The organism is Streptomyces sp. NPDC057486 (assembly GCF_042802415.1).
Classification (GTDB): Bacteria; Actinomycetota; Actinomycetes; order Streptomycetales; family Streptomycetaceae; genus Streptomyces; species Streptomyces yanii.
In genome coordinates this window covers 1-42692 of the sequence record NZ_JBHVEE010000083.1, presented here as the reverse complement: position 1 = coordinate 42692, position 42692 = coordinate 1, and the positions used below count along the sequence as shown (strand labels likewise).

The following is a 42692-nucleotide window of genomic DNA, read 5'->3' as shown; positions in this document are numbered from 1 at the left end:
CCGCACGACGGGGCACCGACGACGGAGGCCGGGTCCGGACGAGGAACCTCAGGAGGTCTTCAACAGCTTCTCGATCCTGGCGAGTTCCTCGTCGCCGAACTCCAGGTTGCGTACCGCCTCGACACTGTTCTCCAGCTGAGCGACGCTGCTCGCCCCGACCACGGCGGAGGTCACACGCCCGCCCCGCAGCACCCAGGCCAGCGCCATCTGCGCCAGGGTCTGCCCGCGCTCGGAGGCGACCAGGTCGAGCGCGCGCAGTCGGGCCACCAGCTCGGGGGTCACCGACTCGGGGGTCAGGAAGGGACTGCTGCCCGCCGCACGGGAGCCCGCCGGGATCCCCTTCAGATAACGGTCGGAGAGAATGCCCTGCTCCAGCGGCGAATACGCGATGGAACCGACGCCCAGGTCGTCCAGCGTCGTGAGCAGTCCGTCCTCGACCCAGCGGTCCAGCATCGAGTAGCGCGGCTGGTGGATCAGCAGCGGCGTGCCGAGCTCCTTGAGGATGCGGGCCGCCTCCCGGGTCTGCTCCGGCGAATAGTTGGAGAGACCGACGTAGAGCGCCTTGCCCTGGCGTACCGCCGAGTCCAGCGCCCCCATCGTCTCTTCGAGCGGCGTGTCCGGGTCGGGCCGGTGGGAGTAGAAGATGTCGACGTAGTCGAGTCCGAGCCGGGTGAGGCTCCGGTCGAGCGATCCGAGCAGGTACTTGCGGGAGCCCCACTCCCCGTAGGGCCCGTCCCACATCAGGTAGCCCGCCTTGGTGGAGACCACGATCTCGTCCCGGAGCCGGGCGAAGTCCGTCCTCAAGGCGCGTCCCATGGCGGTCTCGGCGGCGCCGGGGGGCGGGCCGTAGTTGTTGGCGAGGTCGAAGTGCGTGATGCCGAGGTCGAACGCCCTGCGCAGGATCTGTCCCTGGGTCTCCGCGCTCCGGTCGCTCCCGAAGTTGTGCCAGAGGCCGAGCGAGAGAGCGGGGAGCCGCAGACCGCTGCGTCCGGTGCGCCGGTACGGCATAGCCTGGTAGCGATCGGGTGAAGGCATGTACATGCAGGGCTCCACGGGGAGGGGAGGGCGGGGACGCGGGGAAACGCGCGGTCCTCAGGCTCCCCGACAATGATCCAGCAGTCCAACAGGAGATTCAGGTTGGATTCATCGTCTAGATTTCTCAATCATGGAATTGCGCCAGCTCGAACATTTCATCGCCGTCGCCGAGGAACAGCACTTCACCCGTGCCGCCGAGCGCGTCGCCGTGTCGCAGTCCGGGTTGTCCGCCTCCATCCGCTCCCTGGAACAGGAGTTGAAGACGCCGCTGTTCAGCCGGACCACACGCACGGTGCGGCTGACCGAGGCGGGTCGCGCCCTGCTGGTGGAGGCGGAGCGCACGCTGGCGGGCGCACGGGCGGCGCGGGACGCCGTCGATGCGGTACGCGGACTGCTGCGCGGCACCCTGACGGTCGGGGTCGAACAGTGCGTGGCCGGTGTCCGGGTGCCGCAGCTGCTCGCGGCCTTCCACCGGACCCACCCGCAGATGGAGATCCGGCTCCGTCAGGAGGGCACGACGAGTCTGGTGAACGGGGTGGCGGGCGGCCGGCTCGATGTCGCGTTCGCGGCGGCCGTCAGTGCCGCGGAGTGGCGGGGCGAGCTGATCCCGCTGGCCCGGGAGCGCATGGTCGTCCTGTGTGCTCCCGGGCACCGGTTCGCACGGGCGGCGGACGGCGTCGTGTGGGACGAGCTGACGGGTGAGTCCTTCATCGACTTCCATCCGGACTGGGGTCCCCGCCGCGCCGCGGACGAGGCGTTCACCACGGCGCGGGTGCGCCGCACGGTGGGACTGGAGGTGACCGACGTGCACAGCCTGCTGGAGCTGGTGCACGAAGGGCTGGGGATCGCGGTCGTCCCGCACCACTTCTCGCGCAAGCCGGAGGCCCTGGGGCTGGTCGCGGTGGAGCTGGACGGTCCTGAGCAGCCGTACTACGAGAGCGTCGCGGTGCTTCCGGCCGCCGGGGCGATGAGCCCGGGAGCCCGGGCGCTGATGGCCTTGGTGCGCGGTGACGCACACGGTGACATACCGAGTGACGCCGGGCGCTGACGGCGGTCATCCCCCCAGGGCACTCGCGAACGCTCCCGGCTTCTGCTGGACTCCGCTGCAGGTGTCACTCGCCGTCGACGTGTTCTCGTCGGTGCACTCCTGGTCGCGGAAGGTGGCCCACATGGAGAGCGCGCCGACGCCGGTCCGACGGGCGAAGGTGCGCAGGGATGCGGCGTCGGCGAGGGTGAACGTCTCCCCTGCCACGTCGTTGACACCGAGCATCACCGTGATGTGCAGCGACTGCCAGGCCTCGGTGTCCGACAGCCCGAGTACATCGGTGAGCTGGTCATGGGTGGCTTCGGCGGCCTGTCGCGCGTAGTCGCTCATGTCACCGTCGTGGGAGGTGCTGTAGTTCATGGCCATGATGTTCACCGCGGAGATGTCGACCTTCTGCTCGACGGCGTCGCTCAGGAGGCCCGTACCGGTGGACTCCAGGCCGTCCGGCATCACTGGCAGGGTGTACGTGACATCGAGGTGCCGCCGCTTCTGCAGGAGGCGGAGCGCCTTGTCGCGGAGGGTGATCGACGCCCGATCGGTGAGTGCGGCGCCCTCGATGTCGAAGTCGGCCTTGGTGGCACCGACGGCGTCGAGCACCTTGGCGTAGGCGTCGGCCAGCTCCTCCGCGCTGTCACACGCGAGCGCCAGCTCGGTCCCCGCGGCCCCGCCGAACGAGACCCGGACGTCCGCGCCGGTCGACGTCAGCCGGGCGACGCGTGAGGTCACCGACGCACTGGTGGCCTCGGCGGTGCCGCCCCAGAGGGGGGTGCAGGTGTTGTCGCCGGCGACGACGAAGGCGAGGTTGTACGTGTCGGGGGAGCCGACGGAGTCGGTATCGGCCGCGGTCGTGGCGCTGACGTACGGGGTGTAGGCGGTGGTGACGGTGGAGGCCGCGGGGCCGCCGGGGCGGGGGGACGAGGTACCGCGCTGGTTCGCCGCCGACCCCGTCGTACAGGCCGAGCAGGCGAGCGCGAGCGCGACGAGTCCGGCGACGGCGGCGGTCGCCCGCTTCGCGCGGCGCGCCGCGCCGCCCGGAGAGCGCTTCGGTGACATGCGCATAAAGATTGCACCTGCTCTCGTGAGAATTGTCCCGACACAGCAACGATGAAAAGCGGGAGCATCGAAAACCTCTCACACATCGCCAGGCGCCCGAACGCGGCGCATATCACTCCGCACGCACGGCAGCACGTTCGAAAACGGCTCATCCACCAAGCACCGCACGGGGCATGACGTCGCGTCGGCGCGACGGAAGGTGCCGGGTGAGCGGCGGTGTTCTCAGTTCGCTCACAGACTTCCCGCGTTGTCACAGCATTCGGCAAGGAATGCCTCAGACTTCGCACATCGCAGTTCGTCAGCATGCGCTCATGCATGTCGATACCGCCATCGAGAAAGATCCGCCCCGCGGCGGCCGCCGTAAACACGCCGGTACGCCGAGGTCCCGGGCCGCGGCCGGGATCGGGACCGAAGCCCACGAAGGCCCCGTCTTCGTGGACAGTTCCGGGCGCCGCGCCCGCCTGTTCCGGCGCGCCGGTATCGCACTGGGCGTCGCCTGTGTCGGTTACGTGGCCGTGCTGGGCCTCGCCTTCATGGGCGGCATCTCCATGTCGCCCTCGGAACTGATCCCGTTCGGTGGCGCGCCCTCCGCCCAGGGCGGACCCGGCGGAAACATGCCTCCGGGAGGTGCCGGCGCACCACCGAGCGGTCCACCGGCCGGCGCAGGCCCCACGGCTTCACCCTCCGTGTCGGCCTCCGTCACCGTCCCGGCCTCCGCCGCGTCCGTGTCGCTCACCACCGGAACCGGCTGATGGAGACGGACCGGGTACACGGCCCGACCTCCGAACGACAGCCTGACCAGCGGCCGGACCGCGGAAGCCTCCCCACCGCGGCGCCTTCCCCCGTACCGCCGAAGCGACGGCATGCCACGCCGAGCAGGATCGAACGTGTCCGCCGCCAGGCCGTCCCCAAGCCGCGCGTGATCATCGCTCTTCTGCTCCTGCTCGGCCTCGTCTCCGTGATGCTGCTCGACGGCTATCTGCGGGCCGAGGTCGGAAACGACCAGCGTGTCCGCTCCGACGCGAGCGCGAGCAAGGTGCCGGACAGCGTCCTCGACGGCGGGCCCTTCCTCAGCTTCGAGGGCGGCACGGCGCGGACCCTGTCCGTGCCGGACAAGACGATCGTGCTCACCTTCGACGACGGCCCGGACCCCGAGTGGACCCAGAAGGTGCTCGACATCCTGGACGACAACGAGGTGCCCGGCACGTTCTTCCTTGTCGGCTCGATGATCTCGCGGTATCCGGACGTGGTGCGCCGGATGGTCGACGACGGCAACGAGGTGGGCATCCACACCTTCACCCACGTCGATCTGTCGTACCAGAGCGCCGCCCGCGTCAAGCGGGAGATCGCGCAGACACAGCTCGCTCTGGCGGGCGCCGCGGGCATCACGACGACCCTTTTCCGCGCCCCGTACTCGTCGACGAACGACGCGATCGACAACTACAGCTGGCCCGTCTACAAGAAGCTCGGCGCGATGGGCTACACCAGCGTCTTCATCGACACGGACAGCGAGGACTGGCAGCAGCCGGGCGTATCCAGGATCATCGAATGGGCCACCCCGAAGAGCGGGAAGGGCGCTTCGGTGCTCTTTCACGACGCGGGCGGCAACCGCGAGCAGACCCTCGAAGCGCTGCCGCAGTACATCAAGAAGATGAAGGCGAAGGGCTACACCTTCACCACGGTCAGCGGCGCCCAGCAACAGGCACAGGGGCAGCAGGCACAAGGGCAGCAGGGCGCACAGGCCGGCGCGCCGGCCCCGGGGAGCGGTACGGCCGGCTCACCGCAGGGCAACCCCGAGCAGGCCGCGCACCGCACAGCCGACACGTCCACCCTCTGGGAGGGCCGCGCCCTGCTCGGCGCGGTCGCCGTCGCGGAGTGGACCGTGCCCGGTCTTGCCGTGGTGCTGGCGGTCGTGGGCGTCGCCGTGCTGGGCAGGTTCGCGATGATGCTCGTCCTCGCACGGCGCCACTACCGGCAGCGCAACAGACGCCGGTTCGTCTGGGGCCCCGAAATCACCGAACCGGTCAGTGTGATCGTGCCCGCGTACAACGAGAAGGAGTGCATCGCGAACACCATCAACTCCCTTGCAGCCAGCACCCATCCCATTGAGATCGTGGTCGTCGACGACGGCTCGACCGACGGCACGGCGGAGATCGCCGAGTCCCTGGGGCTGCCGAACGTGCGGGTGATCCGCCAGGCGAACGCGGGCAAGTCCGCGGCGCTGAACAACGGTGTGCGGCATGCGCGTCACGACATCGTGGTCATGATGGACGGCGACACCGTCTTCGAACCGGACACCGTTCAGCGGCTCGTGCAGCCGTTCGGTGACCCGGAGGTCGGTGCGGTCGCGGGCAATGCCAAGGTCGGCAACCGCAACACCGTGATCGGCGCCTGGCAGCACATCGAGTACGTGATGGGCTTCAACCTCGACCGCCGGATGTACGACCTGCTGCGCTGCATGCCGACCATCCCGGGCGCGATCGGGGCGTTCCGCCGCGAAGCCGTGCTGGAGGTCGGCGGGATGAGCGAGGACACGCTCGCCGAGGACACCGACATCACCATCGCCCTGCACCGCGCGGGATGGCGGGTCGTCTACGCGGAACACGCACGCGCCTGGACCGAGGCACCCGCAACGCTGGGGCAGCTGTGGCGGCAGCGCTACCGCTGGAGTTACGGCACGATGCAGGCGCTCTGGAAGCACCGGAAGTCGGTGACGGACCGGGGGCCGTCGGGCCGGTTCGGCCGGGTCGGCATGCCGTTGGTCGTCCTCTTCCAGATCGTCACCCCCGTCTTCGCGCCGCTCATCGACGTGTTCACGGTCTACGCGATGATCTTTGTGGACTTCAGGGGGTCCCTGCTCGCCTGGCTGGCGGTGCTCCTCGTCCAACTGGTCTGCGCGGCCTACGCCTTCCGCCTCGACCGCGAGCGGTTCCGGTATCTCCTCATGCTGCCTCTGCAACAGGTCGCCTACCGGCAGCTGATGTATCTGGTGCTGATCCACTCGTGCGTGACCGCGGCGACGGGCGGCCGGCTGCGCTGGCAGAAGCTGAAGCGCACCGGTGAGGTCGGCACACCGGCCTCCGGCACGGGGGTGCGCTGATGGCGGGCGCACACCGCAAGGGCGCACTGCCGACCGGGATCCCGATGCAACGACCGGCCGAGCACTCGGCGGAGGGTACGGAACCCGGGCCCCCGCCCGGGGAAACCGCCCCGATCTCTCCCGCACCGCTCCCCGGCCGAAGTGCGGGCCGCGACCGGTGGTTCGACGCACTGCGGGCCTTTGCACTGGTCCGTGTCATCACGTACCACACCTTCGAGTGGCCCTGGCTGGGGCTGGTCTTCCCTTCCATGGGCGTGATGTTCGCCCTCGCCGGCTCGCTCATGGCGCGTTCGCTCGAGCGGCCCGCTTCGCACGTCCTCCGCGGGCGGCTGCGCAGACTGCTGATCCCGCTCTGGGCGTTCGCGCTGGTCCTCGGTACGGCGATGCTGCTGCACGGCTGGCTGCCCGGCCCGGATGTCCTCTACTGGGTGCTGCCGGTCGGCGATCCGCCGGGCAACGCGTGGGGCGAGCAGGCCTGGGCGGTGCTCTGGTACCTGCGGACGTATCTGTGGTTCGTGCTGATGTCGCCGGTACTGCTGCGCATCTTCCGGTCCGCCCCGCTGCCCGTGCTCGCGCTGTCGCTCGTGCCCGTCGTGGTCCTGGAGACCGTGGGCGGCGTGCCGGACGGGCGGCTGGGCAGTGCGCTCAGCGATCTGTCGGTCTTCCTGTTCTGCTGGCTGCTCGGCTTCGCCCACCGTGACGGCGTCCTCGACCGGATGCGCCCCGCCGCCGTCGTCCCCGTGGCCTCGGCGCTGCTGGCGGCGGGCGGCTGGTGGGCCTTCCACCACCGGGTCGACGGTTCCTACGATCTCGACGACATCCCGCTCGCCCAGGCGCTGTGGTCCGCCGGGTTCGTCCTGCTGCTGCTCCGCTTCCGTCCCGACTTCGCCGGGCTCGCCCGCCATCGCGTCGCCGACCGGATCGTGAAGGTCTTCAACGCCCGTGCCGTGACGATCTATCTGTGGCACGAGGTCGCTTTGATGACGAGCGTGCCGCTGATCGATCTGATGTGGAACGTGCCTGCTTTCGAAAGGGATCTGCCGTTGGACAGCATGTGGTTCCAGTTCGGGGTCGCCTGGGTGCTGATCGCGGCGGCCGTGGCCCTCTTCGGCTGGGTCGAGGACATCGCGGCGAAACGGGGGCCGCGCCTGCTGCCTTGATACGGCCCCCCGCCGCACCGTGCGTAACCGCCGCCGGCCCTACCGGTCGGCGGCGAGGACGAACCAGCGGGCGGGCAGGTCGATGCGGGTACCGTCCGGCAGGTGCTCGGTCTGGGCGAGCATCGTGGGGCCGCTCGCGAGCGTCGTCAGCCCCGCCGCCCGCAACAGCTCCGGCACCTCCTCCTCCGTGGCGCTCGCCGGCCGGAGCCCGTGCTCGAAGACCCGTCGCAGTTTCTCGGGCGGACCGCCCGGCGCCTGGGCCGCCTGCTGCAGCACCGTCTTTGACGCCGGGGTCAGCTCGGCGACGAAGGCCCGCCCCCGCGTCCCCAGGAGCGTCGCGACGGCTGCCGCGACGGCGGGACGTGCCTCCGGCTCGCTCTGGTGGATCACCGCGCGCATATAGACATTGGTGTCGCCGATCCGTTCCCGCAGGGCCTGTACCGCGTCCCCGTCGACCAGGTTGAACTGCTCGAACTCGGCGATGCCCACGGAGTCCGCGCGGCGTGCGTGCCCGATCGCCGCCTGCGAGAGGTCCACGCCGATGGCCCGGGGGAACCGGGTGGCGAGGTAGCGGGTCTGGGTGCCGTTGCCGCACCCGAGGTCGACGACGGGCAGCGCGGTGTCGGCGTACGGGAGCAGCAGCTCACTGTGGGGTACCGAGTTGAGGGACGGGTCGGAGTCCCAGATCGCCTCGCCGGGTGCGCCGGAGGTCGACGACCAGTAGCCCTCCCACGCTTCGCGGTAGCCCTGTGACACGTCCATACGTACTCCCAAGTCCGGTGCACCCACAGCCATTCGCTGGGCAACGGCCTACCGTCCCGGCAGCGTCCGGGCAAGAGAGCGGGCATCATCCGCCGTTCGGCGCACCTCTTTTCACCGGGTGTTCGACCGGGGGCGGGGAAATCGGACAAGTGGCTGCTCGAACCACACGGTCTTGCCGTGTGCCGTGGTGCTCGTGCCCCACTCCCGGGCGAGGTTGCTCACCACCAGCAGCCCGCGTCCCGACTCGTCGTGGTCGGAGGCGCTGAGGAGGGTGGCGGGGGCCGGTTCGTCGTCGCTGACCTCGCAGAGCAGGGCGCCGGTCCGGACGAGACGCAGCCCGATGTGGCGGATGCGCCCGTGGTTCACGGCGTTGGTGACCAGCTCGCTGACCATCAGTACGGCCGACTCCACCGCGTCCGGCAGATCCCAGTCGAGGAGCTTGCCGCGCACCAGATTGCGGGCTCGCGCCACTTCCCTGGCGTCCAGGGCGAGTTGCCATTCGGCGACGTCGTCGTCCGGGATGCCGTTCAGCCGGGCCATCAGCAGCGCCACGTCGTCCTTGCGGCCGCCCTTCGGGTTCAGGGCGCGAATGATCGTGTCGCAGGCGTCGTCCATCGAGGCGGCGGGGTGCGCCGCGGAGGCGCAGAGCATGGCGAGTCCGGCGCCGATGTCCTGGCCGCGCACCTCGACCAGCCCGTCGGTGCAGAGCACCAGGCGGTCGCCGGGCCGTACCCGTATGGTCGCGGTCTCGAAGGCGACACCGCCTACTCCGATCGGCGCCCCCGTCGGCAGGTCGAGGAGCTCGGCCCGGCCGTCCTCGGCGCGCACCAGCACGGGCGGGATGTGCCCGGCATTGGCGATCTGGAGCTCGGAGCGGATCGGGTCGTAGACGGCGTAGAGACAGGTTGCGAGATATTGCTCGCCGAGGCGCTGCGCCAGGTCGTCGAGGTTGCGCAGCAGCTGGGCAGGCGGCATCTCCATGGTCGCCATCGTCAGCACGGCGGTGCGCAACTGGCCCATCATCGCGGCCGAGTTGAGACCGTGTCCCATGACGTCCCCGACGACCAGCGCGGTTCGGGAGCCGGGCAGCTTCACCGAGTCGAACCAGTCGCCGCCGATCCTGCCGAGCCGGGTGCCGGGCAGGTAGCGGGTGGCGATGTCGCAGCCGGCCATGCGGGGCTCGACCTGGGGCAGCATGCTGTCCTGGAGGGTGTCGGCCACATTCTCCTGGTACGTGTACATGCGGGCGTTGTCGAGGACGAGCCCGGCACGGGCGGCGAGTTCGGCGCCGGTGGTGCGGTCCATGTCGTCGAAGGGCTCTCGGTCGGGGCGGCGCATCAGGACCATGAAGCCGAGCACCACGTCGCGCGCCTTGAGCGGGACGATCAGCAGGGACCGGTGGGTGATCAGCGGCCGCAGGTCGCGCTTCTCGAACTCGCCCGAGATCCGGTTGCTCATCTCCTCGCCGACGTACGGGACGAGGACGGGTTCGCCGGTGACCATGCACTGGAAGAACGGCGTGTGCTGCGGGAAGGCGATGGACTCACCGACCGGGACGGTGTCGTCCCAGCGGCCGGGTTCGTCGTTGTGCTCGACCCATACCCGGTGCCAGACGGTGGTGACGTCGGGCGGCCCTTCCGGGAAGCCCTCACCGGCGAGGACCGCGGCTCGCAGATGCGTACCCGCGAAGTCGGTGAAGCGGGGGACGGCGGCGCTGGTGACCTCGCGGATGGTGCGTTCCAGATCGAGGGAGGTGCCGATGCGACCGCTCACCTCGTTGAGGAACTCCAGCCGTTCGCGGACGGCGGCGTACTCCAGGTCGAGTTCGGGGCGGGGCACGGCGCGCGGTGCCGGAGCCCCGTCGGCTGCGGTCGCCGGATCATCGGGCCGGCTGCGCGCACTGCGGCGCGGTACGCCCCAGTCGGGGGTGACCGGGACCCGCGCATGCTGGCTGAACTCCAGGATCGGATAGCCGAGTTCGAGTACCTGGGAGACGATCCGGGTCGCTTCGTGGACGCCCATGTTCGGCAGGATCTCGGGGAGGCGGCCGGCCAGGTCCCGGTAGCCGGGGAAGTCGGTGCGGGGCGCGAAGCCGGGGGCGATCGTCTCGCTGTCCGGGTCGCCGCCCTCGTCACCGCTGTGCAGGGGCACGGCGTCCGCGGCGAGGACGAGGAGGCGCTCGGCAGCGGGGCCGACCAGCGGGTAGGCCCACCACAGGATGTCGATCCGGCCGCGGTCCGGTTGGTCGACCCTGGCCCGCCCCGCTGCCGGGTAGGCGAGGGTGCCGCTCAGCGAACCGTCGAGCTCCGGGCCGAAGTCACCGTACGTACCACCGGACGCCCCGGGCTCAGACTCCTGCGGTAACGCCCCGGAGACCGGGAGGAGTTCACCGGCCGGGCAGCCGATGGCGTCCTCCCTGGCCACCCCGAAGAGCCGTCGGGCCCCGGTCGACCAGTGCGACACGAGGCCTTCCATGTCGACGACCACCACGGCGAGCGGAACCCGCCCCGCGACTGCTTCACGCCGTTGTGGTGCCCTGTGCGGCGGCACATCCAGGTCCATGGGTGGAAGGCTCCTTCCCCACCGCAAGGTTCTGCGGTATGCGACTCCACGGTACGTCCCCGCGTCCGGCGCCCGCCGGTCATCGGCGGAATCCCCCGGAGGTCGTGCGCCCGCGCACCGTCGCGCACCACGCGGCGCCGGGACGCGGCGTCAGTCCTCGTGACCGAGTTGCAGGTCACGCTCGGTTCGCCCGCCGCCCGCGACCTGGAGGACAGTGGCCACCGGCGGGTAACCCGCCGCGATGACGGTGTACTCGCCGGTCGACAGGTCCACGAAGCGGAACGCCCCGTCGGGCCCGGTCGTCAGGGTGTCGACGACATTGCCCGCCGCGTCGAGGAGCGTGACCCGGGCGTCCTCGACGGGCCGTCCGCCGCTCGCCCGTACGACGCCGCGCAGCACCGCGCCCCCGGCCAGCTCGATGTCCTGCCGGGTCTCCCTGGCCGCTTGCACGCTGACCGGCAGCGCGGCGGGCCGGAAGGCGGGGGCGCTGGCGGCAAGGGTGTACTCTCCGGCCACCAACTCCGAGATCACATAGCCGCCTTCACGGCCGCTGCGGGTGGATGCGACCACCTCGCCGCGTACATCGGTGAGTGTGACGGAGGCGTCCCGCACCGGGATCCCGTCGGCCGTGACGACAGTCCCGGCCAGCCGGCCCGCACCGCCGAGCACCACGTCGAGCTCGACGGGCCGCTCGCCGACGGTGACGCTGACGGCCTGCGGCTGGTGTCCTCCGGCCGCCGCGATGAGGACGTACGAACCCGAGCCGGGCACGCTCAGCGCGTACCGCCCGTCGTCGCCGCTCGCGCCGCGGCCGACCTGCTTCCCCTGGATGTCGATCAGGGTGAGGGCTGCGCGGGGGACCTTCGTACCGTCCGGGTGCTGCACGCAACCGCACACCGGGACGCCCGACAGGTAGACGGGTGGTGGAGGTGTCTGGGTGGTGCGGGCGGCGGGGATGGGGGTGGCGGACTCGGCGGCTGCGGATTCCGGGCTGTGGTGGGACACCAGCGGTTTCTCCTTGAGGAAGAAGGCGATGACGAGGCCGAGTGCGAGCACCGGCACGAGGTAGAGGAAGATCCGCGGCATCGCGTCGGCGTACGCCTGGATGTAGCTGTCGCGCAGGGCCGGCTCCATGGCGTGGACCAGCTGCGGGGTGATCGACTCGGGGTCGGGGAGGTCGGCGCCGGACGGGAGGCGGACCGCGAGGGCGTCGGCGAGACGGCCCGCGAAGAGCGTCCCGAAGACGGCGGCGCCGACGCTGCCGCCGATCTGCCGGAAGTAGTTGTTCGCACTGGTGGCGGCGCCGAGGTCGGCGGGTGGTACGGAGTTCTGCACGGCAAGGACGAGCACCGGCATGATCAGGCCGATCCCGATGCCGAGGACGGCCTGCGCGATGCTGTATTCGACGCGTGGGGTGTCGGTTTCGAGACGGGAGAGAAGCCACATGCCGACGACCGAGATCGCACTGCCGAGGATCGGGTAGACGCGGTAGCGGCCGGTACGGGAGATCAGCTGGCCGGAGACGACGGACGCGCCGACGATGCCGCCCATCATCGGGAGCATCAGCAGCCCGGATTCGGTGGCGGTGGCGCCGTCGACCATCTGTAGGAACGTCGGCAGATAGCTGGCGGCGCCGAACAGGGCGACGCCGACGACCGCGCCGACGAGCGCGGTCACGTTGAAGATCGAGTCGCGGAACAGCCTCAGCGGGATCACGGGTTCGGGCGCGCGGCGCTCGACGACCAGGAAGAGCAGAGCCGTTCCGGCGGCCCCGGCGGCCAGCCCGATGATGGTGCGCGAGCCCCAGGCGTACTCCGTACCGCCCCAACTGGTCAGCAGCACCAGGCAGGTGGAGGCGGCGGCCAGCAGCAGTGCGCCGAGCACATCGAGCCGGGGCCGGACGGCGGGTTTGGGGAGTTTCAGTACGACGGTGATGACGGCCAGCGTGACCAGTCCGAACGGGACGTTGATGTAGAAGCACCAGCGCCAGGACGCGTGGTCGGTGAAGAAGCCGCCGAGCAGCGGTCCGGCGACGGACGCGAGACCGAAGGCGGCGCCGATCAACCCCATGAAACGGCCGCGCTCGCGGGGCGGTACGACGTCCGCGATGATCGCCTGGACTCCGATCATGAGACCGCCGCCGCCGATGCCCTGGACGGCACGGAAGGCGATCAGCTCGTCCATGGTCCGGGACCAGCCGGCCAGCGCGGAGCCGACGACGAAGACGACGATGGCGAACTGGAAGACGCTCTTGCGGCCGAAGAGATCGCCGAGCTTGCCGTAGATCGGCAGCCCGATGGTGGAGGCGAGGAGATAGGCGGTGACGGCCCAGGACATCTTCTCCAGGCCGTGCAGCTCACCGACGATCTTCGGCAGGGCGGTGGCGACGATCATCTGGTCGAGCGCCGCGAGCAGCAGGGTGAGCATCAACCCGAGGAAGACCAGCCGGATCCGGCGGGGGCTGATCTCCGCGGCGTCGGGACCCGGTGGGGGTGAGGGCGGAGTCACGGCACCGGACAGGGCGGCGGTCTGCACACCGTGCGGATCCGCGGTCGCCGCCCCGACCTCGCCCTCCGCACCGTCCGGCTCGTCCTTCACCAGAGTGATTCCACCCGCCACGTGCCGCTCCCCTCGTCGCATCTGCGCCGCCCATTTCTCGCATTGCGCGACAAGGGAGGGCAAACGCGACGGGGGGCACCGACGGCGCACTCGGGGGGCTTATCCCCCGGTGGGAGCCACTACGGCGCACAACCGACCGGCCGAGAAAACCACCCGAACCGGTGAGGCCGGTCAGCGCTGGACGAGGCTACTTCTCGACCTCGGTCGCGAGGTTCTGCAGCAGCTCGTCGTAGATGCGCCCAAGCCCCTTGGGCGCAAAGGTCTTCTCGAAGAAACCACCGATGCCGCCCGCGCCGTTCCAGACGGTCGAGACGACGGCCTTGGACCGGCCCTCACCGGCCGGGGTGACGGTCCAGGTGGTGACCATCGACGAGTTGCGGTCCTTCTCGACGAGCTGCCCGTCGGTCGGCTCGGTCACGTCGAGCAGGCAGTCGCGGACCCGCTTGCTGGTGGCCTGAAGCTTCCAGTGGACGAGGGTGCCCTCACCGTCACCGCCCTCGCGGACCTCGTACTCGCTGAAGTGGCCGGGCAGGACCTTGCCCCGGACCTCCTGGTAGTCGGCCAGCGCGTCGAACACCGTCTCCGCGTCCGCCGCGATGATCCGCTCTGTCGTGGCCTCGACCTGCGCCATGGCTGTTCCTCCAGCACTCGGTTGTTCGGGGGTGTGCTGAGCCAATCACCTCCGGCACGCGGCTCAAAATCCGGGCCGGGACGAAGGGGAGAAAACGATCAAGTGAACAAGTGTTCTATTCTCTCTCCAGTGCTACCGAGGAGGCGTCCATGCGCTGGGACAATCTGGTCGAGAACACCCGCGAGGCCGGGACGGGCACGCTCTTCGCCGCGGACGCGGTGACCACGCGCACCTTCGACACCCCTGAATTCCGAGGGATCACCTTCCATGAGATCCGGGCCCGCTCGATCGTGAACCGGGTACCGGGCGCGTCGCGGATGCCGTTCGAATGGACCGTGAACCCGTACCGGGGCTGCACGCACGCCTGCGTCTACTGCTTCGCCCGCAAGACCCACAGCTACCTGGACCTCGACACCGGGCTCGATTTCGACTCCCAGATCGTCGTCAAGATCAACGCCCCGGAGCTCCTGCGCCGCGAGCTCGCCTCCAGCCGCTGGCACGGCGCGCACATCGCGATGGGCACCAATGTCGACTGCTACCAGCGCGCGGAGGGCCGCTACCGGCTGATGCCCGGCATCATCACAGCCCTGCGTGATCATGCGAACCCGTTCTCGATCCTGACCAAGGGCACGCTGATCCTGCGCGATCTGGAGCTGCTCAAACAGGCCGCGGAGGTCACCGAGGTCGGCATCTCCGTCTCGGTCGGCTTCGTCGATCCGGAACTGTGGCGCACGGTGGAGCCCGGCACCCCGTCCCCCGAGCGCCGGCTGGACGTCGTGCGCGCCCTGAGCGAGAACGGCATCGACTGCGGTGTGCTGATGGCACCCGTCATCCCGTTCCTAGGTGACCGGCCGGACCAGCTGCGGGCCACCGTCCGCGCGATCGCCGACGCCGGGGCGAGCTCGGTGACCCCGCTCGTCCTCCACCTGCGGCCCGGCGCCCGGGAGTGGTTCATGCAGTGGGTCGGGCAGCACCATCCCCAGTTGGTGCGGCGGTACCAGCAGATGTACGAGGACGGGGCGTACGCACCCACCTGGTACCAGCGCACGATCACACGCCGGGTCCACGAGCTGGCGGCCGAGTTCGGCATCGGACCGGCGCGCCGCGGCGAGGCACGCCGGATCTCCGTCCAGCGGGAACGGCTCGACCGGCAGTCACCTCCGGGCGGTCCCGGGTCCACCCAGCTGACCCTTCTCTGAGCATCCGTCACCACCCCGGCAAACGGGTCAACTCTCACCCGATCATGTCCTTCCGTGTCCGATTGTGGGGAGCATGCGGCGGGGGCTGTGCCACACGCAGCCGCATTCCCTCCACCACGGGAGGCCATATGACGAATCGTTCAGGAATTCTGATCGCCGTCGGCGCGACGATCGCCGGTCTGGTGACCGCCGTGCCGTCCCCGGCGTCCGCCACCGGCGTCGCACCGCATGCCGCGCAACTCCGCTGGACCGGCTGCGGCACCAAGGTGTATCCGAAACTGCAGTGCTCAAAGGTCAGTACGCCGCTCAATCATGACGAACCGTCGGGCCGACGGATCACTCTCGCCCTGTCCCGGATCCCGCACACCGCGAAGACCTCGCAGGGCCCGCTGTTCGTCAACCCCGGGGGTCCCGGCGGCAGCGGACTGACCATGGCCGGGTTCGTGGCCTCCTCGCTCCCGAAGGACGTCGCCGCGCAGTACGACGTGATCGGGTTCGACCCGCGCGGGGTCGGGAAGAGTTCCCCGGCGCTGGACTGCGTACCCAAGTACTTCAAGCCGCCGCGGCCCGACTCGGTGCCGCGGACCCTCGCCGACGAGCGCACCCCCCGCGACCGGGCGCGCAACTTCGCGGCGGAGTGCGGCAGGAAGTACCCCGATCTGCTGCGGTACATGGACACGGTCAGCGCCGCCAAGGACCTCGATGTGATCCGGCAGGCCACCGGTGCCCCGAAGATCAACTACTTCGGGTACTCGTACGGCACGTACCTGGGCGCGGTGTACGCGAAGCTGTTCCCGCAGCGGGTGCGCCGGCTGGTGCTCGACTCGAACGTCGACCCGGACGGGGTCTGGTACGAGGACAACATCGGTCAGAACTACGCGTTCGACGCCCGCCAGAAGGCGTTCGCCGCGTGGGTGGCGAAGCACGACAAGACGTACCGGCTCGGCAACGACCCGGCGCGGGTCGAGGCGGCCTGGTACCGGATGCGCGACGCGGTGCGGAAACAGCCCGCGGGCAGGAAGGTCGGTCCGAGCGAGCTGGAGGACACCTTCCTGCCGGGCGGCTACTACAACGGGTACTGGCCCTACCTGGCCGACGCGTTCGCCGCGTACGTGAACCACAAGGACCAGGACGCGCTCGTCGCCGCGTACGACCAACTCGGTGCCGTCGACGCGAAGGGCGACAACGGCTACTCCGTCTACCTGGCCGTGCAGTGCCGCGACTCCCGGTGGCCGCTGAGCTGGAACACCTGGCGCAACGACAGCTGGAAGGTGCACGCCAAAGCACCCTTCTACGCCTGGAGCAACACCTGGTACAACGCACCGTGCGCCTCCTGGCCGGTGGAACCGCTGAACCCGGTGCGGGTCTCGAACCACGCGCTCCCGCCGGTGCTGCTCTTCCAGGCCACGGAGGACGCGGCCACACCGTACGAGGGCGGGGTCACCCTGCACCGGCGGCTCCGCGGCTCCAGCCTGGTCGTCGAGCAGGGCGGCGGCAACCACGGTGTCACGCTGAGCGGCAACGCATGCCTGGACAAGTACCTGACGGACTATCTCGCCAAGGGCACCGTCCCGCGCGGCGACGGCAGCCGCGCGGACGCGGATGCGGTCTGCCCGACGTCACCCGACCCGAAGCCGCTGACCGCCGAGGCGGCGAAGGCGAAGTCGGCGAAGCGCGCCGAAAGCAGCGGCAACATCTTGCACGGGCTTCTCGGCTTCCACGGCTGACGGGAGGGGACCACGCGCCCCGTGACCCGATCGCACGCCCTCGGGGGCGTACGCCACCATGGTCCGCATGACGACACGGCCCACCTCCGCGTACGCCCCCGACCCGTCCGTCCGGTCCATGACCGTCGACGACTGCGAGGCCGTCGCCACGGTCCGGGTGCGCGGCTGGCAGGCCGCGTACGCCGAGTTGGTCCCGCAGGCGTATCTGGACGCGATGGACATCGCCGAGGACGCGCAGCGGCGCCGCGGTTTCTTCGCCGAGCGCAACACGGTCGTCAATGTGGTGGCCGAGCGGCCGGGCCGGGGCGTGATCGGCTGGGCCTGTTACGGCCCGTACCGCGCGGACGGCAGGCGGCTCGCCCGCGCCGAGCTGTACGCCATCTACGTGCTGCCCGAGCACCTCGGGACCGGGGTGGGCCGCGCCCTGATGACGGAGATCCTGGCCCGCTCCACCGCGGACGGGTTCCCCGATCTGGCGCTCTGGGTCCTCAAGGAGAACGCGCCGGCGGGTCGGCGGCGTTCTCGTGCCCGAGATGCGTTACGTACGCCCCCTCAGCCCGTCGGCAGCCGGCTGATCGCCTCCTCGGCGGCGGCGCCGAGCCTCGGGTGAGGCAGCGCCGCCTCCAGGACCGGGCGGGCCTGCGCGTCGCCGAGCTGACCCAGCCCCTCCACACAGGCCAGCGCGACCCGCCAGTGCGGCTCGTCCGGCCCCAGCAGCCGCTCCAGGGTGCTGATCAGCGCCGGGACGGACTCGGGGGCCCGCAGGGCGGTGAGCAGGCGGACCGGGTGCACCGCGTACGCGGTGCGCAGGGTGTTCGTCGCGAGTGCGGCGGCGGCACGCGGGGTGCGGGGGTCGCCCAGGCGCACCAGGGCGTGGGCCGCGGAGACGCAACGCTCCGGGTCGCGGTGGTTGAGCAGCAGAACCAGTGCTTCGAAAGCCCGTCTGTCCCCGCCGCAGCCGAGCCGGAACGCGGCGATCTCACGCGCCCAGAGCGGGCGCTCCCGTTCGACGAGGACCCGGGCCAGTTCCTCGTCGTCGTCGGTGGCGAGCAGCCTGCGGTAGGCCGCCGACTCCCCCGCCTCGTCCGCCAGCCGGTCGGTCAGCGACCGGAACTCCTCGTCCATGACCCTGAGGGTATCGGCGGCCACGGTGAGTGTGAGCCGGCGCACAGCGACTCGGGGCTGGCGCGCTCGTTACTCGCCGGTTAATCTCATGTGAGCGGGACACACTCCCCGCCGACTCCAGTGGCCTGGTGACGCAGCCACTCGGAGTGCTTGTCGGTTCGGCAGCTTTGTGAGACGCGACTCCGGGACAGAGTCCGTCGCCCCCTTTCCCGTCCGGGCGTGCCTCCCGCACCTCCGGCCAGGAACACCTCGACACGCAATTCCCGCACGCCATGCGCTGGGTGGACCTTTTCGGTCCCAGCTGATCCGTGCGCGCCGTGCGCCCACTCAGTCGTCACTCATTCTCTGGAGTCCCGTGATGGACACCCCTCTCTCCACCATCGCCGTCGTCGGCCTCGGCACCATGGGCATCGGCATCGCCGAGGTCCTGGCCCGGGCCGGCCGCGAGGTCATCGGTATCGACGTCAGCGACGCGGCCGCCCGTCAGGCCGTCGCCGCCCTCGAGGCCTCCACCGCCCGCGCCGTGAAGAGGGAGCGGATCACCGAGGGGGAGCGCCTGGACGTGCTCGCCCGGTTCCGTACCTTCTCCGACCTGCAGGCCGTGGCGGACGCGCAGCTCGTCATCGAGGTCGTTCCCGAGTCGTACGAGATCAAGCAGCAGCTCTTCCGTGAGCTCGACGCCATCGTCTCCCCCACCACGATCCTGGCGACCGGCACGAACGCCCTGTCGGTGACCCGGCTCGCGGCCGAGTCGCAGCACCCCGAGCGCGTGCTGGGCCTGCACTTCTTCAACCCCGCGCCCGCGATGAAGCTGGTCGAGGTGGTCTCCTCGGTGCTGACCGCGCCGCCGGCCGTCGAGGCGGTCACGGAGCTCGCCCGCGAGCTCGGCAAGGAACCGGTTGCGGTGGGCGACCGGCCGGGCTTCGTCGCCGACGGGCTCCTCTTCGGCTACCTCAACCAGGCCGCCGCGATGTACGAGGCGAACTACGCATCCCGTGAGGACATCGACGCGGCCATGAGGCTGGGCTGCGGCCTGCCGATGGGCCCCCTCGCACTGCTCGACCTGATCGGCGTCGACACCGCCCGTACCGTCCTGGAGGCGATGTACTCCGCGTCGCACGACCGGCTGCACGCCCCCGCTCCGATCCTCAAGCAGCTCAGTGAGGCCGGTCTGACCGGCCGCAAGGCGGGCCGTGGCTTCTACACGTACGTGGCGCCGGGCAGCCAGACCATGGTGCCGGACGCGCAGACGCCGCTGGAGGGCGCCGGAGCAGAGGCCGGGCGCACGGTCCGCTCGGTGGGCGTCGCGGGCTCCGGGACGATGGCCTCGGGCATGGCGGAGGTCTTCGCGAAGGCCGGCTACGACGTGGTGCTCGCCGCGCGCAGCCAGGAGAAGGCGGACACCGCGAAGCGGAGGATCGCCAAGTCGCTGGAGCGTTCGGTCACCAAGGGGCGGCTGACGGCCCAGGCGCGGGACGAGACCCTGGGCCGGATCACCGCTGCCGGTTCGCTGGACTCGTTCGCCGACGTCGACCTCGCGGTCGAGGCGGTCGCCGAGGATCTCGCGGTCAAGCAGCAGCTGTTCGGCACGCTGGACAAGATCTGCAAGCCGGGCGCGGTGCTCGCCACCACCACCTCGTCGCTGCCGGTCGTGGCGTGCGCGCGGGCGACCTCGCGTCCGCAGGACGTCATCGGGATGCACTTCTTCAACCCGGCGCCCGCGATGAAGCTCGTCGAGGTGGTCCGTACGGTGCTGACCGCGGACGACGTCCACGCAACCGTCCGTGAGGTGTGCCGCAAGATCCGCAAGCACCCGGTGGACTGCGGGGACCGGGCCGGGTTCATCGTGAACGCGCTGCTGTTCCCGTACCTCAACAACGCGATCAAGATGGTCGAGGAGCACTACGCGACCCTCGACGACATCGACGCCGCGATGAAGTTGGGCGGCGGCTACCCGATGGGACCGTTCGAGCTCCTGGACGTCGTCGGGCTCGATGTCTCGCTCGCCATCGAGAAGGTGCTGCACGGCGAGTTCCGCGACCCGGGCCTGGCACCGGCGCCGCTGCTGGAACACCTGGTGGCCGCCGGCTGCCTGGGCCGCAAGACGGGGCGCGGCTTCCGCGAATATGCCCGGCGCTGAGGACCGGCGGGTGTCCGAACGGCGGACCGGTGCCCCGGCCGGGCGTTCACGCCCGGCCGGGGCACCACCGGCGGCTCCCGGGCCGGGAGCCGGATGGGGAGGGCTGCTCGATCCGCCCGCACAGCCCGCGACGCGGGACCCACGGCCGGGCTGTCCGCCCCCGCAGGCGCGCTCTCCTGCGCTGATGCAGTACGTTCACACCATGTCCCAGTCCGCCAGGTCCCCCCGTGTCTCCGCCGCGCCCGACGTCCCGGAGAGTGCCGTAGGAACGCGCGCCGCCGCCCAGCGGCTCAAAATGCGACGCGAACTGGCCGCCGCGGCAATGGAGCTCTTCGCCACGAAGGGGTACGAGGCCACGACGGTCGACGAGATCGCGGGCGCCGCGGGAGTCGCCCGGCGGACCTTTTTCCGGCACTTCCGCTCCAAGGAAGAAGCGATCTTCCCCGACCACGACGACACCCTCGTCCGGGCCGAGGCCGTCCTCAATGCCGCCCCCGCGCACGAGCACCCGCTCGACACCGTCTGCCGCGGCATCAAAGAAGTCATGAAGATGTACGCGGCCAAGCCCGCCGTCTCGGTGGCCCGCTACAAGCTGACCCGTGAGGTCCCCACGCTGCGGGAGGCCGAGATCGCCTCGGTGGCCCGTTACGAGCGGCTGTTCACGCGCTATCTGCTGGGCCACTTCGACGAGCGCGACCACCATGTCGGCAACGACGACCCGCTGTTGGCGGAGGTCGCGGCGTCGGCCGTCGTCACCGCGCACAACCATGTGCTGCGCCGCTGGCTGAGGGCGGGCGGCCAGGGCGATGTGGAGGCCCAGCTCGACCACGCCTTCGCGATCGTCCGGGACACGTTCGGGACGGGCATCGGGGCCGGGCGCATCGCCGGGACCGAACCGACGCCGGCGCCCGCCGCTTCGGTGAGCACCGAGGGCGAGGTGCTCGTCGCGGTGGCGCGGACGGACGCACCGCTCGACGAAGTGATGCGCACGATCCAACAGGCGCTCAAGGACCGCTGAGCGGGGGCCTGTCGGCCGGCCGCTCCACCGTCGCCGGACGGGCTCGCAGTCGAGCCCTCCGGCGTTCGCGCGTCCGGGCGGAGAAACTCGGTTGCCGCGCCCGTACCGCCGTGTTCCGGTGGGCGGATGACTCCTGATCGCGACATCCTGCTGACTCTCTTCGACCGCGAGTTGCGCGAGCACGCCCGCCCCGACGGGCCCGGCGTCCGCGTCGAGCGCACCGCCGATGTCGTACGGCAGGCCGGGGCGGCCGACGACTGGAACGGTGTCGTCTGGTCGTCCCCCGGTCTGGACGCCGTACGGGCGGATGCGGCGATCGCCGAGCAGGTGGAGCACTTCACCGCGCTCGGCCACGACGCATTCGAATGGAAGCTGTACGCGCACGACCGGCCGGCCGACCTGGGGCAGCGGCTGGTGCGCGCCGGCTTCGTCGCGGAGCCGCCGGAGACTCTTCTGGTCGCCCCTGTCGCGGACCTCCCGACGGCCGTGGAGCTCCCCGAGGGGGTCACACTGCGCACGGTGACGGATGCGGCCGGCGTGGAGCTGATGGCCGCGGCCCACGAGGGGGCGTTCGGCTCCGACGGGTCGGGGCTGCGGCACCAGGTGCTGGCGCGGCTGGCCGCGGCCCCCGACAGCTTCGTCGGCGTGCTGGCCATGGCGGGCGACGAGCCGGTGAGCTCGGCCCGGATGGAGCTGTACCCGGGCACCGGCTTTGCGGGGCTCTGGGGCGGCGGGACCGTGCAGCCGTGGCGCGGGAGGGGTATCTACCGGGCGCTGGTCGCGTACCGTGCCCGGATCGCCGCCGAGCGTGGCTTCCGGTATCTGCAGGTCGACGCGACCGACCTGAGCAGGCCGATCCTCCAGCGGCTCGGCTTCCGGGTCCTGACCACCACCACGCCGTATGTGTACCGGCGCCCGGCCTGACCGGACCCAGCGGGACAGAGCGGTGCGAAACGTCCCCGTTTTTGCTCATGCGTGCCCAGCGGATGACAACTGAGAGAATTTGTTGGCACCGAGTGCCTTGCCAGGTGTCACGGAGTGCCATACGTTGAAGTTGTCCGGGCGGCCGGCGTACAGAGATCTCACGTACGCCGGCTGTCCCCGCAAGCCATGTGCCTGCGCGCCCGGGCGCCTGCGTCACAGGCAAACCCTTCTGCTCCACCAGAGCAAGCCGAAGCTTTACAGCCGAACCGACGGCAGCACCTCCACACCGCACCGCACCCCCCGTTGGCAGGGACTCTCAAGCGTCCCTCGACGCCCTCCCCGAGCTCTCGGCTCCGCTCGAGCAGGGGAGACCCCATTCCGGAGGCACACCGTGAAGGAAATCCTGGACGCGATCCAATCGCAGGACAGCACCGCCGCAGATTTCGCGGCCCTGTCCATCCCTGAGTCGTACCGCGCGGTGACCGTGCACAAGGACGAGACGGAGATGTTCGCCGGGCTCGCCACGCGCGACAAGGACCCCCGCAAGTCGCTGCACCTCGACGAGGTGCCGGTTCCGGAGCTCGGGCCCGGTGAGGCGCTGGTCGCCGTCATGGCCAGCTCGGTGAACTACAACTCCGTCTGGACCTCGATCTTCGAGCCGCTCTCCACCTTCGGGTTCCTGGAGCGCTACGGAAAGCTCAGCGAGCTCACCAAGCGCCACGACCTGCCGTACCACGTCATCGGCTCCGACCTGGCGGGCGTCGTCCTGCGCACCGGCCCCGGCGTCAACGCCTGGCACCCGGGCGACGAGGTCGTCGCGCACTGCCTCTCGGTCGAACTGGAGTCCTCCGACGGCCACAACGACACGATGCTCGACCCCGAGCAGCGGATCTGGGGCTTCGAGACCAACTTCGGCGGCCTCGCCGAGATCGCGCTCGTCAAGTCCAACCAGCTGATGCCGAAGCCGCAGCACCTCAGCTGGGAGGAGGCCGCGGCTCCGGGCCTGGTCAACTCCACCGCGTACCGCCAGCTCGTCTCGCGCAACGGCGCCGGCATGAAGCAGGGCGACAACGTGCTGATCTGGGGCGCCAGCGGCGGACTCGGTTCATACGCCACGCAGTTCGCACTCGCCGGTGGCGCCAACCCGATCTGTGTCGTCTCCAGCGAGCAGAAGGCGGACATCTGCCGGAAGATGGGCGCAGAGGCGATCATCGACCGCAACGCCGAGGGCTACAGGTTCTGGAAGGACGAGCACAACCAGGACCCTCGCGAGTGGAAGCGGTTCGGCAAGCGCATCCGTGAGCTGACCGACGGCGAGGACGTCGACATCGTCTTCGAACACCCGGGCCGCGAGACGTTCGGCGCCTCGGTGTACGTGACCCGCAAGGGCGGCACGATCGTCACCTGCGCCTCGACCTCGGGCTACAACCACGAGTACGACAACCGCTACCTGTGGATGTCGCTGAAGAAGATCGTGGGCTCGCACTTCGCCAACTACCGCGAGGCGTGGGAGGCCAACCGGCTGGTCGCCAAGGGCAAGATCCACCCGACGCTGTCGAAGGTCTACTCCCTGGACGAGACCGGCCAGGCCGCGTACGACGTGCACCGCAACCTGCACCAGGGCAAGGTCGGCGTCCTCGCGCTCGCCCCTCGCGAGGGTATGGGTGTGCGCAACGAGGAGCTGCGCGAGCGGCACATCGACGCCATCAACCGCTTCAGGAATGTCTGACATGACGGGCCGCCGGAAGGACCGCCCGTGGCTCATGCGGACGTACGCCGGTCACTCGACCGCCGAGGCGTCCAACGAGCTCTACCGGCGCAACCTCGCCAAGGGCCAGACAGGTCTCTCGGTCGCCTTCGACCTGCCGACCCAGACGGGTTACGACCCCGACCACATCCTCGCCCGCGGCGAGGTCGGCCGGGTGGGCGTACCGGTCTCGCACCTCGGTGACATGCGGCGGCTGTTCCAGGACATCCCACTGGAACAGATGAACACCTCGATGACGATCAACGCCACCGCGATGTGGCTGCTGGCGCTCTATCAGGTGGTCGCCGAGGAGCAGGGCGCCGACGCCACGAAGCTCCAGGGCACCACGCAGAACGACATCGTCAAGGAGTACCTCTCGCGCGGGACGCATGTCTTCCCGCCCGGTCCCTCGCTGCGGCTGACCACGGACATGATCACGTACACGGTCAACCGCATCCCGAAGTGGAACCCGATCAACATCTGCAGCTACCACCTGCAGGAGGCGGGGGCCACTCCGGTCCAGGAGATCGCGTACGCCATGTCGACGGCCATTGCGGTCCTGGACGCCGTGCGCGACTCGGGCCAGGTGCCGGAGGAGAAGTTCGGCGATGTGGTCGCCCGCATCTCCTTCTTCGTGAACGCCGGCGTCCGCTTCATCGAGGAGATGTGCAAGATGCGCGCCTTCGGCCGCATCTGGGACCAGGTCACCCGCGAGCGGTACGGCATCACCGACGCCAAGCAGCGCCGCTTCCGCTACGGCGTCCAGGTCAACTCCCTCGGACTGACCGAGGCACAGCCGGAGAACAACGTCCAGCGCATCGTCCTGGAGATGCTGGCCGTGACCCTCTCCAAGGACGCCCGCGCCCGGGCCGTGCAGTTGCCCGCCTGGAACGAGGCGCTGGGGCTCCCCCGGCCCTGGGACCAGCAGTGGTCGCTGCGCATCCAGCAGGTCCTCGCGCACGAGAGCGATCTGCTGGAGTACGAGGACATCTTCGCCGGGTCGCATGTGATCGAGGCCAAGGTCGACTCCCTGGTCACCGAGTCCCTCGCGGAGATCGACCGGATCCAGCAGATGGGCGGCGCCATGGCGGCCGTCGAGTCCGGCTATCTGAAATCGGAGCTGGTCTCCTCGCACGCGCAACGGCGGGCCCGGATCGAGGGCGGCGAGGAGAAGATCGTCGGCGTCAACATCTACGAGACGACCGAGCCGAACCCCCTCACGGCGGACCTCGACGGCGCGATCATGACGGTCGACCCCGCCAATGAGGCAAGGGTGGTCTCGGCGCTCCACGAGTGGCGCGACAACCGTGACGAGGCGCGCGCCTCCGAGGCCCTCGCGGCACTGAAGAAGGCCGCGGCCGGCACCGAGAACATGATGGAAGCCACCGTGGAATGCGCCCGCGCGGGTGTCACCACCGGCGAGTGGTCCTGGGCGCTGCGCGACGTGTTCGGCGAGTTCCGTGCCCCGACGGGCGTCTCGTCCGCCCCGGTCGCCGTCACCGCGGAGGCCGGCACGCCGCTCGCTCTCGTACGGGAGAAGGTCGCCCGCACCGCCGAGGACCTCGGCGCCGCACGGCTGCGGCTGCTGGTCGGCAAGCCGGGCCTGGACGGTCACTCCAACGGCGCCGAGCAGATCGCCGTACGGGCCCGTGACGCCGGGTTCGAGGTCGTCTACCAGGGGATCAGGCTGACCCCGGAACAGATCGTCTCGGCGGCGCTCGCCGAGGACGTGCACTGCGTCGGTCTGTCGATCCTGTCCGGCTCGCACGCCGCGCTCGTGCCGGACGTACTGAACCGGCTGCGCGAGGCCGGCGCGAACGACATCCCGGTGATCGCGGGCGGGATCATTCCGCCCGCCGACGCCGCCGTGCTGATCGAGGCTGGTGTCGCCGCCGTTTTCACCCCGAAGGACTTCGGTATCACGGAGATCATCGGCCGTATCGTCGACGAGATCCGGAAAGCGAACAAGCTCGACCCCCTGGAGGTCCCCGCATGACCCAGCCCATCCACCCGTCTCCCGCCACCACCCTTCCGGGGAGCGGCTCCGCCGCGCACCTCTCGAACCGTCTGCGTCCGCGTCGCTCCTGCCTGGCCGTGCCGGGCTCGAACCCGAGGTTCCTGGAGAAGGCCCAGGGCCTCCCGGCCGACCAGGTCTTCCTGGACCTCGAGGACGCCTGCGCCCCGCTCGCCAAGGAGGGCGCCCGGCACCACATCGTCGACGCGCTGAACAACGGCGACTGGACGGGCAAGACCCGGGTCGTCCGCGTGAACGACTGGACGACGCACTGGACGTACCGCGATGTGATCACGGTCGTCGAGGGCGCCGGCCAGAACCTCGACTGCATCATGCTGCCGAAGGTGCAGGACGCCCAGCAGGTCGTCGCGCTCGACCTCCTGCTGACCCAGATCGAGAAGACGATGGGCTTCGAGGTCGGGAGGATCGGCATCGAGGCGCAGATCGAGAACGCCAAGGGCCTGGTGAACATCGACGACATCGCCGCCGCCTCGCCGCGCCTGGAGACGCTGATCTTCGGCCCGGCCGACTTCATGGCGTCGATCAACATGAAGACCCTGGTCGTCGGTCAGCAGCCGCCCGGCTACGGCGCGGACGCGTACCACTACATCCTGATGCGCATTCTGATGGCGGCCCGTACGCACGACCTCCAGGCGATCGACGGCCCCTTCCTGCAGATCCGTGACGTGGACGCGTACCGCGAGGTCGCAGGCCGTGCAGCGGCGCTGGGCTTCGACGGCAAGTGGGTGCTGCACCCCGGTCAGGTCGACGCGGCCAACGAGGTGTTCTCGCCCTCGCAGGAGGACTACGACCACGCCGAGCTGATCCTCGACGCATACGAGTGGTGCACCTCGGAAGAGGGCGGCAAGAAGGGTTCGGCGATGCTCGGCGACGAGATGATCGACGAGGCCAGCCGGAAGATGGCGCTCGTCATCGCGGGCAAGGGCCGCGCGGCCGGTATGCAGCGCACCTCCAAGTTCGAAGCGCCGGAGGCCTGATCATGCAGTTCGGACGCACCTATGAGGAGTTCGAGGTCGGTGCGGTGTACAAGCACTGGCCCGGAAAAACGGTCACCGAGTACGACGACCACCTTTTCTGCCTGCTGACCATGAATCATCACCCGCTGCACATGGACAGCAACTACGCGGAGAGGACGACCGATTTCGGCAAGAACGTTGTAGTGGGCAACTACATCTACTCGTTGCTGCTCGGCATGTCCGTCCCCGACGTCTCCGGAAAGGCGATCGCCAACCTGGAGATCGAGTCCCTGAAGCATGTCGCGCCGACCTTCCACGGCGACACGATCTACGGCGAGACGACCGTCCTCGACAAGACTCCGTCAAAATCCAAGAGTGACCGCGGAATCGTCCATGTGGAGACCAAGGGATACAAGCAGGACGGGACGCTCGTCTGCGTGTTCCGACGCAAGGTGATGGTCCCCACCGAGACGTACATCAAGGAGCGCGGCGGCGAGCAGCCCGGCCGCCCGGAGCTGAACCAGCCTTCGCAGAAGAACGTGGAGAAGTAACCATGACGCGACTCGCCCAGACGGCCGGTCTGAACGACATCCAGCAGGAAATCCTCTCCACGGTCCGGGATTTCGTCGACAAGGAGATCATTCCTGTCGCGACCCAGCTGGAGCACCGCGACGAGTACCCGACGGAGATCGTCGAGGGGCTCAAGGAACTGGGCCTGTTCGGGCTGATGATTCCCGAGGAGTACGGGGGTCTGGGTGAGTCGCTTCTCACATACGCGCTCTGCGTGGAGGAAATCGCCCGCGGCTGGATGAGCGTGTCGGGAATCATCAACACGCACTTCATCGTGGCTTACATGCTCAAGCAGCACGGCACCCAGGAACAGAAGGACACGTTCCTGCCCCGCATGGCGCTGGGCGAGGTCCGGGGTGCGTTCTCGATGTCCGAGCCGGCGCTGGGCTCCGACGTCTCCGCGATCAGCTCCAAGGGCGTCAGGGACGGCAACGAGTACGTCCTGAACGGCCAGAAGATGTGGCTGACGAACGGCGGCACGTCCTCGCTCGTCGCCGTACTGTGCCGGAGTGACGAAGGCCACCCCGAGGGCACGGCCCCGCACAAGTCGATGACGACCTTCCTGGTGGAGAAGGAACCGGGTTTCGGCGAGGTCCGGCCGGGGCTCACCATCCCCGGAAAGATCGACAAGATGGGTTACAAGGGCGTCGACACGACCGAACTCATCATGGACGGACTACGCATTCCGGCCAATCGCGTACTCGGCGGTGCCACCGGCCGCGGATTTTACCAAATGATGGATGGCGTCGAAGTCGGCCGGGTAAATGTGGCTGCACGTGGTTGTGGTGTCGCGCAGCGTGCATTCGAACTGGGTGTCTCCTACGCTCAGCAGCGCCACACCTTCGGAAAGCCGATCGCCCAGCACCAGGCCATCCAGTTCAAGCTGGCCGAAATGGCCACCAAAGTCGAAGCCGCCCATGCAATGATGGTCAATGCGGCACGCAAAAAGGACTCCGGGGAGCGAAATGACCTGGAGGCAGGGATGGCGAAGTACCTCGCCTCCGAGTACTGCAAGGAAGTCGTCGAGGACGCCTTCCGCATCCACGGCGGCTACGGCTTCTCCAAGGAGTACGAGATCGAGCGCCTCTACCGGGAGGCCCCGATGCTGCTGATCGGTGAAGGTACCGCCGAGATCCAGAAAATGATCATTGGGCGCCGACTCCTCGAGGAGTACCGGTTCCAGGGCTGATTGTCCCCTTCAAGGTGATTTGGCCGCGAAGAAGATCACACCCTGTCATCCTCTGCCGGTGCCTTCCAGCCGTCCGACTCGGCTGCTGGCTTGCCCAGTTGCGGCTCGCAACCGATAACATCGCCGGAAAAGCCGCCGTCCCCCGTTGCCAGCGCGGCCTCATCCGCTACGAAGGTCATCCATGCCCGACAGCCAAACCTCTGCACCACGCGGCGGGGTCCGCCTTGCGCGCGGAGCTTCGCCGTGGCTCCTCCCGACCGTCGCCACCGCGGCCCTCAGCCTCGCCCGGGCCCGCAAGTCCGGACGCTGGGCCGCTGTGGCCGTGCCCACCACCGCCCTCGCGGCGGGCATGCTGTGGTTCTTCCGCGACCCCGAGCGCGAGATCGCCCAGGGCCGGGTCATCTCTCCGGCCGACGGTGTGGTGCAGAGCATCATGCCGTGGAAGGACGGACGCACCCGTGTCGCGATCTTCATGAGCCCGCTGAATGTCCACGTCAACCGCGCGCCCCTGGCCGGCACGGTGACATCGGTCGAGCACGTCCCCGGTGGGTTCGTCCCGGCATTCAACAAGGAGAGCGAGAACAACGAGCGCGTCGTCTGGCACTTCGACACCGAACTCGGCGACATCGAGATGGTGCAGATCGCGGGTGCGGTTGCCCGTCGCATCGTCCCGTACCTCCCGCAGGGCACAAAGGTGGAGCAGGGCGAGCGCATCGGCCTGATCCGCTTCGGCTCCCGGGTCGACATCTACCTTCCGGAAGGTATCGATGTCGCGGTCGAGGTCGGCCAGGCCACCACCGCGGGGGTGACTCGAATTGACCGTGATTGATCCCGACACACAGGCCGGCTGGGTGCCGGAGAGCGAGTGCGAGGACGACGCCGAGGACATGCCGCTCTCTCTGCGGCTGTCGATAGCGGACACCCTTACTCTCGGTAACGCCACGTGCGGTTTCATGGCGGTGTACTTCACCACCACGGGAATCCTCATCCCGCACCTCACGGGCAGCGACGAGAGCGGCATGGCCCGGCACTCCGCGGCCACCGCCGTGATCCTGATGCTCCTCGCCGCGGTCTTCGACCTCTTCGACGGGCTGGTGGCGCGCAAGCTCCGCTCCTCGCCGATGGGCGCGGAGCTGGACAACCTCTCGGACCTGATCAGCTTCGGCCTGGCCCCGGCGTACTTCGTGCTGGTGTACGGCATGGTCGCGGACGACGCATACCAGCGGGTGTCGGCGCTCGCGGCGATCGTCGTCCTGCTGGCCGTGGTGCTGAGACTGGCCAGATTCTCGTGCGTGACCATGAAGGACGGCATGTTCCAGGGCATGCCGAGCCCCTTCGGAGCGCTCACGGTCGTCTCGATCGTGCTCCTGGAGCTGCCCTTCGTACCGACGCTGCTCGCGATCATCGGGGTGGCGTGGCTGATGGTCAGCCGGGTCGAGTACCCGAAGCCGCGTGGAGTCCTCGCGGTGGCGATGCTCAGCTGGATCGTGGCCGCGATGGGCCTGCTCGCCGCGTGGGCGTTCGACGCCCCCGGCGGTCACCTGCTCCTGCAGACCGGCTGCGCCCTGCAGGTGGTCCTGGGCGCGGTCATCCCGCTCTTCGCGACGGCGCGGCGGGTGAACACCTTCCGCGACAACCGGCGCGAGGCCCGGGCGGGTCAGCTGCCCTAGGGCCGCGCGGCGAAGCCGCACAGAACGTACGACGAGGGCCCGGGTGCTTCCCCAGCACCCGGGCCCTCTCGCATGTCCGGCCGGCACCCGTTACGCGCGCTGCGCGCGGACCCAGCGGGCGGCGAGCAGGACGGCGATGTCGTCGGGGCGGTCGGGCTCCCGTCTCGCCTCCCTGATCACCAGGTCCGCCATGCCGACGAGGGACGGCGCATCGGCTGCCTCGATGATGCCGCGCAGCCGCTCGACTCCGTCGTCGATGTCGGCCCCCGCCTGCTCGACCAGTCCGTCGGTGTAGAGCGCCAGGATCGCGCCCGGGAGCAGCCGCAGGCGGCTGACGGGATAGGTGGCGTCGGGGGTGACGCCGAGCACCACCCCGCCGGGGAGCTCCAGGACCTCGGTCGTGCCGTCGGGGTGGCGGAGCAGGGGGTACGGGTGCCCGGCCCGGACGAGCTGCGTGCGACCGGTGGCGGGGTCGAGGACGATGTAGCAGCAGCTGGCGATCTGGCCCGGGTCGAGGTCGATGAGCAACCGGTTGGTGCCGCTCATCACTTCCTGCGGTTCGTGCCCGCTGAGCGCGAAGGCGCGTACGGCGCTGCGGAGTTGGCCCATCGTCGCCGCAGCGGCGACGCCGTGCCCCTGGACGTCCCCGATGACCAGGGCCAGACCCCGGTCGGTCTCGATGACGTCGTACCAGTCGCCGCCGATGTCCATGCCCTGGGTGCCGGGGAGGTACCGCCCCGCGGTGTCGACCTGGTCGAGTACGGGCAGGCGGTGCGGCAGCAGGGCATTCTGCAGGCCGCGTGCCACGGCGGACTCGGTGTCGTACCGCTGGGCTCGTTTGAGGGCCTGGGCGATGAGTCCGGCGAGCGCGGTGAGAACCGTGCGTTCCTCGGGGCTGAAGCCGCGCGGCTGGTCGAAGCCGAGGATGCAGGAGCCGACGGGCCGCCCGGAGGCGATGAGCGGCAGGAAGGCGCGGGCGCCGACGCTCGCGTCCAGGGGTATGCCGGGGTAGGCGGAGGCCAGGCGCTGCATGGATTCGAAGAACATGGGGTGGCCGGAGGTGAGCGTCTCGACGCCGGGCAGACGGGCGTCGAGCGCGACGCCGTCGAAGCTGTTCAGGAAGCCGTGCGGGAAACCGGTCTCCCAGGCCAGGTAGAGGTGGCGTTCGTGCAGCAGGTAGATCGCCAGCTGCCTGCCGCCGAACGCGGGGAGCAGTTCCTGGGTGACCACCGCGGACACCTGGCGGGCGGTGACGGCCTCCGTCAGCGCGATCGCGAGGGCGACGGGACGGTACACCCCGGCCGAGGACTCCAGCGGGGAACCCAGGACCTCGCCCGGTCCGGCGGCGTCCGGCGGGAAGGAGGGCTCCTCCGTGGCGGAGAGCGCGGCGGTCACGCCGTCGTGGCCCGGGTACAGGGACACCGCCAGCCAGTCCCGCTCGGTGCGGCGCGCGAGGAAGTGCACGGGCTCGTGGGACAGCAGTGCGGCTCGGTGGTGATCCTCGTACGCGGGATGCCCGAACCACGGCAGGGCCTCCCACAGGAGGCTTCCGACCAGCTCGCCCCGCTGCCGGCCGAGCAGTTCCTCCGCCAGCTGGTTGACGTAGGTGATCCGTCCGAGCCGGTCGAGCGAGAAGATGCCGCGCGGGAGCCGGTCGGCGGCCTCGGCGATGACCGGTCCGGCCCCGAGGTCCACCAGGAATCCGGTCAGCGTCCCGGCCGCGCCGCTGCGCGGTGGCTGGGCCCAGCGGCTGGAGAGTTCCAGGAGGTTGGTCCGGCCGTCGGGGCCGCGCAACCGCATCCTGCGTACGACCGGTCCGCCCGCACTCGCCGCCCGGCGGGCGAGGGTCCACAGTCCGTACACGTCCTCCGGTGCCAGCAGTGCCGTCAGGCCGTCGATGGTGCCCGGGAACCGCGCGGGCTCGGTGCCGAGGATCCCGCACAGCTCCGCGTCGGCGTCGACGGCACCGGTTTCGAGGTCCCAGTCGAAGTGTCCGATCCGTACCGGTGGAACGGTGACGGAGGGTAGCTGCACGGGGACCGGCTCGCCGTCCCATACGACCTTGGTGCCCCCGGCCGCCAGTCCGGCGAGCTCCGCGCCGAGCCGCTGGGCGATGTCGCGGAGCGCGCGCCGGTCGGCGTGCGAGACGGGTTTGCCGGGGGTGGCCGGGCGCAGCACCACGAGGACGCCGAACTTCTCCCGGCCGCCGAAGACGGGCATGTACAGCGAACCGAACGGGAACGGCATGCCCGCCATCAGCTGCGGGAACCGGCGCATGCCCTCCTCGACGTCGGCGAGGTGGACGGGCTTCCCCGAGCGGTACACCTCGGCCACGGGAAAGGGCCGGTTCATATGCATGCGCCACCAGGGGTGGAACAGCTGGGTCGGCAGCCCGGCGAGCACGGAGAGCCTCAGCAGCTCGGGGTAACCGGAGCGCAGATATACGCCACCGGCATACCCACCGGCGGACTCGATCGCGCTCACCGCGGCCTGCGCGAGCACCAGGGACAATTCGTCCGGCACCCCGCCGCCGCTCGCCCTCCCCGTCGCCGCCACGTTCTCGGGCGGAGGGTACGGGGGCAGGCCGTACGAGGTCACACAGCCAGGATGCGCCCCGGCCGACCTGCGGCGCACGTCGGTGCCCCGAGCGGGAAGCATGCGCGAGGCGGCGCCGCCGGACGGGTGGGATTCGAACCCACGGCCTACGACTTGATCGGCTGAGGGCCGTCCCGTCATCCCTGGTGGATCGGCGCGCGGCGTCGGATGTGGTGCGTCCCAAGGCGGAGGGACGTCCTCGTACCGGGTGCATTCCGGCGTTCCGACACCGCGGCGAGGCGCCGCAGCCGTCGTCGTGCGCCCGCCAGGGATGACAGGACCGCCCTATGAGCTCCTCTTAGGCGTGCGCTGCAGCCCGGACGGGCAGGGTGCCGTCGCGCAGGCGGCGCCCGCCGCGTCCGTTGTCCACCGCGACAAGCTCGCTGAGGATGGACAGGGCGCTCTCGGCGAGGGACGCCCCGCCGAGATCGAGGCCCGCCGGGCCGGCCAGGCGGTCCAGTCCGGGAGTGTTGGTCAGGCGCCGCAGACGTTGCACGTGGGTGGCCCGGCTGCCGAGCGCGGCGACGTACCCGGCCGGACCGGCCAGAGCCGCACGCAGGGCGCGGTCGTCGATGCGCGGGTCGTGGCTGAGTGCGACGACGGCGTCGCGTGCGGCGAGTGGGTGGCGGGCGATCCAGTCGTCGGGCCAGGAACGGACGACGTCGGCGGTCGATTCGGTGAACGCTCCGGAGGCGACGTGCCCCGGCCGTGGGTCGAGGACCACGACCTTGCGGTGCAAGGGTCTGGCCAGGGTGGCCAGGACTGCGGCGAGATCTGTGGCGCCGACCAGCAGAAGCCGTGGCCGGGGCGCCAGCTCCTCGGTGAACGCGTCTTCCATGTCGGGCAGTTGGTCGGCTGCGGCTGCTGTCGACCAGCGCTGGGGCGGTCGCAGACCGACCCGCACCGCGAGCGGACGGTCCTCGGCCAGGGCTGTGCCGATGGCGGAGAGGACCGGCTCGGGTGGTGCGGGCGTGATGAGGATCCGCAGTTCGCCGGCGCAGGCCGGGGCGTCCTCCCAGGGCAGCAGGTCCTGCCCCGGGTTGACGGAGGTCATGTGGGGCGGGGCGCCTGCGAGGACGGTGCGGGCCCGGTCCAGGACGATGCCCTCGACGCAGCCGCCCGACAGCGAGCCGCGCCATGTGCCGTCGTCGGCGATGGCCATGGTGGCGCCCAGCGGCCGTGATCCGGGGCCGTCCCGGCCCACCAGGCGGGCCAGCACGACGGTCCGGCCCGCCTGGCGGTGGGTGTCGACGAAGGGCCAGACTTCCCGTAGCACGTTTGCCTCCTGGTCAGGTGCTGGGCCCGGGCCGAGACGGCCGCGCTCGGGGTGCCGGCTGTTGCGGGCGGCTCACGATCCGGGACCTTCTTCGATTACGCGGTCGAGGCGGATGGGCAAGGTTCGCCGGCGGAGGCCGGTGGCGTGCCAGACGGCGTTCGCGATCGCGGCTGCAGTGCCCACGGTGCCGATTTCACCGACTCCCTTGACCCCTGCCGGAATGTCGGGTTCGTAGTCGGGTACGAAGTCGGCTTCGATGTCGGGTACATCGGCGTGTGCGGCGATGTGGTAGCCGGCGAGGTCGGTGTTGATGTGGCGCCCTGTTGCGGCATCGCGCACGCCCTCTTCGTGCAGGGCCGTCGACAGCCCCATGATCATGCCGCCGACGAGCTGGCTGCGCGCGAGCAGTGGGTTGATCACGCGGCCCACGGCGAACATCCCCAGAAGCCGACGTACCCGTACTTCGCCGGTCGCCGGGTCCACGCTCACTTCGCAGAAAACGGCGCTGTAGGCGTGCCGTTCCATGAGGGGCAGCTTGCCGAGCGCCTCGGTGGTGTCGTATGAGGCCGTCAGGGGCAGTGCGGCGCCGTCCAGTCGGGAGCGGAGCTCGGCCGCGGCCTCGGTGATCGCCCACGTCCAGGACGCGGTCCCCCGGGATCCGCTGGCGCCCCAGGCGGGGCCGAGGTCGCTGTCGGCGATCAGCAGGCGTACCCGTTCGGAGGGGACGCGCAGAGTTTCCGCCGCCACCGCGGTCAGCGCGGTGCGCGCGCCCTGGCCGATGTCGCTGGCGCCGACGGCCACGGTGAAGGTCCCGTCGGTCTCCGCGGTGATCGATGCCGACGAGGGCAGCGCCCCCGCGGAGAAGGACGTGGCTGCCAGCCCGGTGCCGACGAGGAGATGCCCTTCCCGGCGCGTTCGCGGCCGGTGGTCGCGGGTGGCCCAGCCGAACCGGCGGGCGCCCTCCGTGAGGCATGCGACGAGGTCGCGGCGGCTGAAGGGCAGGCCGGTGACAGGGCCGACGGCGGGTTCGTTGCGCAGCCGGAGTTCGAGGGGGTCCATGCCCAGGCGCTCCGCGACCTCGTCCATGGCGGACTCGAGGGCGAACGAACCCGGAGTCGTGCCGGGCCCGCGCACCGAGTACGGCGGCAGGATGTCGATCGGCACAGCGGTGCGCCGGGTGCGGATCGCCCGTGCCGCATAGAGCGTGTTGGTGAGTTCGGTGCAGTTCTCGAGGTAGTCCGCGAGCTTGGAGATCTCGAAGGCCGCCGCGTGGTCGATGGCCCGCAGCCGGCCGTCGGGGTCCGCCCCGATCCGTACGCGCTGGTCGGTCGCCGGGCGCATCGAGATGATCTGGAACACCTGGGTGCGGGTCAGGGTGACGCGTACCGGCAGGTCGAACATCTTCGTGGCCATCACCGCCAGGACCAACTGGGGTCCGCACGTCCCCGACTTGGAACCGAAGCCGCCGCCGACATGGAGGGACCGGACGCGCACCTCCTTCGGGTCCAGCCGGAACAGTGTGGCCACCGTCATGGCGACCAGGAAGGGCGCCTGGTTGGAGTCGACGATCTGCAGGCGCTCCCCGTCCCACCAGGCGGTCGCCGAGTGCGGCTCCATGGCGGCGCCGTGTTCCTCGGGGGTGACGTAGCGCTCGTCCACGACCACCGCGCTCGCGGCGAGCTCCACGTCCACGTCGCCGACGGTGGCATCCTCTCCGAAGTGCGATGTCGCCGGGCGGGCGGCGGGGTGGTCGGGCGAGAAGTCGACGTCGTGCGGTTCCTCGTCGTACGTCACCCGTAGAGCCATGGCCGCCGATCGAGCCTGCTCCGCCGTCCTTGCGACCACCAGTGCGATCGGCCGGCCGGAGTGCGGGATCTCCTCGCTCTGCAGCAGGTGCATACCGCCGTCGGGGCCGAAGAACGATCCCGCTTCCGGGTTGAGCCGGGGCGCGTTGCGGTGGTCGATCACGCCCAGTATGCCGGGCATGGCCAGCGCGGCGGAGGTGTCGAGTTCGCGGATGCGTCCGCGGGTCACCGTGGAGGTGACGACCCAGCCGTGCGCCAGGTCGCTCATCGGCTCGTCCGCGGCGTAACGCACCGCGCCGGTGACCTTGGCCGGGCCCTCCACCCGGGGCCGTGATGCGCCGATGGCTCCCGGCGGTGGTTCGTTCGTGTCGGCCGATGGAGCGGGATGTGTCGGGGAGAGGCCGGTCGAGGAAGCGTCGTCCATGTGGTGATCTCCTTCAGGACGTGTGACGGGGCCGGTTCGTCACTCGGCCCGGTGGACGAGCTCGGTCAGGACGGCCACGACGAGGTTGCCGGCCAGCGTGACCTTGTACGCGTTGTCGCGCAGCGGCCGCGCGGCGGTCAGTTCCGCGTCGGCGGCGGCTCGGAAGCGGTCGGGGGTGGCGGGGGCGCCTCTCAGGGCGGTCTCGGCCGCGTGGGCACGCCAGGGCCGTGAGGCGACGCCGCCCAGCGCGATCCGGGCACCCTGCACGACGCCCTCGTGGACGTCCAGCGCGGCTGCGACGGACACGTTGGCGAAGGCGTAGGAGGCGCGTTCGCGGACCTTGCGGTAGCGCGATCGCGGGCTCGCCGCGCCGGCCAGCAGGGTGACGGCGGTGATCAGGGCTCCGCGGGGCAGCACCGTTTCCCGCTGCGGGCTCCCACCGACCGGCAGGTAGAACTCGGACAGCGGGATCTCATGGGTCCCGTCCGGAGTCTCGTAGTGCACGAGGGCGTCGAACGCCGCCAATGCCACCGTCATGTCCGAGGGATGGGTGGCCACACAGTGCTCGGACCAGTCGAGGATCGCGTGGTTGTGGTGCTCTCCGGCGATCGCGGCGCAGCCGCTGCCGGGGCTGCGCTTGTTGCACGGCTGGGAGGGATCTGCGAAGTACCCGCACCGGGTGCGCTGCAGGAGGTTGCCCCCGACCGTCGCCATGTTGCGCAGCTGCCCCGATGCGCCCGCCAGCACTGCCTGGCTGAGCGCCGGGTACCGGCGGCGCACCTCGGGGTGGGCCGCCAGGTCGCTGTTGGTCGTCGTCGCACCGATGGTGAGGCTTCCGTCGGATGTCTCCCGGACGCCGTCCAGCGGCAGGCGGCGCACGTCCACGAGCCGCGTGGGTGTCTCGATGCCGTCCTTCATCAGGTCGACGAGATTGGTTCCGCCGCCCAGAAACCGGGCGCCGTCATCGGCGACCAGGGCAAGGGCGTCACGTACGTGTGCGGGCCGCTGGTAGGTGAACTCCTTCATCCCTTCGCCTCCGTTCGGGACGCGGTCTCCAACACGGCGCGGACGATGAACGGGTACGCGCCGCAGCGGCACAGGTTCCCGCTCAGTCGCTCGCGTACCTCCGCGGCGTCCAGCTCGGGTGCCGGTTCCTCAGGTGACACGTCGGCGGTGACCGCGCTGGGCCAGCCCGCTGCGTGCTCGGCCAGCATCCCGGCCGCGGAGCAGAGCTGCCCGGGTGTGCAGTACCCGCACTGAAAACCGTCGAGCTGGACGAACGCCTTTTGCAGAGGGTGCAGTTCACCGTCGGAGGCCAGCCCCTCGACCGTCGTGACGTCCGAGCCGTCGGTGGCGACCGCCAGCGTCAGGCAGGACACCACGCGCCGGCCGTCCAGGAGCACCGTGCAGGCGCCGCACTGGCCGCGGTCGCAGCCCTTCTTCGGCCCTGTGTGACCGGTGCTTTCACGGAGTGTGTCGAGTAGTGTCCTGCGGTTGTCGACCTTCAGACGATGCGTCAGACCATTGACGTGAAGAAGAATTTCACTGTGGGTTCCGTCTGTCATTCCGCTCCTCCTTCCTCGACTCAACGAGCCGGCGAATTGCACACCCTGGGGGACGACTGAGATTCAATCAGGTCGCCTGCACAACTCATTTGCCCGATAGTCGCGAAGCCTTGCACAATGCTCTCCGTCGTCTCGCAGGGGCCGGAAAGGAACGCTGGACCTTCCCTTGTCTTCGGTGTATCAATCCGTACATGCTGCTGGATGAGCTCCGGACCCTGTTGGCGCGTCACGCCCGTCCCGACGCGACGACCGCCGTCGAGGGCGTGCTGATCGGCCGTGAGGAGTCGCAGGCATCCCATGCGGCCATGAGCGGAACGGTCATGGCGCTGATCGCCCAAGGCACCAAACGTCTCGCGCTGGGCGAGTACGTGCACGAGTACGGCCCCGGCCAGTACCTGGTCGCATCGGTGGACCTGCCCGTCTCCGGTCACTTCGTCGGGGCCACGGCGGACCGGCCGGCGCTGGGGCTCGGCCTGCTCCTGCAGCCTTCGGAGGTCGCCGAGATGATGCTGCAGGCCGCGCCCGGCAGTTTTCCGGCGAACGGCACCGCGCCCCCGGCCATCGCCGTCAGCACCGCGTCGGACGAGCTCCTCGACGCCGCCGTGCGCCTGGTGCGCCTGGTGCGCCTGCTCGACCGGCCGCGGGACAGGGACATGCTCGCCCCCCTCGTCAAACGTGAGATCCTGTGGCGCCTGATCACGAGCGAGCAGGGGGCGACGGTCCGCCAGATCGGTCTCGCCGACAGCAAGCTCGCGCACATCGCCAGAGCCGTGCACTGGATCAGGGAAAACTACAGAAAGCCGTTCCGGGTGGACGACGTGGCAGAGCTGATCGGGATGAGTAATTCCGCCTTCCACCGGAATTTCCAGGCCGTCACCGGAATGAGTCCGATTCAGTTCCAGAAGAAGATCAGACTCCATCAGGCTCGCCTTCTTCTTGCGGCACATCCAAAAGACATCGCGTACATCGGATACCGCGTGGGATACGACAGCCCGTCCCAGTTCAGCCGGGAGTACCGGCGCCTCTTCGGCGCGCCACCCAGTCAGGACGCGATGCGATTCGCGGCCGCCGACGCAGGGAACTGACCGGCTCGCACACGCGACTTGCGGGCGGAATACACCGGGGCGGGAGGCAGGCTGCAGCACACCGTCCTGCTGGTGACCGCTTCTTTGAACCACGATCCTCCACCACGGTCCACATGGCTCAGGGAAGGCCACCTGCCGGGGTGCGCACGGTATGACGCAGACGAACGGCGTCCTGGCTGGGGGGCGCGCCGAACTGGCGGCGGTATTCCCGGCTGAACTGTGACGGGTTGTCATAGCCGACGCGCCGGCCGACTCCGGTGACGTCGCCCGGGTGGGTGGCCAGCAGCAGCCGGGCCTCCTGCAGCCTGATCTGCTTCTGGAACTGGATGGGGCTCATCGCCGTCACCGCCTGAAAGTTGCGGTAGAAGGCGGAGACGCTCATGCCGGAAATGCACGCGACGTCCTCGACCCGGAAGGGCTGCGCGTAGTGCTCGCGGATCCAGCGCACGGCCCGGGAGATGTGGCTGAGGCCGCTGTCGGCCAGGCCGAGCTGGCGAACCGTCGCACCCTGCTCGCTCGTGACCAGGCGCCACAGGATCTCGCGCTTGACCAGCGGGGCCAGCACGGCACGGTCGCGGGGCTCGTCGAGCAGGCGCAGCAGACGGACCACCGCGTCGAGCAGTGCGGCCGGAGCGTCGCTGACGGCGATGCCCGACGGCGCGCCCCCGCCGACGCGGGGGGTGTCTCCGGGCCCGGCCTCGAGCAGCAGCTCGGCAACGGCGGACGGTTCCAGCGTGAGACCGAAGCCGAGGGCCGGCCGCTCGGGTTCGGCCTGGGTGAACTGCCCGGTGACGGGAAGATCAACGGATGCGACGAGGTATTGCCCGGGCCCGTACTCATACACCCGCTCGCCCAGGGCGAGTCGTTTGGCGCCCTGGGCGATGACCGCGAGCACCGTGCCGGACATCGAGGGCGCCGGCGGATCCGACCGGTCGACCTTCGAGATGAGGACGCCGTCGATGGCGGTGGTCCAGTCGGGCCGGGCGTGCCGGGCCAGCAGGGTGCGGAGCTCTTCAAGGTACATGCGTCCATTGCAGCACCACTCCATGCTGCGGCTCCCGTGCCCGCGAGGATCGTGCAAGTACGAGCGAGCATCGCTCTAACGTTTTCGCAGGTCACGTCGGTTGAATGGAATCACCTCACTCCATCACCGAAGAAGAGGGCATCCATGATCGTCAACTATGGCTTCAACGCCACCCTGACCGCCAGGCCCGGAATGGGCGACCGTCTGGTCGACCTGCTGCTGACCGGCCTGCACGGGGGCGGCCCCGGCGCGAGCGAACACTGCGTCGTCTACCTGGTCTCCCGTTCCGCGTCCGACCCCGCCGTCGTCCACGTCACCGAGGGCTGGACCACCGAGGAGGACCACCACCGGATCTTCGCCGGTGAGGCCGCCCGATCCATCGTGGCGCAGATCGAAGGACTGCTGGCCAAGAAGTCCGAGTACACCGACTACGTGCCGGTCTGCGGCAAGGCCGCCTTCTGATCCGGCGATCGCCCCCCGTCCTGGCCCCCTGCCGCCTCGGCGCCTGCCGAGCGGCCCCCTCCTCGCCCGACCTCCGGCACCACCCCACGAAAGGCGGCAAGCATGACAACGGCACGACCCGACCTGGACCCCGAACTGCGTGAGCTGCTGGCCGACATGCCGCTGACGTCCCAGCTCAGCCCGGAAGTTCTCGCGCAGCTGCGCCGGCTTCCGTCGACACCGGTCGAGTCCCTTCTCGCCCACCGGCAGGTCGACCGGCGCGAGGTCACCGTGCCCGTCGAGGACGGTGCCGCGATCCTCCTGTCGGTGTTCAGTCCCGCGAACACCGATCGCACCACCGCCGCACCCTGCGTGTACTGGATGCACGGGGGCGGGATGGTCATGGGCGACCGCTTCTCGCAGATCGACATCCCGCTGGAATGGCTCGACCGGTTCGGCGCGGTTGTGGTCTCGGTGGACTACCGGCTTGCGCCGGATGCCACCGGCACCGCCCTGGTCGACGACTGCTACCAGGGGCTGCTCTGGGTCGCCGAACACTCCGCCGAACTGGGCATCGATCCCGCCCGGATCGTCGTCTCGGGAGCCAGCGCGGGCGGCGGTCTCGCCGCCGGCGTCACACTGCTTGCCCGCGACCTCGGCACACCGGCGATTGCCGCGCAGATGCTGATCTGCCCCATGCTCGACCACCGCAACACCAGCGCCTCCAGCCGCCAGTACTCCGGCGGACCCGGTGTCTGGACCCGCGAGATGAACGAGTTCGGATGGCGCTGTGTCCTCGGCGACCTCACCGACGACGAGGTACCCCCGTACGTCTCCCCCGCCCTGGCCGACGACCTCTCGGGCCTGCCTACCACCTACATCGACACCGGCTCCGCCGAAGTCTTCCGCGACGAGGACGCCGACTACGCCACCCGCATCTGGGCCGCCGGCGGCCAGGCCGAACTCCACGTCTGGGCGGGCGGCTTCCACGGGTTCGACGCGCTGTACCCGCAGGCGCGCATCTCGGCCACGGCCCGTCGGACCCGCACCGACTGGCTCGCCCGAGTCCTGCCCCCGGACTCCGCCGCATAGCGCCGCCGACTCACTCACGCACACACACGACTGCACCCAGGAGGAACACCATGAAGGTCGCCATCGTCACGGGCGCCAGCTCCGGCATCGGACAGAGCGCCGCGATCGAGATCGCCAAGCGCGGAACCGGAGTCATCCTGACCTACGGCAACAACCCGCAAGGAGGGCTGGAGACGGCCGCCGCCATCGAGAAGGAGGGCGGCACAGCCGTCGCGCTGCCGCTGGACGTGGGTGAGACCGGCACCTTCGCGGCTTTCCGCGACACGGTGGCCGCCGTGCTGCGCGAAACCTGGCAGCGTGGCACGTACGACTACCTGGTCAACAACGCCGGTTTCGCGCAGACCTCGTTGATCGAGGACACGACCGAGGAGACGTTCGACAGGCTCATGCGGGTCCTGCTCAAGGGACCGTACTTCCTGACGCAGCGGCTGCTGCCCCTGATGGCGGACGGCGGGGCCATCGTCAACACGAGCAGCAACTCGGCGGCGACGGCCAGCCCGGAGCCCGGCTACTCGGCCTACGCGTCGATGAAGGGCGGCCTGGACGTGCTGACCCGGTACATGGCCAAGGAATTCAGCACGCGGGGCATCCGCGTCAACGCCGTCTCGCCGGGATCGACCCGCACCCGGATCGCCGACGACGCCTTCACCCGTTTCCCCGAGGTCGTTCCGACCCTCGCCGCGAAGACCGCGCTCGGCCGCGTCGGCGAACCCGGCGACATCGGCGCGATGATCGCCACACTGGTCTCCGACGAGAGCCGCTGGGTCACCGCTCAGAACATCGAGGTGTCGGGCGGCTACAAACTCTAGGACCTGCCCGGCCGACCCTGTGCGGTCCCTGGCTCGTTGTTCTGGGCGTGGGGCGGGGCGACCCGCTGGTTTCTGCGTCACCCGGAGAGGACAAGGTTGTGCAGTCGGGCAATGCCGAGCGTGGCTTGGTGGACACCTTCGCCTTTCAGACGGCAGTCGCGAAGGATCTTCCTATGGTTGGTCGCGTACCGGTAGCTCTTCGACTGCTCGTCGATGCTGTGGTCGCGGGTGGGGACCAGGGCGCCTCCACGATCAGCACCCGGGGCGGGCCGCCGCGGGCGGCCCCCCCCCCCCCCGCCGGCCCCCCCA

Annotated in this window: 34 protein-coding genes and 1 pseudogene; 21 read left to right on the top strand and 14 right to left on the bottom strand. The window is 70.0% G+C overall.

What is annotated here, in order from left to right; all coding sequences use genetic code 11:
• Nucleotides 1-48: 48 nt before the first annotated feature.
• Complete coding sequence (locus ACFU6I_RS31255; protein WP_384372711.1) at nt 49-1041, bottom strand: aldo/keto reductase; 993 nt, start codon at nt 1039-1041, stop codon at nt 49-51.
• Nucleotides 1042-1165: 124 nt separating this feature from the next.
• Between ACFU6I_RS31255 and ACFU6I_RS31250 the strand changes: the two genes are divergently transcribed.
• Nucleotides 1166-2083, top strand: a complete 918-nt coding sequence (locus ACFU6I_RS31250) for a LysR family transcriptional regulator (protein ID WP_384372709.1) — start codon at nt 1166-1168, stop codon at nt 2081-2083.
• Nucleotides 2084-2089: 6 nt separating this feature from the next.
• Here ACFU6I_RS31250 and ACFU6I_RS31245 read toward each other — a convergent pair whose 3' ends face one another.
• Nucleotides 2090-3133 (bottom strand): chitinase, encoded by a 1044-nt coding sequence (locus ACFU6I_RS31245; protein ID WP_384372707.1) that lies wholly within the window; start codon nt 3131-3133, stop codon nt 2090-2092.
• Nucleotides 3134-3444: 311 nt separating this feature from the next.
• Between ACFU6I_RS31245 and ACFU6I_RS31240 the strand changes: the two genes are divergently transcribed.
• The 3 genes from ACFU6I_RS31240 to ACFU6I_RS31230 all read left to right on the top strand — a co-directional run bounded on the left by ACFU6I_RS31240 (nt 3445) and on the right by ACFU6I_RS31230 (nt 7393).
• On the top strand, nt 3445-3885 hold the full coding sequence (locus ACFU6I_RS31240; protein WP_384372706.1) for a hypothetical protein: 441 nt from the start codon (nt 3445-3447) through the stop codon (nt 3883-3885).
• A gap of 167 nt (nt 3886-4052) precedes the next feature.
• Nucleotides 4053-6233, top strand: coding sequence for a bifunctional polysaccharide deacetylase/glycosyltransferase family 2 protein (locus ACFU6I_RS31235; protein ID WP_384372704.1), 2181 nt, complete (start codon nt 4053-4055; stop codon nt 6231-6233).
• A 44-nt stretch (nt 6234-6277) separates the two neighbouring features.
• Nucleotides 6278-7393, top strand: coding sequence for an acyltransferase (locus tag ACFU6I_RS31230; RefSeq protein ID WP_384372713.1), 1116 nt, complete (start codon nt 6278-6280; stop codon nt 7391-7393).
• A gap of 39 nt (nt 7394-7432) precedes the next feature.
• Here ACFU6I_RS31230 and ACFU6I_RS31225 read toward each other — a convergent pair whose 3' ends face one another.
• The 4 genes from ACFU6I_RS31225 to ACFU6I_RS31210 form a co-directional block, all read right to left on the bottom strand.
• Nucleotides 7433-8155 carry a class I SAM-dependent methyltransferase gene (locus tag ACFU6I_RS31225; RefSeq protein ID WP_384372702.1) on the bottom strand — a complete coding sequence of 241 codons (723 nt, stop codon included), beginning with the start codon at nt 8153-8155 and terminating at the stop codon, nt 7433-7435.
• A 111-nt stretch (nt 8156-8266) separates the two neighbouring features.
• Nucleotides 8267-10717: a SpoIIE family protein phosphatase gene (locus ACFU6I_RS31220; protein ID WP_384372700.1), complete on the bottom strand. Its 2451-nt coding sequence runs from the start codon at nt 10715-10717 to the stop codon at nt 8267-8269.
• Nucleotides 10718-10867: 150 nt separating this feature from the next.
• A complete protein-coding gene (locus ACFU6I_RS31215) occupies nt 10868-13336 on the bottom strand; it encodes an MFS transporter (protein ID WP_384372698.1) in 2469 nt (822 codons plus the stop codon).
• Nucleotides 13337-13523: 187 nt separating this feature from the next.
• Nucleotides 13524-13967 carry an SRPBCC family protein gene (locus ACFU6I_RS31210; RefSeq protein ID WP_345511273.1) on the bottom strand — a complete coding sequence of 148 codons (444 nt, stop codon included), beginning with the start codon at nt 13965-13967 and terminating at the stop codon, nt 13524-13526.
• Nucleotides 13968-14116: 149 nt separating this feature from the next.
• On the opposite strand from ACFU6I_RS31210, the gene ACFU6I_RS31205 reads away from it, so the two are divergent.
• The 3 genes from ACFU6I_RS31205 (at nt 14117) to ACFU6I_RS31195 (ending at nt 17503) form a co-directional block, all read left to right on the top strand.
• The gene (locus ACFU6I_RS31205) at nt 14117-15166 is read left to right on the top strand and encodes an Rv2578c family radical SAM protein (RefSeq protein ID WP_384372696.1); all 1050 of its coding nucleotides are present in this window, start codon (nt 14117-14119) and stop codon (nt 15164-15166) included.
• Nucleotides 15167-15294: 128 nt separating this feature from the next.
• On the top strand, nt 15295-16893 hold the full coding sequence (locus ACFU6I_RS31200) for an alpha/beta hydrolase (RefSeq protein ID WP_384372694.1): 1599 nt from the start codon (nt 15295-15297) through the stop codon (nt 16891-16893).
• Between the two features lie 67 nt (nt 16894-16960).
• Nucleotides 16961-17503 (top strand): GNAT family N-acetyltransferase, encoded by a 543-nt coding sequence (locus ACFU6I_RS31195; RefSeq protein ID WP_384372692.1) that lies wholly within the window; start codon nt 16961-16963, stop codon nt 17501-17503.
• Here the strand turns inward: ACFU6I_RS31195 and ACFU6I_RS31190 are convergent.
• Nucleotides 17446-18018 (bottom strand): adenylosuccinate lyase, encoded by a 573-nt coding sequence (locus ACFU6I_RS31190; RefSeq protein ID WP_384372690.1) that lies wholly within the window; start codon nt 18016-18018, stop codon nt 17446-17448. The genes ACFU6I_RS31195 and ACFU6I_RS31190 overlap by 58 nt on opposite strands.
• 358 nt (nt 18019-18376) lie before the next feature.
• Between ACFU6I_RS31190 and ACFU6I_RS31185 the strand changes: the two genes are divergently transcribed.
• The 10 genes from ACFU6I_RS31185 to pssA all read left to right on the top strand — a co-directional run bounded on the left by ACFU6I_RS31185 (nt 18377) and on the right by pssA (nt 30267).
• Complete coding sequence (locus tag ACFU6I_RS31185; protein WP_384372688.1) at nt 18377-20158, top strand: 3-hydroxyacyl-CoA dehydrogenase family protein; 1782 nt, start codon at nt 18377-18379, stop codon at nt 20156-20158.
• A gap of 202 nt (nt 20159-20360) precedes the next feature.
• The gene (locus ACFU6I_RS31180; RefSeq protein WP_384372686.1) at nt 20361-21176 is read left to right on the top strand and encodes a TetR family transcriptional regulator; all 816 of its coding nucleotides are present in this window, start codon (nt 20361-20363) and stop codon (nt 21174-21176) included.
• Between the two features lie 126 nt (nt 21177-21302).
• A complete protein-coding gene (locus ACFU6I_RS31175; protein WP_384372684.1) occupies nt 21303-22100 on the top strand; it encodes a GNAT family N-acetyltransferase in 798 nt (265 codons plus the stop codon).
• Between the two features lie 391 nt (nt 22101-22491).
• Nucleotides 22492-23829, top strand: coding sequence for a crotonyl-CoA carboxylase/reductase (gene ccrA, locus ACFU6I_RS31170; protein WP_384372682.1), 1338 nt, complete (start codon nt 22492-22494; stop codon nt 23827-23829).
• 1 nt (nt 23830) lies between these two features.
• Nucleotides 23831-25843, top strand: a complete 2013-nt coding sequence (locus ACFU6I_RS31165) for a protein meaA (protein ID WP_384372680.1) — start codon at nt 23831-23833, stop codon at nt 25841-25843.
• On the top strand, nt 25840-26859 hold the full coding sequence (locus tag ACFU6I_RS31160; protein ID WP_384372678.1) for an HpcH/HpaI aldolase/citrate lyase family protein: 1020 nt from the start codon (nt 25840-25842) through the stop codon (nt 26857-26859). The genes ACFU6I_RS31165 and ACFU6I_RS31160 overlap by 4 nt, the downstream gene beginning before the upstream one ends.
• 2 nt (nt 26860-26861) lie before the next feature.
• Nucleotides 26862-27389, top strand: coding sequence for a MaoC family dehydratase (locus tag ACFU6I_RS31155; RefSeq protein ID WP_384037886.1), 528 nt, complete (start codon nt 26862-26864; stop codon nt 27387-27389).
• Nucleotides 27390-27391: 2 nt separating this feature from the next.
• On the top strand, nt 27392-28597 hold the full coding sequence (locus ACFU6I_RS31150) for an acyl-CoA dehydrogenase family protein (RefSeq protein ID WP_384372676.1): 1206 nt from the start codon (nt 27392-27394) through the stop codon (nt 28595-28597).
• Nucleotides 28598-28778: 181 nt separating this feature from the next.
• Complete coding sequence (locus ACFU6I_RS31145) at nt 28779-29426, top strand: phosphatidylserine decarboxylase (protein ID WP_384372674.1); 648 nt, start codon at nt 28779-28781, stop codon at nt 29424-29426.
• Nucleotides 29413-30267, top strand: a complete 855-nt coding sequence (gene pssA / locus ACFU6I_RS31140) for a CDP-diacylglycerol--serine O-phosphatidyltransferase (protein ID WP_384372672.1) — start codon at nt 29413-29415, stop codon at nt 30265-30267. The genes ACFU6I_RS31145 and pssA overlap by 14 nt, the downstream gene beginning before the upstream one ends.
• Nucleotides 30268-30357: 90 nt before the next feature.
• On the opposite strand, the gene ACFU6I_RS31135 is transcribed toward pssA, so the two are convergent.
• From ACFU6I_RS31135 to ACFU6I_RS31115, 5 genes are all read right to left on the bottom strand, one after another.
• Nucleotides 30358-32925: a SpoIIE family protein phosphatase gene (locus tag ACFU6I_RS31135; RefSeq protein ID WP_384372670.1), complete on the bottom strand. Its 2568-nt coding sequence runs from the start codon at nt 32923-32925 to the stop codon at nt 30358-30360.
• Nucleotides 32926-33160: 235 nt separating this feature from the next.
• A complete protein-coding gene (locus ACFU6I_RS31130) occupies nt 33161-34138 on the bottom strand; it encodes an XdhC family protein (protein WP_384372668.1) in 978 nt (325 codons plus the stop codon).
• Nucleotides 34139-34210: 72 nt separating this feature from the next.
• Entirely contained in the window at nt 34211-36367 is a 2157-nt protein-coding gene (locus tag ACFU6I_RS31125) for a xanthine dehydrogenase family protein molybdopterin-binding subunit (protein WP_384372666.1), read from the bottom strand.
• A gap of 39 nt (nt 36368-36406) precedes the next feature.
• The gene (locus ACFU6I_RS31120) at nt 36407-37393 is read right to left on the bottom strand and encodes an FAD binding domain-containing protein (RefSeq protein ID WP_384372664.1); all 987 of its coding nucleotides are present in this window, start codon (nt 37391-37393) and stop codon (nt 36407-36409) included.
• The gene (locus ACFU6I_RS31115) at nt 37390-37932 is read right to left on the bottom strand and encodes a (2Fe-2S)-binding protein (protein ID WP_384372662.1); all 543 of its coding nucleotides are present in this window, start codon (nt 37930-37932) and stop codon (nt 37390-37392) included. The genes ACFU6I_RS31120 and ACFU6I_RS31115 overlap by 4 nt, the downstream gene beginning before the upstream one ends.
• A gap of 191 nt (nt 37933-38123) precedes the next feature.
• Here ACFU6I_RS31115 and ACFU6I_RS31110 point away from each other — a divergent pair, with 191 nt between their 5' ends.
• Nucleotides 38124-39017, top strand: a complete 894-nt coding sequence (locus ACFU6I_RS31110; protein ID WP_384372660.1) for an AraC family transcriptional regulator N-terminal domain-containing protein — start codon at nt 38124-38126, stop codon at nt 39015-39017.
• A 118-nt stretch (nt 39018-39135) separates the two neighbouring features.
• Here the strand turns inward: ACFU6I_RS31110 and ACFU6I_RS31105 are convergent, their stop codons facing one another.
• Nucleotides 39136-40041, bottom strand: a complete 906-nt coding sequence (locus tag ACFU6I_RS31105; RefSeq protein ID WP_384372658.1) for an AraC family transcriptional regulator N-terminal domain-containing protein — start codon at nt 40039-40041, stop codon at nt 39136-39138.
• A gap of 144 nt (nt 40042-40185) precedes the next feature.
• Here ACFU6I_RS31105 and ACFU6I_RS31100 point away from each other — a divergent pair, with 144 nt between their 5' ends.
• The 3 genes from ACFU6I_RS31100 (at nt 40186) to ACFU6I_RS31090 (ending at nt 42383) form a co-directional block, all read left to right on the top strand.
• On the top strand, nt 40186-40503 hold the full coding sequence (locus tag ACFU6I_RS31100; RefSeq protein WP_384372656.1) for a putative quinol monooxygenase: 318 nt from the start codon (nt 40186-40188) through the stop codon (nt 40501-40503).
• A gap of 102 nt (nt 40504-40605) precedes the next feature.
• Nucleotides 40606-41574 (top strand): alpha/beta hydrolase, encoded by a 969-nt coding sequence (locus tag ACFU6I_RS31095; RefSeq protein ID WP_384372654.1) that lies wholly within the window; start codon nt 40606-40608, stop codon nt 41572-41574.
• A gap of 50 nt (nt 41575-41624) precedes the next feature.
• On the top strand, nt 41625-42383 hold the full coding sequence (locus tag ACFU6I_RS31090; RefSeq protein WP_384372652.1) for an SDR family NAD(P)-dependent oxidoreductase: 759 nt from the start codon (nt 41625-41627) through the stop codon (nt 42381-42383).
• A 77-nt stretch (nt 42384-42460) separates the two neighbouring features.
• Here the strand turns inward: ACFU6I_RS31090 and ACFU6I_RS31085 are convergent.
• A pseudogene (locus tag ACFU6I_RS31085) lies at nt 42461-42556 on the bottom strand (IS5/IS1182 family transposase); the annotation flags it as partial.
• Nucleotides 42557-42692 lie beyond the last annotated feature (136 nt).

Coding starts and splice junctions, on each gene's coding strand:
- ACFU6I_RS31255 (WP_384372711.1), bottom strand. CDS start 1,041: ATGTACATGCCTTCACCCGATCGCTACCAGGCTATGCCGTACCGGCGC.
- ACFU6I_RS31250 (WP_384372709.1), top strand. CDS start 1,166: ATGGAATTGCGCCAGCTCGAACATTTCATCGCCGTCGCCGAGGAACAG.
- ACFU6I_RS31245 (WP_384372707.1), bottom strand. CDS start 3,133: ATGTCACCGAAGCGCTCTCCGGGCGGCGCGGCGCGCCGCGCGAAGCGG.
- ACFU6I_RS31240 (WP_384372706.1), top strand. CDS start 3,445: ATGCATGTCGATACCGCCATCGAGAAAGATCCGCCCCGCGGCGGCCGC.
- ACFU6I_RS31230 (WP_384372713.1), top strand. CDS start 6,278: ATGCAACGACCGGCCGAGCACTCGGCGGAGGGTACGGAACCCGGGCCC.
- ACFU6I_RS31225 (WP_384372702.1), bottom strand. CDS start 8,155: ATGGACGTGTCACAGGGCTACCGCGAAGCGTGGGAGGGCTACTGGTCG.
- ACFU6I_RS31220 (WP_384372700.1), bottom strand. CDS start 10,717: ATGGACCTGGATGTGCCGCCGCACAGGGCACCACAACGGCGTGAAGCA.
- ACFU6I_RS31210 (WP_345511273.1), bottom strand. CDS start 13,967: ATGGCGCAGGTCGAGGCCACGACAGAGCGGATCATCGCGGCGGACGCG.
- ACFU6I_RS31205 (WP_384372696.1), top strand. CDS start 14,117: ATGCGCTGGGACAATCTGGTCGAGAACACCCGCGAGGCCGGGACGGGC.
- ACFU6I_RS31200 (WP_384372694.1), top strand. CDS start 15,295: ATGACGAATCGTTCAGGAATTCTGATCGCCGTCGGCGCGACGATCGCC.
- ACFU6I_RS31195 (WP_384372692.1), top strand. CDS start 16,961: ATGACGACACGGCCCACCTCCGCGTACGCCCCCGACCCGTCCGTCCGG.
- ACFU6I_RS31190 (WP_384372690.1), bottom strand. CDS start 18,018: ATGGACGAGGAGTTCCGGTCGCTGACCGACCGGCTGGCGGACGAGGCG.
- ACFU6I_RS31185 (WP_384372688.1), top strand. CDS start 18,377: ATGGACACCCCTCTCTCCACCATCGCCGTCGTCGGCCTCGGCACCATG.
- ACFU6I_RS31180 (WP_384372686.1), top strand. CDS start 20,361: ATGTCCCAGTCCGCCAGGTCCCCCCGTGTCTCCGCCGCGCCCGACGTC.
- ACFU6I_RS31175 (WP_384372684.1), top strand. CDS start 21,303: ATGACTCCTGATCGCGACATCCTGCTGACTCTCTTCGACCGCGAGTTG.
- ACFU6I_RS31165 (WP_384372680.1), top strand. CDS start 23,831: ATGACGGGCCGCCGGAAGGACCGCCCGTGGCTCATGCGGACGTACGCC.
- ACFU6I_RS31160 (WP_384372678.1), top strand. CDS start 25,840: ATGACCCAGCCCATCCACCCGTCTCCCGCCACCACCCTTCCGGGGAGC.
- ACFU6I_RS31155 (WP_384037886.1), top strand. CDS start 26,862: ATGCAGTTCGGACGCACCTATGAGGAGTTCGAGGTCGGTGCGGTGTAC.
- ACFU6I_RS31150 (WP_384372676.1), top strand. CDS start 27,392: ATGACGCGACTCGCCCAGACGGCCGGTCTGAACGACATCCAGCAGGAA.
- ACFU6I_RS31145 (WP_384372674.1), top strand. CDS start 28,779: ATGCCCGACAGCCAAACCTCTGCACCACGCGGCGGGGTCCGCCTTGCG.
- ACFU6I_RS31135 (WP_384372670.1), bottom strand. CDS start 32,925: ATGCTTCCCGCTCGGGGCACCGACGTGCGCCGCAGGTCGGCCGGGGCG.
- ACFU6I_RS31125 (WP_384372666.1), bottom strand. CDS start 36,367: ATGGACGACGCTTCCTCGACCGGCCTCTCCCCGACACATCCCGCTCCA.
- ACFU6I_RS31120 (WP_384372664.1), bottom strand. CDS start 37,393: ATGAAGGAGTTCACCTACCAGCGGCCCGCACACGTACGTGACGCCCTT.
- ACFU6I_RS31115 (WP_384372662.1), bottom strand. CDS start 37,932: ATGACAGACGGAACCCACAGTGAAATTCTTCTTCACGTCAATGGTCTG.
- ACFU6I_RS31110 (WP_384372660.1), top strand. CDS start 38,124: ATGCTGCTGGATGAGCTCCGGACCCTGTTGGCGCGTCACGCCCGTCCC.
- ACFU6I_RS31105 (WP_384372658.1), bottom strand. CDS start 40,041: ATGTACCTTGAAGAGCTCCGCACCCTGCTGGCCCGGCACGCCCGGCCC.
- ACFU6I_RS31100 (WP_384372656.1), top strand. CDS start 40,186: ATGATCGTCAACTATGGCTTCAACGCCACCCTGACCGCCAGGCCCGGA.
- ACFU6I_RS31095 (WP_384372654.1), top strand. CDS start 40,606: ATGACAACGGCACGACCCGACCTGGACCCCGAACTGCGTGAGCTGCTG.
- ACFU6I_RS31090 (WP_384372652.1), top strand. CDS start 41,625: ATGAAGGTCGCCATCGTCACGGGCGCCAGCTCCGGCATCGGACAGAGC.